Origin of the sequence: Streptomyces sp. SDT5-1 (assembly GCF_052245995.1) — a bacterium.
GTDB lineage: Bacteria > Actinomycetota > Actinomycetes > Streptomycetales > Streptomycetaceae > Streptomyces.
On sequence record NZ_CM125963.1, the window covers coordinates 1,055,895 to 1,110,956 of the forward strand.

General features: G+C 71.8%; 48 protein-coding genes, 1 tRNA gene, 2 pseudogenes and 1 riboswitch (1 of these 52 cut by a window edge). Of the genes and pseudogenes, 22 read left to right on the forward strand and 29 right to left on the reverse strand.

All coding sequences use genetic code 11. The features are described 5' to 3' along the window. Positions 1-15 precede the first annotated feature (15 nt). Complete coding sequence (locus ACTWJ8_RS05010; protein ID WP_356380815.1) at positions 16-192, forward strand: hypothetical protein; 177 nt, start codon at positions 16-18, stop codon at positions 190-192. A gap of 20 nt (positions 193-212) precedes the next feature. Here ACTWJ8_RS05010 and ACTWJ8_RS05015 read toward each other — a convergent pair whose 3' ends face one another. Then, positions 213-569 carry a hypothetical protein gene (locus ACTWJ8_RS05015; RefSeq protein WP_443263073.1) on the reverse strand — a complete coding sequence of 119 codons (357 nt, stop codon included), beginning with the start codon at positions 567-569 and terminating at the stop codon, positions 213-215. A gap of 50 nt (positions 570-619) precedes the next feature. Next, positions 620-1,522, reverse strand: coding sequence for a YceI family protein (locus ACTWJ8_RS05020; RefSeq protein WP_356380821.1), 903 nt, complete (start codon positions 1,520-1,522; stop codon positions 620-622). A 313-nt stretch (positions 1,523-1,835) separates the two neighbouring features. Between ACTWJ8_RS05020 and ACTWJ8_RS05025 the strand changes: the two genes are divergently transcribed. The 3 genes from ACTWJ8_RS05025 to ACTWJ8_RS05035 all read left to right on the forward strand — a co-directional run bounded on the left by ACTWJ8_RS05025 (position 1,836) and on the right by ACTWJ8_RS05035 (position 5,427). Continuing rightward, a complete protein-coding gene (locus tag ACTWJ8_RS05025) occupies positions 1,836-3,011 on the forward strand; it encodes a hypothetical protein (protein ID WP_443263074.1) in 1,176 nt (391 codons plus the stop codon). Next, the gene (locus tag ACTWJ8_RS05030; protein ID WP_443263075.1) at positions 3,008-4,141 is read left to right on the forward strand and encodes a hypothetical protein; all 1,134 of its coding nucleotides are present in this window, start codon (positions 3,008-3,010) and stop codon (positions 4,139-4,141) included. Before ACTWJ8_RS05025 ends, ACTWJ8_RS05030 begins: the two co-directional genes overlap by 4 nt. A gap of 200 nt (positions 4,142-4,341) precedes the next feature. Next, entirely contained in the window at positions 4,342-5,427 is a 1,086-nt protein-coding gene (locus tag ACTWJ8_RS05035; RefSeq protein ID WP_443263076.1) for a mechanosensitive ion channel family protein, read from the forward strand. 34 nt (positions 5,428-5,461) lie between these two features. Here the strand turns inward: ACTWJ8_RS05035 and ACTWJ8_RS05040 are convergent, their stop codons facing one another. Next, on the reverse strand, positions 5,462-6,067 hold the full coding sequence (locus tag ACTWJ8_RS05040; RefSeq protein WP_443263077.1) for a TetR/AcrR family transcriptional regulator: 606 nt from the start codon (positions 6,065-6,067) through the stop codon (positions 5,462-5,464). Between the two features lie 69 nt (positions 6,068-6,136). On the opposite strand from ACTWJ8_RS05040, the gene ACTWJ8_RS05045 reads away from it, so the two are divergent. Continuing rightward, positions 6,137-7,030 carry an NADP-dependent oxidoreductase gene (locus ACTWJ8_RS05045; RefSeq protein WP_356380836.1) on the forward strand — a complete coding sequence of 298 codons (894 nt, stop codon included), beginning with the start codon at positions 6,137-6,139 and terminating at the stop codon, positions 7,028-7,030. A 69-nt stretch (positions 7,031-7,099) separates the two neighbouring features. Here the strand turns inward: ACTWJ8_RS05045 and ACTWJ8_RS05050 are convergent, their stop codons facing one another. After that, positions 7,100-7,996 (reverse strand): aminoglycoside phosphotransferase family protein, encoded by an 897-nt coding sequence (locus ACTWJ8_RS05050; protein ID WP_443263078.1) that lies wholly within the window; start codon positions 7,994-7,996, stop codon positions 7,100-7,102. Positions 7,997-8,086: 90 nt separating this feature from the next. Next, on the reverse strand, positions 8,087-10,180 hold the full coding sequence (locus tag ACTWJ8_RS05055; RefSeq protein WP_443263079.1) for a phosphocholine-specific phospholipase C: 2,094 nt from the start codon (positions 10,178-10,180) through the stop codon (positions 8,087-8,089). 166 nt (positions 10,181-10,346) lie between these two features. Between ACTWJ8_RS05055 and ACTWJ8_RS05060 the strand changes: the two genes are divergently transcribed. After that, positions 10,347-11,096, forward strand: a complete 750-nt coding sequence (locus ACTWJ8_RS05060) for a DeoR/GlpR family DNA-binding transcription regulator (protein WP_443263080.1) — start codon at positions 10,347-10,349, stop codon at positions 11,094-11,096. Beyond that, positions 11,093-12,436 (forward strand): 6-phospho-beta-glucosidase, encoded by a 1,344-nt coding sequence (locus ACTWJ8_RS05065; RefSeq protein ID WP_443263081.1) that lies wholly within the window; start codon positions 11,093-11,095, stop codon positions 12,434-12,436. The genes ACTWJ8_RS05060 and ACTWJ8_RS05065 overlap by 4 nt, the downstream gene beginning before the upstream one ends. On the opposite strand, the gene ACTWJ8_RS05070 is transcribed toward ACTWJ8_RS05065, so the two are convergent. From ACTWJ8_RS05070 to ACTWJ8_RS05100, 7 genes are all read right to left on the reverse strand, one after another. Continuing rightward, on the reverse strand, positions 12,424-13,878 hold the full coding sequence (locus ACTWJ8_RS05070) for an amino acid permease (RefSeq protein WP_443263082.1): 1,455 nt from the start codon (positions 13,876-13,878) through the stop codon (positions 12,424-12,426). The genes ACTWJ8_RS05065 and ACTWJ8_RS05070 overlap by 13 nt on opposite strands. Before the next feature lie 38 nt (positions 13,879-13,916). Further along, positions 13,917-14,918, reverse strand: a complete 1,002-nt coding sequence (locus ACTWJ8_RS05075; RefSeq protein WP_443263083.1) for a proline racemase family protein — start codon at positions 14,916-14,918, stop codon at positions 13,917-13,919. After that, positions 14,918-15,883, reverse strand: coding sequence for a dihydrodipicolinate synthase family protein (locus ACTWJ8_RS05080; RefSeq protein ID WP_443263084.1), 966 nt, complete (start codon positions 15,881-15,883; stop codon positions 14,918-14,920). Before ACTWJ8_RS05080 ends, ACTWJ8_RS05075 begins: the two co-directional genes overlap by 1 nt. After that, positions 15,880-17,364, reverse strand: coding sequence for an FAD-dependent oxidoreductase (locus tag ACTWJ8_RS05085; protein ID WP_443263085.1), 1,485 nt, complete (start codon positions 17,362-17,364; stop codon positions 15,880-15,882). Before ACTWJ8_RS05085 ends, ACTWJ8_RS05080 begins: the two co-directional genes overlap by 4 nt. A 178-nt stretch (positions 17,365-17,542) precedes the next feature. Next, positions 17,543-17,851, reverse strand: coding sequence for a (2Fe-2S)-binding protein (locus ACTWJ8_RS05090; RefSeq protein WP_356380860.1), 309 nt, complete (start codon positions 17,849-17,851; stop codon positions 17,543-17,545). Continuing rightward, on the reverse strand, positions 17,848-19,038 hold the full coding sequence (locus ACTWJ8_RS05095; protein ID WP_443263086.1) for an NAD(P)/FAD-dependent oxidoreductase: 1,191 nt from the start codon (positions 19,036-19,038) through the stop codon (positions 17,848-17,850). Before ACTWJ8_RS05095 ends, ACTWJ8_RS05090 begins: the two co-directional genes overlap by 4 nt. A gap of 83 nt (positions 19,039-19,121) precedes the next feature. Next, on the reverse strand, positions 19,122-19,724 hold the full coding sequence (locus ACTWJ8_RS05100) for a helix-turn-helix domain-containing protein (RefSeq protein ID WP_356380866.1): 603 nt from the start codon (positions 19,722-19,724) through the stop codon (positions 19,122-19,124). A gap of 135 nt (positions 19,725-19,859) precedes the next feature. On the opposite strand from ACTWJ8_RS05100, the gene ACTWJ8_RS05105 reads away from it, so the two are divergent. Continuing rightward, positions 19,860-21,302: an aminopeptidase P family protein gene (locus ACTWJ8_RS05105; RefSeq protein WP_356380869.1), complete on the forward strand. Its 1,443-nt coding sequence runs from the start codon at positions 19,860-19,862 to the stop codon at positions 21,300-21,302. Positions 21,303-21,465: 163 nt separating this feature from the next. Continuing rightward, positions 21,466-22,881, forward strand: a complete 1,416-nt coding sequence (locus ACTWJ8_RS05110; protein WP_356380872.1) for an MFS transporter — start codon at positions 21,466-21,468, stop codon at positions 22,879-22,881. Between the two features lie 79 nt (positions 22,882-22,960). On the opposite strand, the gene ACTWJ8_RS05115 is transcribed toward ACTWJ8_RS05110, so the two are convergent. After that, positions 22,961-23,167, reverse strand: a complete 207-nt coding sequence (locus ACTWJ8_RS05115) for a tautomerase family protein (protein ID WP_443263087.1) — start codon at positions 23,165-23,167, stop codon at positions 22,961-22,963. 144 nt (positions 23,168-23,311) lie between these two features. Between ACTWJ8_RS05115 and ACTWJ8_RS05120 the strand changes: the two genes are divergently transcribed. After that, positions 23,312-24,169, forward strand: a complete 858-nt coding sequence (locus ACTWJ8_RS05120) for a helix-turn-helix transcriptional regulator (protein WP_443263088.1) — start codon at positions 23,312-23,314, stop codon at positions 24,167-24,169. Between the two features lie 9 nt (positions 24,170-24,178). Here the strand turns inward: ACTWJ8_RS05120 and ACTWJ8_RS05125 are convergent, their stop codons facing one another. Then, entirely contained in the window at positions 24,179-24,793 is a 615-nt protein-coding gene (locus tag ACTWJ8_RS05125) for a PAS domain-containing protein (protein ID WP_356381645.1), read from the reverse strand. Positions 24,794-25,046: 253 nt separating this feature from the next. Here ACTWJ8_RS05125 and ACTWJ8_RS05130 point away from each other — a divergent pair, with 253 nt between their 5' ends. Further along, positions 25,047-28,214, forward strand: coding sequence for a cytochrome P450 (locus ACTWJ8_RS05130; RefSeq protein ID WP_443263089.1), 3,168 nt, complete (start codon positions 25,047-25,049; stop codon positions 28,212-28,214). A 37-nt stretch (positions 28,215-28,251) separates the two neighbouring features. Here ACTWJ8_RS05130 and ACTWJ8_RS05135 read toward each other — a convergent pair. Continuing rightward, positions 28,252-28,527: pseudogene (locus ACTWJ8_RS05135) on the reverse strand (ABC transporter substrate-binding protein); the annotation flags it as partial. A 45-nt stretch (positions 28,528-28,572) separates the two neighbouring features. Here ACTWJ8_RS05135 and ACTWJ8_RS05140 point away from each other — a divergent pair. Then, positions 28,573-28,719, forward strand: a pseudogene (locus ACTWJ8_RS05140) (helix-turn-helix domain-containing protein); the annotation flags it as partial. A gap of 10 nt (positions 28,720-28,729) precedes the next feature. On the opposite strand, the gene ACTWJ8_RS05145 reads toward ACTWJ8_RS05140, so the two are convergent. Beyond that, positions 28,730-29,344, reverse strand: coding sequence for a TetR family transcriptional regulator C-terminal domain-containing protein (locus tag ACTWJ8_RS05145; protein WP_443263090.1), 615 nt, complete (start codon positions 29,342-29,344; stop codon positions 28,730-28,732). A gap of 283 nt (positions 29,345-29,627) precedes the next feature. Here ACTWJ8_RS05145 and ACTWJ8_RS05150 point away from each other — a divergent pair, with 283 nt between their 5' ends. Together ACTWJ8_RS05150 and ACTWJ8_RS05155 are read left to right on the forward strand one after the other, a co-directional pair. After that, the gene (locus ACTWJ8_RS05150) at positions 29,628-30,899 is read left to right on the forward strand and encodes a purine-cytosine permease family protein (RefSeq protein ID WP_443264810.1); all 1,272 of its coding nucleotides are present in this window, start codon (positions 29,628-29,630) and stop codon (positions 30,897-30,899) included. Positions 30,900-30,951: 52 nt separating this feature from the next. Next, on the forward strand, positions 30,952-32,619 hold the full coding sequence (locus ACTWJ8_RS05155; RefSeq protein ID WP_443263091.1) for an amidohydrolase: 1,668 nt from the start codon (positions 30,952-30,954) through the stop codon (positions 32,617-32,619). Positions 32,620-32,626: 7 nt separating this feature from the next. Here the strand turns inward: ACTWJ8_RS05155 and thiD are convergent, their stop codons facing one another. From thiD to ACTWJ8_RS05175, 4 genes are all read right to left on the reverse strand, one after another. After that, complete coding sequence (gene thiD / locus ACTWJ8_RS05160) at positions 32,627-33,451, reverse strand: bifunctional hydroxymethylpyrimidine kinase/phosphomethylpyrimidine kinase (protein ID WP_443263093.1); 825 nt, start codon at positions 33,449-33,451, stop codon at positions 32,627-32,629. Continuing rightward, positions 33,448-34,161, reverse strand: coding sequence for a thiamine phosphate synthase (gene thiE / locus ACTWJ8_RS05165; RefSeq protein WP_443263094.1), 714 nt, complete (start codon positions 34,159-34,161; stop codon positions 33,448-33,450). The genes thiD and thiE overlap by 4 nt, the downstream gene beginning before the upstream one ends. After that, positions 34,158-34,979: a hydroxyethylthiazole kinase gene (gene thiM / locus ACTWJ8_RS05170; RefSeq protein ID WP_443263095.1), complete on the reverse strand. Its 822-nt coding sequence runs from the start codon at positions 34,977-34,979 to the stop codon at positions 34,158-34,160. The genes thiE and thiM overlap by 4 nt, the downstream gene beginning before the upstream one ends. A gap of 46 nt (positions 34,980-35,025) precedes the next feature. Next, complete coding sequence (locus ACTWJ8_RS05175) at positions 35,026-36,426, reverse strand: purine-cytosine permease family protein (RefSeq protein ID WP_443263096.1); 1,401 nt, start codon at positions 36,424-36,426, stop codon at positions 35,026-35,028. After that, positions 36,416-36,510, reverse strand: a riboswitch (TPP riboswitch). (Overlaps the previous gene by 11 nt.) A gap of 404 nt (positions 36,511-36,914) precedes the next feature. On the opposite strand from ACTWJ8_RS05175, the gene ACTWJ8_RS05180 reads away from it, so the two are divergent. Genes ACTWJ8_RS05180 through ACTWJ8_RS05190 form a run of 3 tightly spaced genes read left to right on the forward strand, consistent with a single transcriptional unit; the run spans position 36,915 to position 40,601 of the window. After that, positions 36,915-38,330: a family 2B encapsulin nanocompartment shell protein gene (locus tag ACTWJ8_RS05180; RefSeq protein ID WP_443263097.1), complete on the forward strand. Its 1,416-nt coding sequence runs from the start codon at positions 36,915-36,917 to the stop codon at positions 38,328-38,330. Positions 38,331-38,383: 53 nt separating this feature from the next. Continuing rightward, on the forward strand, positions 38,384-39,694 hold the full coding sequence (locus ACTWJ8_RS05185; protein ID WP_443263098.1) for a family 2 encapsulin nanocompartment cargo protein terpene cyclase: 1,311 nt from the start codon (positions 38,384-38,386) through the stop codon (positions 39,692-39,694). A gap of 16 nt (positions 39,695-39,710) precedes the next feature. Then, positions 39,711-40,601, forward strand: coding sequence for a geranyl diphosphate 2-C-methyltransferase (locus ACTWJ8_RS05190; RefSeq protein ID WP_356380928.1), 891 nt, complete (start codon positions 39,711-39,713; stop codon positions 40,599-40,601). A gap of 62 nt (positions 40,602-40,663) precedes the next feature. On the opposite strand, the gene ACTWJ8_RS05195 is transcribed toward ACTWJ8_RS05190, so the two are convergent. Genes ACTWJ8_RS05195 through ACTWJ8_RS05205 form a run of 3 tightly spaced genes read right to left on the reverse strand, consistent with a single transcriptional unit; the run spans position 40,664 to position 43,795 of the window. Beyond that, the gene (locus ACTWJ8_RS05195) at positions 40,664-41,557 is read right to left on the reverse strand and encodes a carbohydrate ABC transporter permease (RefSeq protein ID WP_356380930.1); all 894 of its coding nucleotides are present in this window, start codon (positions 41,555-41,557) and stop codon (positions 40,664-40,666) included. A 1-nt stretch (position 41,558) separates the two neighbouring features. Beyond that, the gene (locus ACTWJ8_RS05200; RefSeq protein WP_356380933.1) at positions 41,559-42,461 is read right to left on the reverse strand and encodes a carbohydrate ABC transporter permease; all 903 of its coding nucleotides are present in this window, start codon (positions 42,459-42,461) and stop codon (positions 41,559-41,561) included. Next, positions 42,458-43,795, reverse strand: a complete 1,338-nt coding sequence (locus tag ACTWJ8_RS05205) for an extracellular solute-binding protein (RefSeq protein ID WP_356380935.1) — start codon at positions 43,793-43,795, stop codon at positions 42,458-42,460. The genes ACTWJ8_RS05200 and ACTWJ8_RS05205 overlap by 4 nt, the downstream gene beginning before the upstream one ends. A 247-nt stretch (positions 43,796-44,042) precedes the next feature. Here ACTWJ8_RS05205 and ACTWJ8_RS05210 point away from each other — a divergent pair, with 247 nt between their 5' ends. Both ACTWJ8_RS05210 and ACTWJ8_RS05215 read left to right on the forward strand, forming a co-directional pair. Continuing rightward, positions 44,043-46,511 (forward strand): glycoside hydrolase family 3 N-terminal domain-containing protein, encoded by a 2,469-nt coding sequence (locus ACTWJ8_RS05210; RefSeq protein WP_443263099.1) that lies wholly within the window; start codon positions 44,043-44,045, stop codon positions 46,509-46,511. Further along, positions 46,495-47,526 (forward strand): LacI family DNA-binding transcriptional regulator, encoded by a 1,032-nt coding sequence (locus tag ACTWJ8_RS05215; RefSeq protein WP_356380941.1) that lies wholly within the window; start codon positions 46,495-46,497, stop codon positions 47,524-47,526. The genes ACTWJ8_RS05210 and ACTWJ8_RS05215 overlap by 17 nt, the downstream gene beginning before the upstream one ends. Positions 47,527-47,587: 61 nt before the next feature. Here ACTWJ8_RS05215 and ACTWJ8_RS05220 read toward each other — a convergent pair whose 3' ends face one another. From ACTWJ8_RS05220 to ACTWJ8_RS05235, 4 genes are all read right to left on the reverse strand, one after another. After that, positions 47,588-47,947, reverse strand: a complete 360-nt coding sequence (locus ACTWJ8_RS05220; protein WP_356380944.1) for a hypothetical protein — start codon at positions 47,945-47,947, stop codon at positions 47,588-47,590. A gap of 93 nt (positions 47,948-48,040) precedes the next feature. Further along, positions 48,041-48,535: a hypothetical protein gene (locus ACTWJ8_RS05225; protein WP_443263100.1), complete on the reverse strand. Its 495-nt coding sequence runs from the start codon at positions 48,533-48,535 to the stop codon at positions 48,041-48,043. Between the two features lie 305 nt (positions 48,536-48,840). After that, positions 48,841-49,545: a TetR/AcrR family transcriptional regulator gene (locus ACTWJ8_RS05230; RefSeq protein WP_443263101.1), complete on the reverse strand. Its 705-nt coding sequence runs from the start codon at positions 49,543-49,545 to the stop codon at positions 48,841-48,843. 117 nt (positions 49,546-49,662) lie between these two features. Then, positions 49,663-50,622 (reverse strand): NAD-dependent epimerase/dehydratase family protein, encoded by a 960-nt coding sequence (locus ACTWJ8_RS05235; RefSeq protein WP_443263102.1) that lies wholly within the window; start codon positions 50,620-50,622, stop codon positions 49,663-49,665. 189 nt (positions 50,623-50,811) lie between these two features. Here ACTWJ8_RS05235 and ACTWJ8_RS05240 point away from each other — a divergent pair, with 189 nt between their 5' ends. Further along, positions 50,812-51,825, forward strand: coding sequence for an NADPH:quinone reductase (locus ACTWJ8_RS05240; protein ID WP_443263103.1), 1,014 nt, complete (start codon positions 50,812-50,814; stop codon positions 51,823-51,825). Between the two features lie 129 nt (positions 51,826-51,954). On the opposite strand, the gene ACTWJ8_RS05245 is transcribed toward ACTWJ8_RS05240, so the two are convergent. Continuing rightward, a tRNA-Pro gene (locus ACTWJ8_RS05245) sits at positions 51,955-52,028 on the reverse strand. A 126-nt stretch (positions 52,029-52,154) separates the two neighbouring features. Here ACTWJ8_RS05245 and ACTWJ8_RS05250 point away from each other — a divergent pair. Together ACTWJ8_RS05250 and ACTWJ8_RS05255 are read left to right on the forward strand one after the other, a co-directional pair. Continuing rightward, on the forward strand, positions 52,155-52,643 hold the full coding sequence (locus ACTWJ8_RS05250) for a DUF309 domain-containing protein (protein ID WP_443263104.1): 489 nt from the start codon (positions 52,155-52,157) through the stop codon (positions 52,641-52,643). Between the two features lie 72 nt (positions 52,644-52,715). Beyond that, the gene (locus ACTWJ8_RS05255; protein ID WP_356380962.1) at positions 52,716-54,806 is read left to right on the forward strand and encodes an MDR family MFS transporter; all 2,091 of its coding nucleotides are present in this window, start codon (positions 52,716-52,718) and stop codon (positions 54,804-54,806) included. Positions 54,807-54,827: 21 nt separating this feature from the next. Here the strand turns inward: ACTWJ8_RS05255 and ACTWJ8_RS05260 are convergent, their stop codons facing one another. After that, a protein-coding gene (locus ACTWJ8_RS05260; protein WP_443263105.1) for a sulfite exporter TauE/SafE family protein crosses the window boundary here: on the reverse strand, positions 54,828-55,062 show its 3' portion. The gene runs 530 nt beyond the window's last position; 235 of the gene's 765 nt are visible here — the last part of the coding sequence; the start codon falls outside the window, past its right edge; it ends in the stop codon at positions 54,828-54,830.

Here is a 55,062-nt window from a genome sequence, read left to right on the forward strand (position 1 = left end):
CCTAAGCTCCCCCGCATGGCCCCCACCCAGCCTCCCGCTCCCGAGCGGTCAGCCGCGGAACTCAACGAGCGCATCCGCTGCCTGATGCTGCGCTCAGGCGGCCACCTGACCTCGGAACAGCGCGCCGAGTACGAGGTGTTGGTCGTGGAATGGGCGGCGGCGGTCCGCGGCGAGATCGTGAAGGCGGCGTAGCGCCTCCGCCGCGCCAGCGGTCAACCCCCTGAAGCATTTTCCGGAGGCGACGCCTCGGTGTCGTTGCAGCCGTGGTCGGCCCACTCGGTGAGGAGCTCGGCCAAGTCTGCAAGGGGCGTTGTCATCGGCCAGGGCGCACGTTCTTCGCGACCTAGCCATGTCAGGTGAACCACAGCCCAGCGGAACGGCCGGTTCGCGACCCTGAACAGGACGTCGTCGCATCCTTCGCATCGCGCCTCAGCAGTGACCTCTGCTTCGTACAGCAGGTGCCCAGAGGAAAGCTCGCGATGCAGTTCCAGCTCGAGGTCGTGCATGCCACCATCAGGCACCCACCACGGGGCGGTCAGGAGCGACGGGTCTTCCGGCGTGTGCTGCATCCCAGCATCCTCGCAGGACCCGTCACGTCCGGGACTCGCAGGCCAGGCGCCTACTCCGGCGGCGTAGGCGTGTCCTCGCTGCGGTACATGGCCTGGAGGTCGAGTTCGAGCTTGACCGTGGGGCCGACGACCGCGATGCCCTTGGCGAGCATGGTGCGCCAGTTCAACGTGTAGTCCTCGCGGTGGAGCTCCGCCGTGGCGAGGGCCGCGCAGCGGAGTTCCTCGGCGTAGCCGCCGTTGACGACGCCGAGGTACCCGGTGTCGAGGTCGACCGTGCGGCTCACGCCGTGCATGGTGAGGGCGCCCTGCACCGTCCACTTGGAGCCGCCGCGGTAGATGAAGCGGTCCGACGAGAAGTGGATGTAGGGGTAGCGCTCGACGTCGAGGAAGTCGGCGGAGCGCAGGTGGTTGTCGCGCGTGTTGTTGCCCGTGGTGATCGACGCGGCGTCGATGCGCACCTCGACGCGCGAGTCCGCCATGTCGGGCGCGATCTGGATGCCGCCCTCGAAGCGCGTGAAGCGGCCGTGGACGTGGGCCATGCCGACGTGCTTGGCGATGAAGCGGATCGCGGTGTGCGGCGGGTCGAACAGCCAGGTGCCGGGCTGCGGCAGCTCGGGCGAGCGGCCCACGTGCAGTTGGATGCCGGTCAGCGGCAGCGTCTCGCCCTCGGCGACCTCGACCGTCTGCTGGAACGGCTCGAGGCCCTCGGCGGCGATCAGCACGCTGTAACGGCCGGGCTGGAGCGTGACGAAGACCAGGCCGAACGGGTCGGTCGTGGCCTTGGCGGAGACGGCGCCGGTCTGCGAGTGTGTGATGGTCACTTCGGCACCGGGCATCGGCTGCCCGAACGGGTCCGTCACTTCGCAGTGCACGCCGCCGGCACCCCGCGGCATCGAATGAACGGGCCCCGACCCGGAACCGGCGCGCTTACGGCGGAACAAAGCGAGGGGCATGAGGGGCCTTTCTTGGAACATCCGAACGAGCGCGCCCACCTTGCCATGCGCCCCGCCTGCCCAAATCGGACGGAGCGCGGTATTCCGCCAAGCGTCAACCCGCTGTTTCACAGGATCCACACCTTCTCGCCCCCGTTCGCCCCCTCGACGTCATCCGCATCCCCGCTCTCGGCGTTTCCGTTCACGTGTTCTCCTCAATCCGTTGACGGGCGCGGGGCGCTCTGGCATGGTCACGAGCCCGGCGCCACCCCCATGTGGGACCGAGGAGATCCCCCGCCCGATGAAGTCAAGGCCCACCCCCGTTCGTAGGACCGTGCCCCACGGCCCCGCCCTGCGGCGCTTCGCCGAGACGCACTGGGCCAGGGAACCGGTGGTCGTCACCGACGCTCCCCCGCTCGGCCTCAACCCCGCCGACGCCCACGCGCTGCTGCTCGCGGCGGCCGACCGCCCCGCCCCGGTACCGCTGCGCCTGTCGACGTCCGACGGCGAGATCGTCGAGCCGGGGCCTCTGCTCCCCCGTCGCACCGACCGGAGTCTGAGCGCCTACGTCGACCGGCTCGCCTCCGCACCGCTCCTCGACGGCGACGGCTGGCTGTTGACCGCGACCGACCCGCTGAGCCGGGACTTCGCGGCCTGGTCTCGCGTACGGGACGCCCTGTCCACGCTCTGGACCTACGTGGGGTGGCCCGCGGTCCCCGTCACCGCGGAGCTGACCGTCGGCGACCGGCACCACGCCCTCGCCGAGGCGGGCGACCCCGGCGCCGCGTGTCTCGCCTGGGTCGTCGACGGCGAGCTGACCGTCCGCGTGCGCCCCGAGCACACCGGAACCGAGTACGAACTCCGCGCCCGCGCGGGCGACCTGCTCCACTGGCCCGCCGGCAGCCGCCACCTCGACCACCGCGCCGGGCCCTGCGTGCTGCTCCGGCTGAGCGTGCCAGGACGCGCGGGCGCCGCCGTCTCCCTGGTCACGAGCGCCGCCGCGAGCCTGGTCCGTTCCCGAACGCCCGACACCTCGCTCCCGCACCCCCTGCCCGCCAGAACCGACGGACGGCTCAGACCTCCGTCCCAACTCGCCGTCCCCACCCGTCTGTTCACCGAGGCCCTCCGCGACCCGGCCCTCGAACGCGCCCTCCTGGAACGCTGGGCCGCCCTCCGCTCCACCGCGGGCCTCACCCCGGCCCCCGCCCCGCGCCCCGCCGTCCCCCTCACCGCCCGGCACCGATTACTACGGGCCTCCGAGATCATCCGCGTCGCCGCGGGACCCCACGGCGACGAACTCTGGGCGGCGAACGGACACGTATGGCCGGTTCGAGGACGCGCGGCCGACCGCCTGCTCGGCCTCCTCCGCACCGCCCACGAACCCCGCACCGTGGCCGACCTGGCCCGCGCGGCGAAGCTCCCGGCCCGCTCCCCTCTCCTGCGCTCGCTGCTGCGCGAGTTGTGCCGCTCGCGGGCCGTCGCGGTGCTGCCCCCGGAGCCGCGCCCGTGACGGCCGGAGCCGTCACACCGGTCGTCGTCCTCGGCCCCGTCGACCGGACCGTGGACTGGCAGCGGCTGGCCGCCCACCACTGGGACCGCCGACCCGCCCTGCTCCGCGGCGCCGCACCCTTCGACCCGCACGAGGTGTTCGAGGGAGCCGTCGCCGCCGCCCAGCACACCGCGACCGAACGGGTCCGCCTCACCGTCGGCCGCCGCCTCCTCACCGACCCCGGCGACCTGCTCCCCCGCCCCGAGGACGGCTCCTTCACCGCCTACGACCGCCGCGTCCAGGCCCAGTTGAGAGCCACACCCTTCACCCTCACCACCGATTCGCTCCACACGGACCACCACCCCCTCTGGGCCAGGGAACGCACCTTCCTGGCCCAGTTGTGGACCCACGTGGGCCAGCCCCTGCCCGCCATCGGCACGACCCTCCACCACGGCACGGCCGCCCCGTGCCACTTCGCGCCCGCGGCCCCCGCAGCAACGTTCCTCTACGCCCTCCACGGCCGCCACCACCTCCACCTCACGGCCCCGGACGGCACCCACCACTGCGCCACGGTCACCCCCGGCGACCTCCTCTACTGGCCCGCCGACCACACCCCCACGGTCCACCCGCCCCACTCCCCCGCCACGACGGTACGCATCACGATCCCGCGCACCCCGCCCCCACCCCTCGACTCCGCCCCGCCACCGCCGAGTCAGCCCACCCTCCTCGTCCCCGACGGCTCCCCGCCGGACGACCTCCCCGCGACGCTCCCTCCGGCCCTCTCCTCCGCCCTCGGCCACCTCCGCCGCGAGACCCGCCCGGCGCCCCTCCGCCGCCGCCTCGCCCGCGAAGCACTCCGTCACGCCACGGACGCCGGCCTGCGCCCGGTCCCACCACCCGCGCGCCCCGGCTACTTCACCGACGACGACGCGGTGCGCGCGGTCGAGCGCGTCGTCTGGATGCCGGCCGGCGGCCACCGCTACGTGGCGGCCTGCGGCCACGTCACCCGCACCGACCTCCCGCCCCGCGAACTCACCCCCCTCCTCACCCTCCTGAACACCGGCGCCCCCGTCCCCATCGCCGACCTCCCCCCACCCGCCCGCCGCCTCCTCTCCCTCCTCTCGGGGTTCCGGGCAGTGGAACGGCTGTAGCCCGCCCGGCATCGGACACCCCGTCACCCTCACGTGAGAGCGCGGTGACCACCCCGGGGACAGGTCGCGTGCAGGTTGTGCAGAATGGGTGAGGCTTCGGCCTCTCGTTCCTGTCCCCTACCGAGCAGGTACCACGTGACGAAACATCACATATCCGCCCCCGTGGCAGCTTTCCGCGTGTCGGTGGGAGGTGCGCGGCGATGAGTCGTGGCGTCGAGGTGCACGATCTGGTGTTCGCCGGGGTCGCCCTGGTGGGCGGGCTGCTGGTGGCGGTGTTGCTGCGGGCCCTGTTGCGGTGGCTCGGGGTGCGGGCCGGGCGGACGCGGTGGGGTGGGGACGATGTGATCGTCGACGCGCTGCGGACGCTGGTGCCGTGGGCGGCCGTCGCCGCGGGGGCCGCCGTGGCCGCCGAGGCGCTGCCGCTCACCGCGCGCACGGGGCGGAATGTGAACATGGCGCTGACCGCGCTGCTCATCGTCGTGGCGACGTTGACGGCGGCGCGGGTCATCACCGGGCTCGTGCGCACCGTCGCGCAGTCCCGGGCGGCCGTGGCGGGTTCGGCGACCATCTTCGTGAACATCACGCGGGTCGTCGTGCTCGCGATGGGGTTCCTGGTCGTGCTGCAGACGTTGGGGATTTCGATTGCGCCCTTGCTGACCGCCCTTGGCGTCGGTGGGCTCGCCGTCGCGCTCGCGCTGCAGGACACGCTCGCCAATCTCTTCGCGGGCGTGCACATTCTGGCGTCCAAGACCATTCAGCCCGGCGACTACATTCGCCTCAGCAGCGGCGAGGAGGGCTACGTCGTCGACATCAACTGGCGCAACACCGTGGTGCGTTCGCTCTCCAACAACCTCGTCATCATTCCGAACACCCAGCTGTCCGGCACGAACATGACCAACTTCAGCCGGCCGCAGCAGGAGATGACGCTCACCGTGCTCGCCGGGGTCGGCTACGACGTGGACCTGGAGGAAGTGGAGCGCGTGACGGTGGAGGTCGTGACCGAGGTGATGAAGGACGTGGACGGTGCCGTGCCCGAGCACGAGCCGCTCGTGCGTTTTCACACGTTCGGCGACTCCCGCATCAGCTTCAACGTGATTCTGGGGGTCGGCGAGTTCAGCGACCAGTACCGGATCAAGCACGAGTTCATCAAGCGGCTGCACGCCCGCTTCCGCGACGAGGGCATCCGCATCCCGTCGCCCGCGCGGACCGTGGCGCTGACGGCGAACAGCCCGTCGGTCGTCATTCCGCAGCAGCGGGACGCGGCTCCGGTCACGCCGTCCCGCTGAGCGCCGGACGGCCCGGGGCAGGGGCGGGTCCCGGCTACGCCCCGGCCGCCCCGGTGGAGTGCGCGGAGGGGCAGGCGACGGCCCAGGCCGCCTCGATCATCTGAAAGATCTCTCCCACCGCGGCCTGCGGATCGGCCGCCTCGCGGGCCAGCGAATAGGCGTCGATCACGAACCGCGCGATCGCCCGGCAGGCCGTCGGGGCCGCCGACAGTTCGGGGTCGGCGGCAATGGCCGCGGCCAGCGACTCCGCATGGCGCAGCCGCATCGACTCCTCGTACTCCCGCAGGGCGGGCGACGACTCGATCATGCGCCAGATCGGGGCGGCACCGTCCGCCGTGCAATGCCGCACCAGGGCCTCGACCTCGCGGCGCAGCACCGGGACGAGCGGCTCGTGGGTCGCCCGGTCGGACACCGCCCGCGCGAGGCGCTGCTCGAAGTCTGCGTCCTGCTCGAAGACCAGGGCCTCTTTCGAGGCGAAGTGGGAGAAGAGCGTGGTGACGGCCACGTCGGCCTCCGCGGCCACGTCACGGATGCCCACCGCGTCGTACCCGTGCTCCAGGAAGAGCCGCAGGGCGGCGTCGGCGATCTTCTGGCGGGTCGCGGCCTTCTTGCGCTCACGGCGTCCGGTCGGCACTGTCATGCGCTCACGCTATCAGGTGTGATTCAACAACTGATTCAAAACGCTAACCGTTAGTGTTACGTTCGGCGCATGAAGAAAGTGAGCTTCGCCGAGTTCGGCGGTCCGGACGTTCTGCACCTCATCGATGCCGAGGATCCCCACGCGGGCCCCGGCCGGATACGAATCGCCGTACGGGCGGCAGGCGTGAACCCCGTCGACTGGAGGCTCCGTGAGGGCCAGGTCCTGGGGGCCCATCCGGTCGAGCTGCCCGCGGGAGTCGGCCAGGACGCCGCCGGGGTGGTGGACGAGGTCGGTGAAGGCGTCGAAGGCGTCGAGGTCGGTGACCGCGTGTTCGGCGAAGGCGCGAGCACCTATGCCGAGTTCGCCGTGCTGTCGGCCTGGGCCCGTATGCCCGAGGGCCTGACGTTCGAAGAGGCGGCCGGATACCCCTCCGTGGTGGAGACGGCGCTGCGCATCATCCGCGAGGTCGATGTGCGGCCCGGGCAGACGCTCCTCGTCAGCGGCGCGTCCGGGGGCGTCGGATCGGCGGTGCTGCAGATCGCCCGCGACCGCGGCATCACGACGATCGGGACCGCGGGCGCGGCGAACCAGGACTACCTGCGCGGCCTGGGCGCCCTCGCCACGACCTACGGCGAGGGCTGGGTCGAGCGGGTGCGGCGGCTCGGCCATGTCGACGCGGCCCTCGACCTGGCCGGCTCGGGCGTCATCCGCGAGCTCGTCGAACTGACCGGCGACCCGCGGAAGGTGGTCTCCATCGCCGACCTCGGTGCGCCGGAGCTGGGTGTCCGATTCTCCGGCGTGGCCGGGAGCATGCCGGAAGCGCTCGCCGAAGCCGTCGACCTCATCGCGCGGGGAAGGCTCCACATCCCCGTCGAGAAGTCGTACACCCTCGCCGAGGCCGCGGCCGCGCACGCCGACAGCCAGGCCGGTCACACACGCGGACGGCGGGTCATGGTCGTCTGAGAACCGTCCGCGCGTCGCCCTCGAACGAGAACCGTCCGCGCGTCGTCCTCGAACAGCTTCCGGCGCCCGTCAGGTGCGCGCGGCGTCCGCGAGGATCTCGTCGACCACCCGGGACGCGGTGCGCACCATGAACGGGTTCGTGTCCCGGTAGTACGCCAGTTCGTTGACGGCGAGGGTCAGTGCCCAGCCCCGGCCGCGCGCCCACAGGGCGTCGTCGGCCGCCGCGGCCTCCCGGAAGACGCGCCGCTCCGGCGCACCGAGCACGTACCAGGCCGCGATCAGGTCGACGGCCGGGTCGCCGGTGCCCATGCAGCCGAAGTCGATGACCGCGCCGAGGCGACCGGTCTCCGTGACCAGGAGGTTGCCGGGCTGGAGGTCCCCGTGCAGCCACACGGTGCGGGAGGCGCCGGGGGCTGAGACGGACTCCTCCCAGGCCGCGAGTGCCGAAACCGTGTCGATGACCCCGGCCAGCCGGCCGATCACCTCGCGCGTGTCGGCGGCCCGTTCGGCGAGCGGTCGGCCGCGGTACGCCTCCGGGGCCCCGGTCGTGTCGATCGCGCGCATCGCCGTGACGAACCCCGCGAGGTCCGCGGCCAGCGCGCCGGGGCGCTCGAGCCGTCCGGCGGCCGGATTCCGTCCGGTCAGCCAGCGGTGCACCGCCCACGGCCACGGGAAGCCGTGCCCCGGCTCCCCCACCGCCACCTGCTCCGGAATCGGCACCGGCAGCCTCGTCGCCAGGTGCGGCAGCCAGCGCCGCGCGTCCGCGAACTCGGGTACGACGCCGGACAGGCGCGGCAATCGGACGACCCACTCCTCGCCGAGCCGGTACAGCACGTTCTGCGTGCCGTGCGAGTCGACGTGCTTCAGGGGCAGGCCCGCCCACCGCGGGAACTGTTCGTCGACGAGCGCCCTGACCAGGTCCTCGTCGATGTCCGGCTCGTCGTCGTGCAGCTTGCGAACGCCCATGGTCGCCTTTCGGGGTGCGGTCGTGCCGGCCGGGCCGAGCGTAGCCACGCGCGGCCCGGCCGGGCGATCGTTTTTCCCCGGGCGCCCCGGTCAGCCGGAGACCGACGGCCGCCCGTTCTCGATGTGACCCATCAGCCGCCGGGCGAAGTCCGGCTCGTCGGGGCAGGCCACCACCAGGTCGTACCAGCCGTGCGCCTTGGCGGCGGGGTGTGTCACGGTCGTGCTGTCGCCCGGCGCCACCCGGACCTGCCGGGTCAGGGCGGCGACGTCGGCCCCGCGCACGTAGGCCTGCGGGCGGACGGTGAACACCTTCGCCTCCGTACCGTGGTTGGCCAGGGTGATGCGCAGCTCGCGGGTCTTGGCGCGGACGGACGACGTGACCTCGGCCGTGGACGTGGCGAGGCCCGCGAACTCGCGGCGGAAGCCGTTGGGGCCCGCGACGGTGAACCGGTAGCGGTCCTTCGCCGGGGTCACCGTCAGCTCACTCTTGCCGGATACGTCGCGGTGCTGCGGGACGTCGAACTCGCCCGCGTACGGGTACAGCGCGAAGTGGGCGCTGGACGCACCGGGGTTGTGGAGCGTGACGCGGACCTTGCCGTCGGCGACCCGCGCGTACGCGTCCGGCTGGTACGGCAGCGGGCGCGCGGGCCGGGTGCCGGGCTCCTGGACGGGCATCTTCTGCTCGGCCGGGGGCACGGGCCGCCAGCGGGCGCTCGCGGGCGGCACCGGGCCCGGGTACTCCACGGCGGGCTGCTTCTCGGCGGTGTCGAAGTCGAACGCGGAGGTCAGGTCGCCGCAGATCCGGCGGCGCCACGGCGTGATGTTCGGGTCCTCGATGCCGGTCCACCGCTCAAGGAACCGGTTGACGGAGGTGTGGTCGAACAGCTCGGAGCAGACGTAACCGCCCACCGACCACGGCGAGATGACCAGCATCGGCACGCGGACGCCGAACCCTGTGGGCTGCCCCTGCCACCACTCGTCGGGGTCGCCCGGCTCGGGCACGGGCGGCGGCACGTGGTCGAAGAAGCCGTCGTTCTCGTCGTAGTTGATGAACACGACGGTCTTGCGCCACACCTCGGGGTGCGAGGCCAGCGCGTCGAGCACCTTGTACGGGACGCTGGCGCTCGCGGCGGGCACGGAGACGCTCGGGTGCTCGGAGTCGACGGCGGACGGCACGAGGTAGGAGACGGCGGGCAGCTTCCCGGCGGCGACGTCGGCGGCGAACCGCTCGGCCAGGGTGCCGGTGGGCACGCGGCGAAGCCCGCGCTCGAAGAGGCTGCGCTCGGCCTTGGTGAGCGCAGCCACCCCCTCGTCGAGGAGGCCCAGCAGCCGCTTGCGCTCGGTCTCGTCCTTGGTGTCACGCACGACGGAGTAGAAGGACTCCATGTAGGTGTGTCCGCCGGTCTTGGCGAGCGCCTTGCGGGCGACGGCCTTGAAGGTGGCGTAGAACTCGATCTGGTTGTCGGTGAAGTTCTCCCACTCGGTGTACGTCTGCCAGCTGCGGCCCTCGCGTTCGAGGAGTTCGGCGTAGGTGGGCCAGTCGTAGCCGGGGTGGGTGCCCTCGGCGTACGCGTCGTTGCCGATGGCCCGTCTGCCGTCGGCCTCGGAGCCGGAGTTGCCGCTCCACAGGTAGTTGCGGTTGGGGCTGGTGGAGCTGTGCATGGACGAGTGGTAGGCGTCGCAGATGGTGAACGTGTCGGCGAGCTCGTACTGGAGCGGGATGTCGGAGCGGTCGTAGTGGGCCATGGTGGCGGCCGTCTTGGCCGACACCCACTGGTTCATCCAGCCGTTGTTCCAGGCCTTGTGGCCGCCGTTCCAGTCGTGGTTGAGGGCGTCGATGTACTGGAGGTCGTGGTGCTGCGCCGCGGCGGCCTCGCGCACGGAGAACGGCAGGACTCTCTTCGCGCCGTCGGGTTGCTCGAACACCGGTGAGCCGTCGGGCAGTCGCACGGCGTTGCGGTCGCCGTAGCCGCGCACGCCGCGCAGCATGCCGAAGTAGTGGTCGAAGGACCGGTTCTCCTGCATGAGGATCACCACGTGCTCGATGGCGTCGAGACCGCCGGGCGGGGGTTCGGCGGCCAGGGCCTGCTGGAGGGACGGCGGCAGCAGCGAGCCCGCCGCGACGGCGCCGCCGAGGGCGAGGGCGCGGCGCCGGGACACGGGGTGCGTGAGCGGATTGGTCATGTCGTCGGCTCCTGGAAAAGGGTGGGGAGGACGGTACGCCGGGACGCTACGAGCACGGTCGGTACGGATGGTGAGCACTGGATGAACTCACGCCGCCGCCGCACAATCAAGGTCTGAACAAAAATGAGCATGGAATCGATCGAAATTGACGAGTAGTGTGCGCCGCATGCTGGCCGAGCGACGACACCACCTGATCCTGCGTGCGCTGCGCTCCGGTGGGTCGGCCTCCGTCGCCGAGCTCGCCGAACAGCTCACCGCGAGCCCCGCCACCATCCGCCGCGACCTGCTGCGTCTCGAGGAGGAGGGGCTCCTCACGCGCGTGCACGGCGGCGCCGTCGTCGAGCAGGGCGACCAGCCGTTCTCCGAGGTGGCCCAGGTGCGGGTGGCCGAGAAGGACGCCATCGCCGAGCGCGCGGCCGACCTGATATCGGACGGCGAGACGGTCCTCCTCGACATCGGCACGACGGCGTACCGCCTCGCCCGGCAGCTGCACGGCCGCCGCCTCACGGTCGTCACCAGCAACCTCGTGGTGTACGAGGAGCTGGCCGACGACACCGGCATCGACCTGGTGCTGCTCGGCGGCATGGTGCGCCGCGAGTACCGCTCCCTTGTCGGCTTCCTCACCGAGGACAACCTGCGCCAACTCCACGCCGACTGGCTGTTCCTCGGCACCAGCGGCGTCCGCCCCGACGGGCAGGTGATGGACACCACCGTGGTGCAGGTCCCGGTGAAACGCGCCATGATCGCGGCGGCCGACCGGGCGGTGCTCATCGCCGACGCCGCCAAGTTCCCCGGCACCGGCATGGCCAAGGTGTGCGGCCCCGAATCCCTCGACACCGTAGTGACCAACCCCTCCGCGCCCGCGCCGACCTGCGCGGCGCTCACGGAGGCCGGCGTGAAAGTGATCCACGTATGAAACTGACCATTCTCGGCGGCGGCGGATTCCGGGTGCCGCTGGTGTACGGCGCGCTGCTCGCGGACCACGCGGAGGGCCGGGTCACCGAGGTCGCCCTGTACGACCTCGACGCGGGACGGCTCGACGCGATCGCGCGGGTCCTCGCCGAGCAGGCCGAAGGGGTGCCGGACGCGCCGGAGGTCACCGTCACCACCGACCTCGACGAGGCGGTGCGCGGCACCGACTTCGTGTTCTCGGCGATCCGGGTGGGCGGCCTCGAGGGGCGCGCGGCGGACGAGCGGATCGCGCTCGCCGAGGACGTGCTCGGGCAGGAGACGGTGGGCGCGGGCGGTCTCGCGTACGGGCTGCGGACGCTGCCGGTCGTCGAGGAGATTGCCCGCCGCGTCGCCGAACTCGCCCCGGAGGCCTGGTTCATCAACTTCACGAACCCGGCGGGCCTGGTCACGGAGGCGCTCGCGGAGCACCTGGGCGACCGGGTCATCGGCATCTGCGACTCCCCCGTCGGCCTCGGCAAGCGGGTGGCGCGGGCGCTCGGCGCGGACCCGAAGGACGCCTGGGTCGACTACGTCGGGCTCAACCACCTGGGCTGGCTGCGCGGCCTGAGGGTGAACGGCCGCGACGAACTCCCCCGCCTCCTCGCCGACGAGGCCCTCCTCGACTCCTTCGAGGAGGGCAAGCTGTTCGGCACGGAGTGGCTGCGTGAGCTGGGCTCGATCCCGAACGAGTATCTGCACTACTACTACTTCAACCGCGAGGCCGTCCGCGCCTACCAGGAGGCGGAGGCCACGCGCGGCGCGTTCCTGCACGTCCAGCAGTCCCGCTTCTACGACCGGATGCGCGATCCGGCGGCGCCGCCGCTGAAGACGTGGGACGCGACGCGGGCGGAGCGCGAGGCCACGTACATGGCGGAGAACCGGGAGGCGGCGGGCGCGGGCGAGCGCGACGAGCAGTCGCTGACCGAGTCCGGCGGCTACGAGAAGGTGGCCCTCGACCTGATGCGGGCCATCGCCCGGGACGAGCGGGCCACGCTGATCCTCAACGTCCGCAACCGTACGACCCTTTCGGCGCTCGACGCGGACGCCGTGATCGAGGTGCCGTGCCTCGTCGACGCCAACGGCGCGCACCCCGTGGCCGTGGACCCGCTGCCAGGACATGCCACCGGCCTGGTGACGTCGGTGAAGGCGGTCGAGCGCGAGGTGCTCGCCGCCGCCCGCTCGGGATCGCGGGCGACGGCGGTGAAGGCGTTCGCGCTGCATCCGCTGGTGGACTCGGTGAACGTGGCGCGCCGCCTGGTGGACGCGTACCGCGAGGCGCACCCGGGGTTGGCCTATCTGCGCTGACGGTGCTCGGCCGAGTTCCGGTACCCGTACGCCGCGTAGACACCGACACCGATGAGCATCCACGCCGCGAACCGGACCCATGTCACCCAGTCCAGGTTGCTGATCAGCCACACGGAGAAGGCGACCCCGATCGCCGGGACGAACGGCACCAGCGGCGTCCGGAACGTGCGCGGCAGATCGGGCCGCGTCTTCCGCAGCACCACCACGGCGATCGCGACCACGATGAACGCCATCAGGATGCCGATGTTGGTGAGGTCGGCGGCCTCCCGGATCGGCAGGAACCCGGCGATCAGCGCGGAGCCGATGCCGACGGGCCAGATCACCCGCGTGGGCACGTGCCTGCGCGGGTGGTTGCGGGCGAAGTAGCGCGGCAGCAGCCCGTCGCGACTCATCGAGTACCAGACACGGGACACCGCCAGCATGTTCGCGAACGCCGACGTGGTGATGCCGATGACCGCGCCCACCGCCACGACCAGCCCCAGCCCACCGAGCCCCACGGCGGTCAGGGCGCTGGAGAACGGGCTGGCCACATCGATGTCCTTGTAGTTCTGCATGCCGAGCAGCACCACACACACCGCGAGATAGACGAACGCGGCGATGCCCAGTGACACCACGATCGCCTTCGGCAGCACCTTCTTCGCCTCCGCGCTCTCCTCTGCGGCGGCGCTCATGGCGTCGTATCCGTACACGGCGAAGAACGCGGTGGCCGCGCCCGTGAACGCGCCACCCACGCCGTACGGCAGGAACGGTGTGTAGTTCCCCGACTTGATGTGAAAGGCACCGGCGACCACCACGAGGGCGACGATCCCCAGCTTCACCACGACGAGGATCGTCTCGAACCGCGCCGACTCCTTCGTCCCGCGCGACAGCACGAAGGCGAGCAGCAGGCACAGCAGCAGCGCGAACAGATCGACACGATGCCCGGCCCCGGTGCCGGGCGCGCCCAGCATCCAGGTCGGCACATCAATGCCGACGTGCTCCAGGATGTACGAGAAGTACCCGGACACCGCGATGGCGACCACGGCGACGATCGCGGTGTATTCGAGCAGCAGGTCCCAGCCGATGGCCCAGCCGACGAACTCGCCGAGCGCGGCGTACGAGTACGTGTAGGCGGATCCTGCCTTCGGGATGCTGCCGGCGAACTCGGCGTAGCAGAGCGCGGCGGCGGCGCTGGCCACGATGGCGATGAGGAACGAGAGCATCACGCCGGGCCCGGCGTCCTGGTTGGCCACGACGCCGGCGAGCGAGAAGACACCGGCGCCGACCAGGCCGCCGAGGCTGAGCGCGACCAGCTGCCACAGGCCCATGGTGCGTCTGAGTCCGCCGCTGGTCACCTCCTCCGAGTCGTCGACCGGCTTGAGGCGGAAGATTCCGGCACGGGAGAGGAGTCCCCCTTCGGGCCCTGCCGGATCACGAAGGGGGTGGGTCGTCGTACGGGACACGGTGGCTCCTGAGGGGGATTCAGGTGCTCTACGGGGCGTCAGAGCACGAAGCCGTGCGGGAACGGGTCGCGCGGGTCGAGGAGATAGTGGGCCGTGGCGGTGATCCAGGCGCGGCCCGAGAACTCCGGGACGACGGCGTCGAGTTGACCGACCTTGGCGGTGTCGACGAGCTGCCCGGTGAAGCGGGTACCGATGAAGGACTCGTTCACGAACTCGGTGTGCAGCGGGAGTTCGCCGCGCGCGTGCAGCTGCGCCATCCGGGCGGAGGTGCCGGTGCCGCACGGGGAGCGGTCGAACCAGCCGGGCTGGATCGCCATGGCGTTGCGGGAGTGCCGGGCGGTGGAGTCCGGCGCGAGGAACTGCACGTGCTTGCAGCCGCCGATGACCGGGTCGACGGGGTGCCGGGGCCTGTTGTGCTCGTTGATGGCGTCGGAGATGGCGAGCCCGGCCTTGAGGATGTCGTCCTTGCGGGCCCGGTCGAAGGGCAGGCCGAGCTGGGCGAGGTCGGTGATGGCGTAGAAGTTCCCGCCGTACGCCATGTCGTAGCGGACCTCGCCGTAGCCGGGCACCTTCACGGTGGCGTCCAGTTCGAGGGCGAAGGCGTCCACGTTCCGCAGGGTCACCTGCTCGGCGACACCGTCCCGCACGGCGACCCGCGCCTCGACGAGCCCGGCGGGTGTGTCGAGGCGCACGACCGTCTCCGGCTCGCGCACCTCCACCATCCCGGTCTCCACGAGCACGGTGGCGACGCCGATGGTGCCGTGCCCGCACATCGGCAGGAATCCGCTGACCTCGACGTACAGGACACCCCAGTCGGCGTCGGGCCGGGTCGGCGGTTGCAGGATCGCGCCGCTCATCGCGGAGTGACCGCGCGGCTCGTCGACGAGGAACCGGCGCAGCTCGTCGAGGTGTTCCAAGGCGTACGTGCGCCGCTCGGCCATGGTGTCACCGGGGATGGGTGCCACGCCGCCGGTGACGACGCGGGTGGGCATGCCCTCGGTGTGCGAGTCGACGGCGCTCAGGGTGCGCACGGACCGCATCAGATGTTCCCCTTCTCCAGGGCGGCGACGGCACGCGCCATGTCCGCCTCGACCTGCTTGCGCATCTCGGGCAGCAGCGCCCCGCGCGGCGGCCTGCAGGGCCCGCCGAACCGGCCGACCTGCTCCATCCCCAACTTGATGGCCTGCACGAACTCGGTGCGCGAGTCCCAGCGGAAGGCGGCGACCAGCGGCTCGTACAGCGCCCGCGCCTCCTCCAGCTTCCCCGCGAGGGCGAGCTCGTAGAGCCGTGCCGACTCGGCGGGGAACACGTTCGGGAACCCGGCGAACCACCCGGTGGCCCCCATCAACAAACTCTCCAGCACGACATCATCGGCGCCACTGATGACCTCGAGCCCCGGTGCCTTCTCCTTGATCTCCAGCACCCGCCGCACATCACCGGAGAATTCCTTCACGGCGACGATGTTCTCGATCTGCGCGATCTCGCCGAGCAGATCAGGGGTTAGATCCACCTTGGTGTCGAACGGGTTGTTGTAGACCATCACCGGAAGCCCGACGGACGCGACGGCCTCGAAGTGGTCGATGACATCACGGGAGTTGGCGCGGTACAGGGTGGGCGGCAGACACAGCACACCATCGGCGCCGTCCTCGGCGGCGACCTCCGCCCAGTGCTTCGCCTGATGCGATCCGACACCGTGCACGCCCACCACGACGATGCCGTCGTCGCCGACCGCGTCGATGGCGGTCCTCGCCACCTTGCGGCGCTCCTCGTCGGTGAGGGACGAGTACTCGCCGAGCGACCCGTTCGGGCCGACGCCGCGGCAGCCGTTCTCGACGACCCAGCGGCAGTGCTCGGCGTACCGGTCGTAGTCGACGGCGAGCCCGGCGGGCGCGGCGGCGTCCTCGTAGTAGGGCAGGGCGGTGGCGACGACGACGCCACCGAGCCCGAGTGAGTCCTTCTCCTGCTGGGTCTTCTGCTGGGTCTTCTGCTGCGGGGTGTCGCTCATGAATTGCTCTCCTCTGTACGGGAGTTGCCGGTACGGGGATCAGTGGTTTCGGGAGCGGCGCCGGCCAGGTCGCCGAGCCGGATGGGCCGGGCGACGGGCCGTCGGTGTGCGCTGGCCGGGGGCAGGCCCTCGACGTGCGGCTCGGCGCCGTCCGGGCCGCGCAGGCGGGCGCCGATCTCGGCGACGGTCGGCCCGCACATCCGGGCCTGGCAGGGGCCGAGCCCGGCCCGGGTGGTGAGCTTGGCGGCGCGCGGGGCGGCGGTGGAGGTGTCGGTGGCGGCGCGGCACACGGTCGCGTAGTCCGTCTCCTCGCAGCGGCACACCACGGTGTCGGGGCGCATCCAGTCCGTCCACGCAGCTCCGACGGGGTGGGCGCGGGCGAGGCGGGCGGCGAAGGCGCGGCCCTGGTCGCGGCGGGTCCGCAGCCGGGCCACGGCGGTGCTGTTCCGGTCGCCGCCCGCCGCGAGCCACCCGGCGAGCGCGCCCTCGACACGGGCGGCGGGCGCGCCCGCGATGCCGGTGATCTCCCCGGCCGCGTACACGTCGGGACAGGTGGTGCGCTGGTCGCCGTCGACCTCGACGAAGTCGCCGCGCAGCGCGCACCCGGCGGCCAGCGGCAGTTCGAGCTGCGGGCTGAACCCGTGCGACACGCACACGGCGTCCACGGCGACGGTCCGCTCGCTGCCGGGCACCACGGTCCAGTCGCCCCGCAACCGCGCGGTGACGACCTCCTCCACGCGCCCGTCGCCGCGCGCCTCGACGACGGTGTGCCCGGTGCGGTACGGAACCCGATGCCTGCCCAACACCCCGGCGTACTCGGCGAGTTCGAGCGCCTTCCCACCCTCCGCGACCAACTCCCACGGCCTGCGTCCCCAGCCCCGCGCGAGGGTGGCACGCGTGTTGGCCTCCAGCACCGCACGCACCCGCGCCCCGGCCTCGATCAGCGACGCGGCGACCGGCAGCAGGAACGGCCCGCTCCCGGCCACGACGACCTGGTCCCCGACCACGACCCGCTCCCCCTTCGCGAACGCCTGCGCCGCGCCCGCGGTGAACACACCGGGCAACTCCCAGCCGGGGAACGGCAGTACGCGGTCGTGCGCGCCGACCGCGAGCACCAGCGCGTCGGGGTCGAGCGTCTGCCGGGTGCGCCCCGCCCCGTCGGCGGGTCCCCGCAGGACGTGCACGCGCGGCGGCCCCGGTTCGGCGGGCCGTTCCAGGGCCCATACGGCGGTCTCGGACCACCAGGTGCAGCGCGGGTGGGCGAGGACGCGTCGGCGCCGCGCGTCGAAGGCCCGCCACCCGTGGTGCAGCCGCTCGGGATGCTCGGCGGCGTACGCCTCGGGCAGCATGCGGTGGAACTGCCCACCGGGCTGCTCGGCCTCGTCGACGAGGGTGACGCGTGCGCCTGCGGCGAGCGCGGCATCGGCGGCGGCGAGCCCGGCGGGGCCCGCGCCGACGATCACTACGTGTCGCGGGGTCATGGGGCCTCCGTGGGGGCGAGGGGACTGGGGTGACACCAAGGTGCGTTCCGGCAGGCAGGACGTGTGTGACCGCGTCGGCCGCCGGAGGCCACGGGACTGTGACGCGAGAGGCCCGCAGGGCGGTGATCCGGCGTCACAGTCCCCCGCCGCCGGCTCTGCCACTGCGTACGCTCGTCCCTCACCCCGACTCACCCCGCGCCTGCGTCCGCACCTCGTCCCCCTCCCGGGCCCGTCTGCGGCACGCGCGGACATCACGCTCGGGCCCGACCGTCACCAGGCAGTCGAAGCAGGCGCCGATGCCGCAGAACACGCCGCGGGGTGCGCCGGAGCGGCCGGTGCGCCAGGCGCGGCGGTCGGCGGCGAGGAGGAGGCCGGCGATGGTCTGGCCCTCGATGCCCGTGACGGCTTCGCCGTCGACGGTGATGGTGAGCGGGGTGTCGCGGCGGCCGACGGCGTCCGTGGCCGCCGGTACGCGTCGTGGGCTCATGCGGCCCAACCTCCTTCGGTGGTTCCCAGGACGGCGGGCCGGTCCACGCGGAACGGCTTCGCGTCGATGTCGGTCGGGCGGTCGAGCAGCAGGTCGCGCACGAGGCGTGCCGTTCCCACGGACAGACCGATGCCCGCGCCTTCGTGGCCGCCGGCGTGCCAGAGGCCGGTGAGGCGCGGGTCGGGCCCGATGACGGGCAGGTGGTCGGGGACGTAGGGCCGGAAGCCGCCGTAGGCGCGCATGACCGGCACGTTCGCGAGGGACGGGAAGAGGCGCAGCGCCTTCTCGGCGATGGCGGAGAGGGCGTCGACGCGGAGCCGGTCGTCGAAGCCGACGCGACGCCGGGAAGAGCCGATGAGGACGCTGCCGCCGCGCGTGGACTCGACGACGGCGGAGGTCTGGAGGTCCTCGGCGCTGCTGCCGACGGCGCCCACGTAGTCGGCGTCGTACACCTTGTGGAAGACGGTGGGCGGCAGGGGCGTGGTGACGAGGACGTCGCCGCGGCGCGGGCGTACGTCGACGGGGGCGCCGAGCCGGGCGGACAGCTCGCCCGCCCAGGGGCCCGCGGCGTTGACGAACACGTCCGCCTCGATGAGGCCGTCTGTGGTGCGGACGGCGGTGAGGCGTCCGGAGCGGGTGACCGCGCCGTGCACCTCGCAGCCGGTGCGCAGGGTGGCTCCCGCGCGCTGCGCGTCGGCGAGGAGCGCGGCGGCGGCGCCGGAGGGCTGCACCTGGGCGTCCTCCGGGTAGTGGTACGCCGCGGTGTGCTCGCGGGTGAGGTACGGCTCGGCGGCGGCGAGCGCGTCGGCGTCCAGGACGTCGGCGCGTACGCCCACCGCGCGTTGGGACGCGGCGAACGCGGCGAGTTCGCGGGCGCCGTCGTCGGTGGTGGCGACGACGATGCCGCCCTTGGGATCCCATTCGGTCACGTGCCGTGCGTGCGCGTCCTGTTCGGCCAGCGTGTCGACGATCTCGGGCCAGAGGCGCCGGGACAGTTGCGCCAACTCCAGCTCGGGACCTGGGCCCTTGTCGGAGACGAGGATGTTGCCCTCGCCGTGCGCGGTGGTCGCGGCGGCGGGGCGGTCACGGTCGACGACCGTGGTGGCGCAGCCCGCGCGGGCCAGCTCCCGCGCACAGGCGGCTCCGACGATTCCGGCCCCGAGAATGACCGCGCGTGTTCCGTGCATCGAACCGCCTCCGTTCGTTTCATCGAACGACTCGGAGGCTAGGACGGCATTTCAGCGGGTGTCAACGGATGAGCGGAGGGTGATCAGGATTCGGGCTTGGGATGCGGGATCCCCAAGTGCGCGTGCTCGTGCGGCCGGTACTGGAGGAGCAGCACCGAGTGCACGTCGCCGTCGAGCGCCGTGTAGGCGTGCGGGAGGGTGGCGTCGAAGCCGACGTAGTCGCCGGGGCCGAGCTCCACCTCGTCGCCGTCGACGCGGACGTGGAGCCGGCCGGTCTGCACGATGGTGTGCTCGGTGCCGACGTGGCCGAGCGAGTCCTGCCGGCTGTCGGCGCGGACCACCTGGTCGTACACCTCGAGGACCAGGTCACCGAAGTCCATCCGGCGCAGCGGGCGCAGGTCGACGCCCTCCCCGCTGAGCACCTCGACCTCCTTGGCACGCACGACGGTGAGGCCGCGCGGCGCGCGCGTCTCCAGGAGGTCGGAGACGGGCACCTCCAGGGCGCGGGAGAGGCTGAACACGGTCTCGATGGTGGGGTTTCCGGTCCCGGACTCCAGCTGCGAGAGCGTCGCCTTGCCGATCTTCGAGCGCCGCGAGAGTTCCGAGATGGACAGGCCGCGCTCGGTCCTGGCCCGGCGGAGATTGGCCGCCACCATGTCACGGACCGACTCCTGGGGAACGTCCATAGCCTCTCCCTGACTCCCTTGACAGCGTTCGCTTTGACGAACACTATGCCGCACGATGCGTTTGATGTTCCGAACAGTTTCCCGTTCGTTGCCACGACCTGGCACCCAACGGCCCTATCAAGAGGCGGAATCGGCATGACCGACACGACCCTCGGCAGCTCCGTACCCCGACCCAGCACCCCGGACCCCCGGATGCCGCGGCTGGCCGAGTTGCCGGACTTCACCGCGTTCATGGGGCAGGGCTGGGACGAGGCGGACCGGACGCCGCCGACCGTGGCGGGGGTCGCGGAGGCGGCGGCCGCGCATCGGGCGCGGCTGGGCGCGGAGTTCGCGGGGCGGGCCGTCGTGGTCGCCGCGGGGCGGGCGCCGGTGCGCAGCAATGACACCGCGTACGACTTCCGGCCGGACAGCGACTTCTACTGGCTGACGGGGTGTGCGGTCGAGGATGCCGTGCTCGTGCTGCGGCCGACGGGCGGGGGCCACGACGCCGTTCTGTATCTGCCGCCGCCCGCCCGGCCCGGCGAGCCGGGGTTCTTCGCCGACGCCGCGCACGGTGAGCTGTGGGTGGGGCCTGCGCCCGGCCTCGACGACTGGCGCGCCGCGCTGGGCCTGGAGACGGCGCCGTTGAGCGCACTGGACGGGGCGCTCGCGGCGGTCGCCGGACAGGACGCGCTGCTCGTGGGACCGCTCGACCGGGAGACCGCGCGGCGGCACGGTCTCGCTCCGTCGGCCGACCTCGCCCGCACGCTCTCCGAGCTGCGCATGGTCAAGGACGACTGGGAGATCGGGCAGCTGCGCGAGGCCGTGGACCGTACGGTCGAGGGGTTCAGGGCCGTGGTGCGGGAGTTCCCCGCGGCCGTGCGCGGCGGCGGGGAGCGCTGGCTGCAGGGGACGTTCGACCGGTACGCCCGTACGTACGGCAACGGGCCCGGTTACGCCACCATCGTGGGCAGCGGCCGGAACGCCGCGACGCTGCACTGGGTGCGCTGCGACGGCCCCGTCGAGGAGGACGCGGCGGTGCTCCTGGACATGGGGGTGGAGACGCGGAGTTACTACACCGCCGATGTCACCCGCACCTTCCCGGCCTCCGGGCGCTTCACCGACGCCCAGCGTTCCGTGCACGACCTCGTGGAGCGGGCGCACCGGGCGGGGCTCGACGCGGTGCGGCCGGGGCGGGACTTCGCGGACTTCCACACGGCGGCGATGGAGGTCGTCGCGCGCGGCCTGGACGACTGGGGGCTGCTGCCGGTCTCGGTCGACGAGGCGCTGTCGCCGAAGGGGCAGCACCACCGCCGGTATCTGGTGTGCGGCATCGGCCACCACCTCGGCCTCGACGTGCACGACTGCGCCCGCGCCGACTACGCCGCGTACCAGGGCGCCCGTCTCGCCCCTGGCATGGTGCTCACGGTCGAGCCGGGCCTGTACTTCCACGCCCACGACCGGACCGTGCCGCCGGAGCTGCGCGGCATCGGGGCGCGCATCGAGGACGACATCCTGGTCACGGAGGCCGGTTCGGAGGTGCTGTCGGCGGAACTGCCGTTGGACGCGGCCGGGTTGGAGCGGTGGATGGCGGCGTAGCGCCCCTCCCCCGGGCGCCCGCGTCTCATATATCGAACGCCGATTACCGGTAAGTGAGACACGTGAAAGGGTTGTGATCCTCGTACCGTCCGACCGGTACGAGGGTCCCCGGTGCCCCGCGCCGGTGGACGTACACCGCAACGCCCCTGGGATTGACCCGAACATGTCCGCTTCTGCCACCGGCCCGGCGCCCGCCGATTCCGCCGCGCCGTCGCCCGCATCCGACCCGTCGCCGGCCGCGCCGGTCAACCCGCGCTCGCGGGTCCTGATCGCCAGCCTCATCGGGACGACCATCGAGTTCTACGACTTCTACGTCTACGCGACCGCCGCCGTACTCGTCTTCCCCGCGCTCTTCTTCCCGAGCAGCGACCCGACGACGGCGCTGCTCTCCTCGTTCGCCGTGTTCGGCGCGGCGATGGTGGCGCGGCCCGTGGGCGCGGCCTTCTTCGGGCACCTCGGTGACCGCCTCGGCCGCAAGAAGACGCTCGTCGTCTCGCTGCTCACGATGGGCATCGCCACCTTCCTCATCGGCGTGCTGCCCACGTACGGGTCGATCGGCTGGGTCGCCACCGCGCTCCTCGTCCTGATGCGGCTCGCGCAGGGCTTCGCGCTCGGCGGCGAGTGGAGCGGCGCCGCGCTGGTCGCCACGGAGAACGCGCCGCCCGGCAAGCGGGCGCTGTGGGGCACGTTCCCGCAGCTCGGCGCGCCGCTCGGGTTCATCGTCGGCAACGGCCTGTTCCTGATCATCGCCGCTCTGCTGCCGTCCGCGGCGGGCGCCGACCCCTCGCAGCCGTCCGAGGCGTTCCTGTCGTGGGGCTGGCGGATCCCGTTCCTGTTCTCCGCGGTGATGGTCGCGATCGGCCTGTGGGTGCGGATGCGCCTGGTCGAGGCGGAGGTCTTCACCAAGACGCAGGAGACGAAGCAGGTCCGCAAGCTGCCGCTGGCGACCGTGTTCCGGCACCACTGGAAGCAGCTGCTCCTCGGCACGTTCGCGATGCTCGCGACGTACGTGCTCTTCTACCTGATGACGACGTTCTCGCTGAGCTACGGGCGCGCCGCGACGGACGCCGCCGTGCCGGGCCTCGGCTACAGCTACACCACGTTCGTCCTGATGCTGATCTTCGGTGTGCTGTTCTTCGCCGCGTTCACGCTGGTCTCCGGGCCGCTCGCGGACCGGTTCGGCCGCCGCAGGACACTCGCCTGGATCACGGCCGGCATCTTCGTCTTCGGCCTGGTGTGGGTGCCGCTCATCGGCCTCGGCACGCTCGGTGTGGTGCTGTGGCTGGTGCTCGGCTTCACGCTGATGGGGCTGACGTTCGGCCCGATGGGCGCGCTGCTCCCGGAGATGTTCCCGACGTCGGTGCGCTACACCGGCTCCGGCATCTCGTACAACGTCAGCTCCGTGCTCGGCGCCGCGGTCGCCCCGTTCATCGCGGTGGCGCTGTGGGAGGCCGGCGACGGTTCACCGTGGCTGGTCGGCGTCTACCTGTCGGCGATGGCCGTCCTCACGTTCATCGCGGTGCTGTGCGGCAAGGAGACGAAGGACGTGGAGCTGGAGTCGGGCGAGAGCCCGGTGTAGCCGCTGTTCCGCGCCACGGCCCGGGTCGCCCCTCGCGGGCGGCCCGGGCCGTCGCGCGTCACGGGTGGCGGGGCGCCGCTCAACTGCGGCCGAGGATCTCGGCGTTCAGGACGGTGCCGCCGAGGCTCCAGCCGCCGTCCGGGATCTCCTCCAGGACGACGAGGGTGTTCGGGCGGGCGCGCTCCCCGTAGACGTCGACGAAGGCCTCGGTGACGGCGTCCCGCAGCTTCTGCTTCGACTCCGGTGTGAGCGTGTCGGCGGGCACCTTGAGGTTGGCGAAGGGCATGGGTGGGTGTCCTTTCGGGGCGGGGCGGCGTCGGTGGGATGCCGCTCGCTTCCCACGCTGCGGTGTCCGCGGCGGCCGAACCAGGGGATGGCGTCCCCAGGGTCCGCCGCCCGCGGAGCGGCCCGCGTCGCGCAGACTGGGGGCGTGGGCTCATTCAAGTACGCCGAACTCGGCACGTTCCTGCGCTCGCGCCGTGCGCGCATCCGGCCGGCGGACGTCGGCCTGGTCGCGGGGCCGCGCCGCCGGGTGCCGGGGCTTCGCCGCGAGGAGGTGGCACAGCTCGCGGGCGCCTCCGTCGACTACTACAACGAGCTGGAGCGGGGCGCGGGCTCCCAGCCGTCCGAGCAGATGCTCGCCGCCCTGGCCCGCGCGCTGCGCCTCACGTCGGACGAGCGCGACTACCTGTACCGGCTGGCCGACCGTCCGCTGCCCGCCGCCGGGAGCCCCGGGGCGCACGTCCACCCGGGGATGCTGGACCTGCTGACGCGGCTGACGTCGACGCCGGCCCAGGTCATCACCGACCTGCACGTCACGCTCGTGCAGAACCCGCTCGCGGTGGCGCTGCTGGGCGACCACTCCCGGTTCCGCGGCGACAACGTGAGCTTCGTGCACCGCTGGTTCACCGATCCCGACGCGCGCCGCTTGTACCCGGAGGCGGACCACGACGCGCAGTCCCGGGTGTTCGTCGCCGATCTGCGGGCCGCCGCCGCCCGCCGCGACGCGAAGGACCCCGAGGCCCGCACCCTCATCGCCGAGCTGAACCGGCGCTCGGCCGAGTTCGCCGAACTGTGGGCCCGCCACGAGGTCCGCGTCCGCAGGGACGACCGCAAGCGCATCGACCATCCGTCGCTCGGCCTGCTCGAGGTCAACTGCCTGAACCTGTTCAGCGAGGACGGCCGGCAGCGACTGCTGTGGTTCACACCCGCGCTCGGCACCGACAGCGCGGACAAGCTGGAGCTGCTCGCGGTCCTCGGCACCCAGCTCGCCGACACGCCCCGCTGAGGCGTCCCCTCAGGCGCAGGGCCGCCCCGGCTCCGACGCCACCCGCGGCGGCCACACCCCCGCCACCAGGACGCCTTCCGCGTACGCGCGGGCGACGAGTTCCGTGCGGTTGGCCGCGCCCCAGCGGCGGGACAACTGTCGCAGGTGGTACGTGACTCCGTCCGTCGTCAGGCCCGTCTCGCGGGCCGCGCGAGCGGTGGTCGCGCCGCCCGCGAGCAGCGCCAGGATGCGCGCCTCCTGCGGGTTCGGGGGCGTGGCGGCCGAGGGCGGCGGCTCCGACTCGGCAGGGGTGTCGCGCACCCGCACCGTGACCAGCAGGTCCGGCACGCGGCTCGCGGTGTCGCTCACCGTGTCGACGATCAACTCGCCCGTACGGTCCCGGCCGTGGCCGCCCCGCCAGGCCACCGCCACCGTGTACCGGGAGCGGCGCCGCGCCTTCTGAGCCTGCGCGATGCGGTCGACCTGCGCCGCGTCGACGGGCGCGAACAGGTCGAGGATGTCGCGCCCCTTGAGGCGGCCCGGCGTGGTGCCCCACTCCAGGGCGAACGCGGCGTTCACCAGGCGTACGGTGCCGTGCGGATCGCAGACCGCGACCGGCATCGGAATCCGGTCGAAGAGCACCATCGCGCGATTGCGCCACACCACGCCGTCCCCGGTGTCCACCGTTGCCTCCCCGCGGCCGTACGCGCCGCCCCGGCGGCGGCCCTGTCACGGACGGCGGCCCGGCACAAGTCCGATACACCGTCAGCCACTACACAATCATGTAGTGGCTCGGACGTGACCGGCGGGGGCGGCGCAGCAAGCTGGAACCCGCAGTAACCACGGCGCGGCCCCCCACCCCGCGCCGGCACGATCCTCTCCGTGAAAGGCCCCCACCATGCCGGACTCCCCCACCCCCGACGACAGCGCCTACGCCGCCGCCGGCATCCCGGTCGTCGACGTCTCCGCCATCGGCCTCGGGCCAGGACCGCTCCAGCAGGTCATGGGCCTGATGCGGGAGCACGGCCCGGTCCTGGTGCGGCGGGTGCACGGCCGGGACGCCCTGTTCGTCTCGGACCTCGACCTGGTCACGGAGCTGGCCGACGAGACCCGGTTCGCGAAGAGCATCGGGCCCGCGCTGCGCAACGTACGGGAGTTCGCCGCCGACGGACTGTTCACCGCCTACAACGACGAGCCGAACTGGGCGCGCGCCCACGACATCCTGATGCCGGCCTTCGCCCTCGGCTCCATGCGGACGTACCACCCGGTGATGTACAAGGTGGCGCGCCGCCTCGTCGACTCCTGGGACCGGGCGGCCGAGGACGGCAGCCCCGTCGACGTGCCCGGTGACATGACGCGCATGACGCTCGACACCATCGGTCTCGCCGGGTTCGGCTACGACTTCGCGTCCTTCGAGAGCAGCGAGCCACACCCGTTCGTGGAGGCGATGGTGCGATGCCTGGAGTGGAGCATGAAGCGCCTGGCGCGGGTGCCCGGCGGTGACTACGAGGCCGCCGACGCGGCGTTCCGCGCGGACGCCGACTATCTCGCGCAGGTCGTCGACGACGTGATCAGCGCCCGGGTGGAGAGCGGCGAGCGGCACACCGACGATCTGCTCGGCCTGATGCTGACGGCCGAACACCCGCGGGACGGCTCGACGTTGGACACGGCGAACATCCGCAACCAGGTCATCACGTTCCTGATCGCCGGGCACGAGACGACGTCGGGCGCCATGTCCTTCGCCCTGTACTACCTGGCGAAGAATCCGGCGGTCCTCGATCTCGTACGGCGCGAGGTGGACGCCCTGTGGGGTGACACCGCGGACCCGGAGCCGGACTTCGACGAGGTGGGCTGCCTCACGTACACGCGGCAGGTGCTCAACGAGGCGCTGCGGCTGTGGCCCACGGCCGCCGCGTTCAGCCGGGAGGCCCGCGAGGACACGCTGCTCGGCGGGCGGGTCCACGTGAAGGCGGGGCAGGCTGTGACGGTGCTGGCGCCGATGCTGCACCGGGAGCCGGTGTGGGGCGACAACCCGGAGCGCTTCGATCCGAACCGGTTCACGCCGGAGGCGGAGGCCCAGCGTTCCCCGCACGCGTTCAAGCCGTTCGGCACGGGTGAACGGGCCTGCATCGGGCGGCAGTTCGCGCTGCACGAGGCGACGATGCTGCTCGCGATGCTCGTGCACCGCTACCGGCTGGTCGACCACGCCGACTACGAGCTGTCGGTGAAGGAGACCCTCACGCTGAAGCCCGACGGCTTCACCCTCACGCTCGCCCCGCGCACTCCCGCCGACCGCACGCACACCCCGCTGCCCAGTGCCACCACCACGGCCGAGCAGTCCTCGGCCGCCGACACCCTGCCCCAGCGGGTACGGCAGGGGACCCGCGCCCTGTTCCTGCACGGCAGCAACTACGGCACCTGCGAGGGCCTCGCCGCGCAACTCGCCGACGACGCGGCGGCGCTCGGCTGCGACACCGAGGTCGCCGCCCTCGACGCGTACGCGCAGGGGCTGCCGCGGGACCGGCCCGTGGTGATCGTCGCTGCTTCGTACAACGGCCGCCCCACCGACGACGCCATCACGTTCCACGACCGGCTCGACGACGACACGCCCACCGACGGTGTCACCTACGCCGTCCTCGGTGTCGGCGACCGCAACTGGGCGGCGACGTACCAGCACGTGCCCACCCGCATCGACGACCGGCTGGCCGCGCGCGGCGCCGAGCGGCTGTGCGCGCGGGCCGCGGCCGACGCCTCCGGCGACATGGGCGGCACCGTCCGCGCCTTCACCGCCGACCTGCGCACGGCGCTGCTCGAGCGGTACGGGGACCCGGAGGCCACCGGCGCTCCGGCCGAGCCCACCGCCTCGTACGAGGTCCGGGAGATCACCGGTGGGCCGCTGGACGCGGTGGCCGGGCGGCACGGGCTCGTGCCGATGACCGTGACCGAGACGCACGATCTGACGGCGCCGGGGTACCCGCGCGTGAAGCGGTTCGTACGGCTCGCGCTGCCGGACGGTGTCACGTACCGGACGGGCGACCATCTCGCGGTGCTGCCCGCGCACGAGGACGGGCTCGTCGACCGCGCCGTGAAGGCCCTCGGCCTCGACCCGGACGCGCTGCTCGACATCCGCGACGCCCGCCCGCGCCGCGACTCCCTCGCCGTCGACCGCCCGCTGACGGTCCGTGAACTCCTGACGTACCACGTCGAGTTGCAGCACAGGCCGGGCCCGGAGGCGGTGGCCGCGCTCGCCGCCGCCAACCCCTGCCCGCCGGAGGCCGCCGCGCTGCGCGAGCTGCCGGCCGACGACCCGCGCACCTTCGTCGAGCTGGTCGAGGACCACCCGGCGCTGCACGGTGTCCTCGGCTGGGACCGGCTGCTCGGGCTGCTGCCGCCGCTGCGTCCGCGCCACTACTCCGTGTCGTCCAGCCCGGCCGAACTCCCCGGCCACGTGGACCTCATGGTGTCCGTGCTCGACGCGCCCGCCGCCTCCGGGAACGGCCGCTACCGGGGCACCGGCTCGCACCACTTGGCCGGGCTGCGCACCGGTGACACCGTCCTGGCCCGCGTCCAGCCCTGCCGCGACGCCTTCCGCATCGCGCCCGACGCGGCCGAGCCCGTCGTCATGATCGCGGCGGGCACGGGTCTCGCCCCGTTCCGCGGCGTGGTGGCCGATCGTGCCGCGCACGACGGTCGACTGGCGCCCGCGCTCCTGTACTTCGGCTGCGACCACCCCGACGGCGACTTTATGCACGCCGACGAGCTGCGGGCCGCCGACGCCGCCGGAGCGGTCTCGCTCCGCCCGGTCTTCTCCGAGGCCCCGGTCGACGGACATGCCTTCGTGCAGCACCGCATCGCCGCCGAGAGCGCCGAACTCGGCGCGCTCCTCGACGCGGGCGCGCGGGTCTACGTGTGCGGGGACGGCGCGCGGATGGCACCCGGCGTACGGGCCGCCTTCCGGGCACTGCACCAGGCACGCACCCCGGGCGCCGACGAGGCGGCGGCCGAGGCGTGGCTGTCCGGGCTCATGGCCGAGGGGCGCTACGTGGAGGACGTGTACGGCGGCTGACCGTGCACGCCCTCCACGGGCGGCGACGGACGCGACCTCAGTTCGCCTTGTCGGTGAACTCGGTCGTGTACGTCTTCTTCAGGTCGATGGTGGCGTCCTTCAGGTTCGGGTTGAAGGACTTCAGGACCCGCTGCACGGTGGCGGGTCCGTCGGCCGGCATCCGCCCGTCCTCGGTGAACATCGGCAGGGTGCTCTCGATGGCCCGCGCGTACAGTCCCTCGCCGCCCTGCGCGTAGTCACTGGGCATCTTGGCGGCGATCTCCTCGGCGCTGTGCGCGTGCATCCACGTGAGGGTGCGCACGAACACCTTGGCCGAGCTGGTCCGGGAGGTGGTGGCGGGCGCGCGGGCGCCGCGTGGGCGCACGAGGTGGCGGAGCGGGCGGGCATCAGCCGCTCGACGGCGCAGCGCTATCTGCGCCACCTCCAGGAGCAGGGGGTGCTCGCCCTGTCGTTGCGGTACGGGGACGCGGGGCGGCCCGAGCACCGGTACACGCGCCGCCGCTAGCCCCCTGCGTTCAGCCGGCGGGTCGAACGAGGGCCGCCGCGGCCGAGCGCGCCGACTCCAGGGCCCGCAGCCGCTCGGCTCCCGGTTGGCCCAGCACGACGCGGGTGCTCAATCCGTCGAGCAGTGCGAGGAGTTGGGAGGCGCGGCCGGGGACGTCGTCGACGGCGAAGACGCCCTTGTCGACACCCTTGGCGATGATCGCCTCCAGGTCCGCCTGCCACCCCTGGTCCAACTCCTGCTGCGCCGCGCGCAGTTCCTCGTCGGATCCCGAGCGGGCCCACAGCTCGACCCAGAGCATCCAGCGCGGGTCGCGGGGCCCGGTCGGCAGATACAGGTCGAGGTAGAGATCGAGGCGGCGGGCCGGGGTCACCCGGCGGGCGAGCAGCGCCGCCCGTTCCTCGGTGAGGGCGGCCTCGCTGTACCGCAGGGCCTCGACGAGCAGCAGGTTCTTGGAGCGGAAGTAGTAGAGCAGGTGGCCCCCACTGGTGCCGAGCCGCTTGGCGAGCGAGGCCATGGTCAGGGACGCCAGGCCCTGCTCGGCGACGACGGCCGTCGCCTCCTGGAGGGTGCGGGTGCGCAGGTCGCCGCCCGACCGTCCCGGCCGCTCCGCCGTCGACCCCGCCATGCGCGCCGCTCCTCACTGCTGTTCGTACGGATCGCAGCCTACCTCTTGACGTGGGCCGACACCGCGCCGCATCTTGAATGCCGTTCAAGTTTCTTGAACGGCATTCAAGATCTTTCCCTGCGGCGAGAGGCGATGGCATGACGGCACGAGGGACCACGCAGGACCCACCGGCCCAGGACCCACCCGCGCAGGCCGCCAAGGACGAGGTGTTCCAGGTCGAGGAACACGGCTCGACCCCATCCCGGAGTCCGAGCGGCATGGCGGGGCGCGGGACCTGTTCTGGCTGTGGTTCGGCTCGAACCTGACGTTCACCTACGTCATCAACGGCGCGCTGGCCGTCTCCTTCGGCCTGTCGTTCTGGCAGGCGGTGCTCGCGGTCGTCGTCGGAGGACTGACGTTCTTCGTCATCAGCGCGGCGGGCATGAGCGGCGTACGGACGGGCACGGCGACGCTGGTGATCTCCCGCGCCGCGTTCGGCGTGCGCGGCAACTGGCCGGCGGGCCTGCTGAACTGGGTCGTCAGCATCGGCTACACCATCGTGAACACCGTCGTCGGCGTCCTCGCGCTCCAGGCGATCTGCGCCGAACTGGGCTGGCACGGCACGGCCGCCCGCGCCGTGAGCCTCGCCGCCACCCTGGCCCTCACCTTCGCCGTCGCCCTGTGGGGCCACGCGACCGTGCAGTGGGCCGAGCGCTGGATGGCATACGCGCTGACCGCCGGTTTCGCGGCGATGCTGCTGTTCCTGCTGCCCGGCACGGACACCGGCGCGGCGCCCTCGCCGGGCGGCGCGGCCGGCTGGTCCCTCGCGTTCGTCGTGGTGCTCGCCGGGCCGATCAGCTACGTGCCGATGCCCGCGGACTACACCCGCTATCTGCCGACCACCACCTCGATGCGCTCGCTGACCTGGAACGGCGCGCTCGGCGGCCTCGTGTCGTCGGTGGCCCTCGGGGTCGCGGGGGCGGCCGCCGCGACGCAGGCCGATCTCACGGACGCGGTGGCGGGGACGCAGGGGCTGCTGCCGGGCTGGTTCCAGCCGCTGTTCCTCGCCCTTGTGCTCGGCGGCTCCGTCACCAACTCGATCATCACCCTGTACTCGTCGAGCCTGAACCTCCAGGTCCTGGGCATCCCGTGGAGCCGCGCGAAGGCGATCCTGATCAGCGCGGCGGTGACGGCCGCCGGATCGCTCGCCGCGCTGTTCCTGGTCGACTTCACGGAGTCGCTGCTGTCGTTCCTTTCCCTGCTCGTCATCGTGTTCGCGCCGTGGGGCGGGGTGTTCCTGACCGACATGGTGCTGCGCCGCTGCCGCTACGACGCCGACGCCCTGCACACCGGGCGTGCGGGCCGCTACTGGTACCGCGCCGGGTACAGCCCCGCCGGACTCACGGCGCTCCTCGTCGGGATGGTGTTCGCGGCGCTCACCTGCGACAGCGCGCTGTGGCGCGGCCCGCTCGTGGCCCCGCTCGGCGGCATGGACCTCAGCGCGCTCGGCGCCGTGGTCGGGGGCGTCGTGTACGCGGTGCTGGCCCGCACCACTGCCCGCCCGCACACCACGTAACGCCCCCTTCTCCCCTCCGAACCACCCTCGTACGAGAAAGAGCCCCACCCTCATGGCACCCGCACCGCATCACTCCCCCGCCGACCTCGTCCTCCGCCGCGCCCGCATCCACACCGTCGACCCCGAACTGCCCGAGGCCGAGGCGCTCGCCGTGCGCGACGGGCGGATCGTGTGGCTCGGCGACGACGCGGACGCCGAGCGCTGGACCGGCCCCGACACCCGAGTCGTCGACGCGGCAGGCCGCCTCGTCCTGCCCGGGTTCATCGACGCCCACAACCACGTCCGGCTCGGCTCGGACGACGCCTGCGTCCAACTCGCGGGCGCCACAAGCCTGGAGGAGATCCACGACCGGATCTGCGACTGGCGCGGGCGCCACCCCGACGCCGCCTGGATCGAGGCCGAGGCGTTCGACTACTCGGCGCTCCCCGACGGCCGGATGCCGACCGCCGCCGACCTCGACCCGGTCACCGGCGGCACCCCGGCCATGGTCCTCAGCTACGACGTGCACACGGCCTGGCTCAACACGGCGGCCCTCGACCGGCTCGGTGTGCGCGCGGACCGCACGGAACTCCCCTTCGGCATCGCGCAGACCGACCCCGTGACGGGCGAACCCACAGGCTTCGTACGGGACTTCGCGGTGCGCGGACTGTCCCGCGAGGGCCACAGGGCGCTGCGCCAGCTCGGTGTGCCGTGGGCGTCCCCCGAGCGGCAGTACGGGCGCCTCGTGAAGTCCCTCGACGACGCGATCCGGTTCGGCATCACCACGGTGGTCGAGCCGCAGAACTCCCTGGACGACCTGGAGCTGTTCGAGCGGGCCAGGGCCGAGGGGCGGCTGCGCTCACGGCTCGTCGCCGCCCTGTTCCACCCGCGCGGCACCACGGACGCCGACCTCGACGACTTCGAGGCCGCCACGCGCGCGTACCGCGACGACCGGATGCGGCTCGGCCCGCTCAAGCTCTACATCGACGACGTCGTGGAGCCCCGCACGGCCGCGCTCCTCGAGCCGTACGCGACCGGGTGCGCGGGGCATCGGGGCGAGACGTTCTATCCGGCGGAGGAGTTCGCCGACCTGCTGACCAAGCTGGACGCGCGCGGCTTCCAGTGCTTCGTGCACGCGACGGGCGACCGGGGCATCCGCACGGTCCTGGACGCCGTCGAGCAGGCCCGTGCCGTCAACGGGCCGCGTGATGCCCGCCATCAGGTGGTGCACGTCGAGTGTCTCGACCCGGCGGACGCGCCGCGCTTCGCCGCACTGGGCGTCGTGGCGTGCATGCAGCCGCGGCACTGCGCCCCGGAGATCGCGGGGCCCGGCCAGGACTGGGCGGCCAACGTCGGCGAGGGCCGCTGGCACAAGGCCTGGCCGATGCGCACGCTCGACGCGGCCGGGGCGACGCTGGCGTTCTCCAGCGACTGGAACGTCGCGGAGATGGACCCGATGATCGGCATCTACACCGCCGCCACGCGCAGGCCGCTGGCCGGCGGTCCGGCCTGGATGCCGGAGGAGACGGTCGACGTGGCCACGGCCGTGCACGCGTACACGATGGGTTCCGCGTACGCCAACTTCCTGGAGCACGAGCGGGGTTCGCTGACCGTCGGCAAGGCGGCGGACTTCTGCGTGCTCTCGCGTGACATCCTGCGGGCCGACCCCGACGACATCCCGGACACCGTCGCCGAACTCGTCGTCGTGGCGGGCGACGTGGTGCACGAGGCCGGGGCCTGAGAGGCCGTCAGCCGGTCGCCCGGAACCGCCACCCGTGATCGACAGGCCCGATCCCGTCCCCGAGCGCGAACCCCGCCGCGATCGCCCCGGTCACGTACTCCTTCGCCCGCCGCACCGCCTCCGGCACGTCGCGGCCCTGGGCGAGGCCGACCGCGACGGCGGAGGCGAGGGTGCAGCCGGTGCCGTGGGTGTGGGCGTTGTCGTGGCGGGGCGAGCGCAGCCAGTGCTCGGCCGTGCCGTCGGTGAGCAGGTCGACCGCCTCGCCGGGCAGGTGACCGCCCTTGACCAGGACCCAGCGCGGGCCGTAGGTGAGGAGCCGTTCGGCGGCGCGGCGCATGTCGGACTCGGCGGTGTCGGCCTTCAGGGCGATGCCGGTGAGTTCGGCGACCTCGTCGAGGTTCGGCGTCACCACGGTGGCCACCGGCAGCAGACGGTCCCGTACAGCGTCGATGGCCTCGTCGGCGAGCAGCCGGTCGCCGTGCTTGGAGACACTGACCGGGTCGACGACGACGGGGGCGGGCGCGTCGGACAGCAGCGCGGCGACCGTCTCGACCATGGCGGGGTCGGCGAGCATGCCGGTCTTGAGCGCCTGCACGCCGATGTCGTCGACGACGCTGCGGTACTGGGCGCGCACGGCCTCCAGCGGCAGGCTCCACGCGCCTTGCACACCGAGGGAGTTCTGGGCCGTGACGGCGGTGAGCACGCTCATGCCGTGCGCGCCGAGCGCCAGCATGGTCTTGAGGTCGGCCTGGATCCCGGCGCCGCCTCCGGAGTCGGATCCTGCGACGGTGAGCACGCGGGGCGGCGCGACCGCGGGTGGTGTCCCGGTCATGCGGAGGCATCCTTTCGAGGACAGGCGAGGGAGGCATCGGCGCCGGTCCACGCGTCGGCGTACCGGCGGGCGGCGGCCTCGGGGGCGGGGGCGGCGCAGATGCCGGAGACGACGGCGCCTCCGGCGGCGCCCGCGGCTCTCAGGTGCGGCAGGTCGTCGGCGGTGACACCGCCGATGGCGACGGCGGGCAGCCGGGTGTGCCGGACGAGCGCGGCGAAGCCTTCGTGGCCGAGCGGCGTCGGGGCGTCCGCCTTGGTGCGGGTGGCGTGCAGGGCGCCGATGCCGACATGGTCGACCCGGGCCGGGCTCGCCTCGGCGGCCCGCAGTTCGTCGACGGTGGCCGCGCTGAGGCCCAACACCGCTTCCTCGCCGATGAGTTGGCGTACGGACTCGGCGGGGAGGTCGGACTGGCCGACGTGGACGCCGGTGACCCGGGCCCCGGCGGCGCGTGCGGCGAGGAAGACGTCGACGCGGTCGTTGACGATGAGCACGACGTGCTCGGGCAGCACGGCGGCGACGTCCAGGACCGTGCGCAGGAACGCCCGGCCGCCCGCGCGCTTCTCGCGGACCTGTACGGCGGTGACACCTCCGGCCACGGCCCGCTCGACGGTCTCGGCCACGGTCCGCCCGAGGGCGGCGCACTGGTCCGGGTCGGTGACCAGGTACACGGACAGGTCGACGCCTGCGCCCGTCGTCGTACGCGCCGTCATGACAGCCTCGCCCGTGCGGCCACGTCGTCCGGGGTGAGCGCGGCGAGCGCGTCCAGGAAGCCGACGGCGAAGCTGCCGGGCCCCGACGCCGACCGGGCGGCGGACTCCGCGGCGACGGTGTACGCGGTGGCGGCGGCGACCGTCGTGGCGAACCGGTCCTCGTCCACGGAGGCGAACGCCGCCATGACCGCGCCGAGCGCGCAGCCACCGCCGGTCACCCGGGTCAGCAGGGCGTCACCGTTGGCGATGCGGGCGGCGCGGCTGCCGTCGGTGACGTAGTCGACCGGGCCGGACACGGCGACCACGCTGCCAGCCGTGCGCGCGAGCGAGGTGGCCGCCTCCTCGGCGTCGTCGACCCCGTCGGACGCGTCCACGCCGCGGCCTCCGGCGCCCGCTCCGGCGAGGGCGATGATCTCGGAGGCGTTGCCGCGGATCACGGTGGGCCGCAGCGCCAGCAGCTCGTGGGCCAGCTTGGTCCGGACGGGCAGCGCGCCGACGGCGACCGGGTCGAGGACCCAGGGTGTGCCCGCCTCGGTGGCGGCGCGAGCGGCCTCGGGCATCGCGGCGCGCTGTTCGGCGCGCGGGGTGCCGAGGTTGACGAGGACGCCCGAGGCGACGCCGGCGAAGGCTCCCGCCTCGTCCGGGATGTCGACCATGGCGGGCGCGGCGCCGACGGCGAGCAGCACGTTGGCGGTGAACCCGGTGACGACCGCGTTGGTCAGGCACTGCACGAGCGGGGCGTCGCTCTGTACGCGCCCGAGCGCCCGCGCCGCGAAGGCGACCAGGTCGTCGGGGCGGTCGGGGGACGTCTGGGGCATGGGTGACTCCAAGGGAGCGGGAGGTGCGGGTCCGTACGGAGGCCGGTCAGGCGCGGCGGCGCAGGCGCAGCGGCGCGTACACGGCGGCGGCCACGAGGAACGCCACGTAGTACGACAGGTCCGCTCCGTGCAGGGCGTCCGCGACCGGGCCCACGTACAGGCTGGTGTCCATGAACGGGACGGCGCAGGCGAAGGCGGCGGCGAAGGCGAGCAGGGCGGGCCAGGCCGGGCGGCGCCGCGCGCGCTCGGCGGCGAGGTCGAGCGGCGCGCCGGCGCGTTCCTTCGCCCGTGCCCGCCAGTCGACGAGGACGACGGCGACGAATCCGGGAATCCAGTAGCCGACGAACAGCAGCACGTTCTGGAAGCGTGCGGTGGTGTCGGCGGCGTGCATCCACAGCACGAGCGGGAAGCCGAGCACGGCGGCGAGGGCGGCGGCCACCGGGCGCGGGATGCGCACGCCGACGGTCTGGAGGGCGAGGGAGCCGCTGTAGTCGTTCATGGCGTTGCTGCACAGGGCGGCGAGGGCCACGGCGAGCAGCCCGAACCCGCCGACGACTCCCCCGCCGAGCAGCTTGTCGACGCCCGCGGCCGTCTGGTCGGTGAGCACGGACGCGCCCCACAGGCCGAGGGTCTGCACGGCCACGAAGGACACCAGCAGGCCGAGCAGCGTGCACCAGAACATGCGGGTGCGGGAGGTGGTGGCTGGCAGGTAGCGGCTGAAGTCGCTGGCGTAGGGCGCCCAGGACAGGCTGAGGCTGAGCGCGATGGTGCTGGTCAGGACGAACGCGCCGAGGCGGTCGGCGCCGTGCACCGTGCTGTGGGCCGCCGGGTGCACGCCGTCGAGCAGCCGCCACGCGATGAGCGCGAAGGCGGCGCCGAGGACGAACGTCATGACGATCTGGAGCCGGTGGATGGCCTCGTAGCCGAGGACGCCGAGCAGGCCCTGGGCGAGCAGCATGACGAGGACACCGGCCCAGAACGGCCAGCCGAGGAGGCGGGCGAGGGCGTCGCCGCCGAACAGGCCGATGAGGGCGTCCCACGCGATGGAGGACAGCCACTGGAGCACGCCGGGCAGGACGACGCCGCGGCCGAAGGCGAGCCCGGCGAGCGGCAGCTGCCCGGCGCCGGTCCTGCTGCCCCAGGTGCCGAGGTACGCGGTGGGGACGGCGCCGATCAGGGTGCCGATGACGACGGCGGCGAGCGCCGTGGTGAAGTCGAGCCCGAGGGCGATGCCGACGGTGCCGGTGAAGACGCCGGTCATGGTCAGGTTCGGGGCGAACCACACCGTGAACAAACGTCCGGCGCCGCCGTAACGATTGTTCTCGGGCACGGGCTCGATACCGTGCCCCTCGATGCCGAGATCGCCGGGCGCCGCGGGCATCCGCCCGTCGAAGGCGTCGACGCCGTGATCGGCAGGCAGGCCGCTGGAAACATGCGCCAAAGGCATGAGACATCCCTCCGCCAGTACGAACTGGTTCAGGTTCGACGGGTGTGTTCTCAGCCCTCTGGTGGGGCACCCCGTGTCCGGTACGGCGGCCAGGGTAACGCGCCGGCCGCGGCGGACGCACAGGCGGGCTGCGGGCCGCCCCTACCCCGGCGGGTGCCCGGCGGGCAATGCGGACCTCTGGGACACGTGGCCGAGTTCCGTCGGGTGCGCGGCGGCCGTGCCGCCCGCCCACCGGGCTCGTAGCGGCTCCGCGGCCCGATCGGGCGTCGGAGAATCCGGCCGAGTTCTGTCGGTGGCGGCCAAACACCCTCCGACCATGATCATCGCATCGAGCGAATGTCGGCGGCTTTCCTTGGTCCGCCGGCCGAGGCGCCGCTTACCGTGAATCTGGTTCTGGACGCATTCACTCCCAATTCTTCCGCTTTCACCTCATCTGCCCATCTCTGACGGGCCTGTTCGCGCACGCCCGACCAAGGAGAGCTCGCTCGATGACAGTTGACTCGACCACCCCGGAAGCCGCGTCCGCCCCGCCCCGGCAGACCAGCCTGGGCACGGCGGCAGCGCGCAACCTCGCCACGACCACCAAGTCCGCCCCGCAGATGCAGGAGATCACCTCCCGGTGGCTGCTGCGCATGCTCCCCTGGGTGGAGACCAAGGGCGGCGTCTACCGGGTGAACCGCCGCCTGACCTACACCGTCGGCGACGGGACCATCGAGTTCATCCAGGACGGCTCCGACGTCCGGGTGATCCCCCGCGAACTCGGCGAACTGGCGCTGCTGCGCGGCTTCGACGACGTCGACGTGCTCACCGCGCTCGCCGACCGGTGCGTCCAGCGCGAGTTCCGGGCCGGTGACACCCTCGTCGAGCGCGGCAGGCCCGCGGACAAGCTGCACCTCATCGCGCACGGCCGCGTCAGCCAGTTCACCGAGGGCGAGTACGGCGACGAGGTCGCGCTCGACGTGCTCGCCGACGGCGACCGCTTCGGCGACAACGCGCTGCTCGACGAGGACGCCCAGTGGGAGCAGACGGCGGTCGCCGAGACCTCCGGCACCCTGCTCACGCTCTCCCGCGCCGACTTCGCGTCCGTCCTCGACTCGGCGCCGCCGCTGCGCGAGCACGTCGAGGCGTTCAAGGAGCTCGCGAGCCGCGGCCAGAACCACCGCGGCGAGGCGGAGATCCCGATGTCGGCGGGCCACGTCGGCGAGCACGAACTCCCCGGCTCCTTCGTCGACTACGAGGCGAACCCGCGCGAGTACGAGCTGTCGGTCGCCCAGACGATCCTGCGCGTGCACACCAGGGTCGCCGACCTCTACAACGAGCCGATGAACCAGACGAAGGAGCAACTCCGGCTCACCATCGAGGCGTTGCGCGAGCGCCAGGAGCACGAGCTCGTCAACAACCGGGAGTTCGGCCTGCTCCACAACGCCGACTTCAAGCAGCGCATCCAGCCGCACTCGGGTCCGCCCACCCCGGACGACCTCGACGAACTCCTGTGCCGTCGCCGCGGCTCGAAGTTCTTCCTCGCGCACCCGCGCACCATCGCCGCGATGGGCCGGGAGTTCAACGCCCGCGGCCTGTACCCCGACCACGTGGATCTCGGCGGCCAGCAGGTGCCGGCCTGGCGCGGGGTGCCGATCCTGCCCTGCAACAAGATCCCGATCACCAAGGAGCGGACCAGCTCGATCCTCGTCATGCGTACCGGCGAGGACAACCAGGGCGTCATCGGCCTGCACCAGACCGGGCTTCCGGACGAGTACGAGCCGGGTCTGTCGGTGCGGTTCATGGGCGTCGACGACCAGGCGATCACGAAGTACCTCGTCAGCACCTACTACTCCGCCGCGATCCTCGTGCCGGACGCGGTCGGTGTCCTGGAGAACGTGCAGATCGGCCGCTGGCCCCGCTAGCGGACCGCGCAGGACCCGCCCACCCCGACCGAGGAGCCCTCAAGGAGTCATGGATGCCCCCGCCTGAGCCGACACCCGCGCAGTCGAGCCTGCCGGAAGCGGTCTCCCGCTTCGGGGCGCAGGTCCTCGCGGACGCCGCGGCCCGCGCCCGCGACATCACCGCCGTCACGGGCGGCCCGCCCTCCGTCCCCTCGGCGACCACCGACGCCCCCGAGGTCGACGTACCGGCGGCAGCGGTGCCCGCGCCCGCCGTCCCGCCCGCGAGCGGCGACGTGGAGCGGCTCCTGCGCGGCCCGCAGGGCATCGGGACGGCAGGCCTGCGGCTGACCCCGCCGGCCGCGCCGCCAGGACCCGCCGACGGTGCGGGAGCGGGCGGCGCCGCCAAGGGCCGCCCCGTTCCGGGCCTGTACCACCACCCGGTGCCCGACCCCGATCCCGTGCGCGTGGCCGAGGTCAGCCGCAGGATCAAGGAGTGGGCGCTCCACGAGGTGGACCTGTACCCCGACGACTGGGAGGAGGAGTTCGACGGCTTTTCCGTGGGCAGCTACATGGTCGGCTGCCACCCGGACGCGCCCACCGTGGACCACGTCATGATCGCCACCCGGCTGATGATGGCGGAGAACGCGCTGGACGACTGCTACTGCGAGGACCACGGCGGCTCGCCCGTCGGCCTCGGTTCGCGCCTGCTGCTGGCGCACACCGCCCTCGATCCGCTCTACACCACGGCGGAGTACCAGCCCCCGTGGGCGGAGTCGCTCCACGCGGACGCGCCCCGGCGCGCGTACCGCTCCGCCATGGAGTACTTCGTCCGGGCGAGCAGTGCCTCGCAGGCCGACCGGTACCGGCACGACATGGCCCGCCTGCACATGGGCTACCTGGCCGAGGCCGCCTGGTCCGAGCAGGAGCACGTACCGGAGGTGTGGGAGTACCTGGCGATGCGCCAGTTCAACAACTTCCGCCCCTGCCCCACCATCACCGACACCGTCGGCGGCTACGAGCTGCCGGCAGATCTGCACGCCCGTCCGGCCATGCAGAAGGTCATCGCGCTCGCCGGGAACGCGACGACGATCGTCAACGACCTCTACTCGTACATGAAGGAACTCGACGCCCCCGGTGTGCACTTGAACCTCCCGGTCGTCATCGCGAAACGCGAGGGGCTCTCCGACCGGGACGCGTACCTGAAGGCCGTCGAGGTCCACAACGAACTCATGCACGCCTTTGAGGCCGAGGCCGCGGCCCTGGCCGCCGAGTGCCCCGTCCCGAGCGTCCAGCGCTTCCTGCGGGGCGTCGCCGCCTGGGTCGACGGCAACCACCAGTGGCATCAGAACAACACCTACCGCTACCGCCTGCCGGACTTCTGGTAAGAGATTGGACTCCTTAGTGACCAGCACCGAACTCACCGCCACCGCTCACAGCACCACCTCCCCGTACATCCCCTCACCGGCCACTCCGTACCAGGGCGACATCGCGCGCTACTGGGACGGCGAGGCCCGGCCGGTCAACCTGCGGCTCGGCGATGTCGACGGTCTGTACCACCACCACTACGGCATCGGCGCGGTCGACCACGCGGCGCTCGGCAACCCGGCCGACGACGCGAGCGAGCAGAAGCTGATCGCCGAGCTGCACCGGCTGGAGTCGGCGCAGGCCGAGTACCTGCTCGGGCACCTCGGTGACATCACGCGGGACGACACCGTCGTCGACGCGGGCTGCGGGCGCGGCGGCTCGATGGTGATGGCGCACCAGCGCTTCGGGTGCAGCGTTGAGGGGGTCACGCTCTCGGCCAAGCAGGCCGACTTCGCCAACGGGCGGGCCGAGGAGCTCGGCATCCAGGACCACGTCAGGGCCCGCGTGTGCAACATGCTGGACACGCCCTTCGAGACGGGTCAGGCCGCGGCGTCCTGGAACAACGAGTCGACGATGTACGTCGACCTGCACGACCTGTTCGCCGAGCACTCCCGCATCCTGGAGGTCGGCGGCCGGTACGTGACGATCACGGGCTGCTGGAACCCGCGCTACGGGCAGCCCTCGAAGTGGGTGTCGCAGATCAACGCGCACTTCGAGTGCAACATCCACTCGCGCCGCGAGTACCTGCGCGCCATGGCCGACAACCGCCTCGTCCCGCAGGCCGTCATCGACCTCACGCCCGACACGCTCCCGTACTGGGAGCTGCGCGCGACGTCGTCGCTGGTGACGGGCATCGAGGACGCGTTCATCAACTCGTACAGGGACGGTTCGTTCCAGTACGTGCTGATCGCGGCCGACCGCGTCTGAGGGAACGTTCCTCGTACGCGTGACCGCTGGTAAGAGGGGCCGTCCTCGGACGGCCCCTCTTGTCACTTGCCGATACCGGCCGTCAGTCCGCTGAGCAGCTGGCGGCGGCCGAACGCGTACAGGATCAGGATCGGCAGCGTGGTGAGGACGACGGCGGCGAGGATGGCCGGGACGTTGACCTGGAACTGGCCCTGCAGGGTCCACACCGCGAGCGGCAGGGTCCGCTTGGACGGGCTCTGGGTGAGGATCAGCGGGAGCAGGAATCCGTTCCAGATGGTCAGCGCGTTGAAGATCGTCACGGTCAGGATGGCGGGGCGGGTGAGCGGGGCCGCGAGGCGCCACAGCGTGGTCCACTCGGTGGCGCCGTCGACCCGCATCGAGTCGAACAGCTCCTTGGGCACGTCCCGGATGAAGTTGCCGAGCACCAGCACGGACAGCGGGATGGCGAAGGCGATCGACGGGAGGATCAGCGCCAGCAGGGTGTCGTACAGATGCAGCCGGATGATGATCAGGTACACCGGGATCACGGTCGCCTGCAGCGGGATGGCCAGGCCCATGAGGAACACACCGTTGACCACGCGCAGGTAGCGCGTGCCGCCGCCGCGCACGATGGCGTAGGCGGCCATGAAGGAGAACGCGACCGCCGGGACCACCGCGCCGACGGTGACCAGGACGCTGTTGAGGAAGTAGCCGACGAAGTCGGATTCGATGACGAGCCGGTAGTTGTCGAGCGTGAGGTCGCCGGACGGGGCGAGCGAGTTGCTGGAGTAGTAGCTGCTCTGCGCCTTGAAGCTGGTGATGAGCGTCCAGTAAAGGGGCACCGCCACGACGACGAGCCAGATCCAACCGCCCAGCCCGCCGAGCCAGTTGCGGCGCTGGGAGGCGGCGCGCGGGCGGCGCCGCTCGTTGCCGGTGATCTTCTGCGGGCGTTCCGCCTCGGTCAGTGTGGTCGTCATGTCATGCCCCCTCGAGCTGGCTCGCGCCGGCGTCCTTGCCGCCGAGCCGGCGCAGCAGCAGGGCGAAGGCGAGGCCCACCAGAACGAGGATGACCGCGATGGCGCTGGCCGGGCCCATCAGGTTGGCCTGGAACCCCCGCTTGTACATGTCGAGCGCGAGGACGCGGGTGGCGTCCCCCGGTCCTCCCTCGGTGAGGACGTAGATGAGGTCGAAGAAGGTCAGGGAGCCGACCACCATCAGCGTCGACGAGGTGATGATGGTGTATTTCAGCTGGGGCAGCGTGATGCTGAAGAACTGCCGCACCCGTCCGGCGCCGTCCAACTGTGCCGCTTCGTAAAGGGACTTGGGTATCTGCTGCACACCGCCCTGGTAGATCAGCGAGTGGAACGGGACGAACTGCCAGGACACGATGAAGATGACGACGCCGAAGGCCAGGGCGGGCCGCCCCAGCCAGTCCTTGCTGAGCGCGTCGATGCCGAGTCCCGCGCCGAGCCCGAAGGTCGGATTGAGCAGCGCCTTGTACGCGACGGCGATCGCGGCGGAGCTGAGCAGCAGCGGGACGAAGTACACAATGGCGAGAAGCGCCCGGTAGCGCTGGCGTCCCGCCATGAAGGTGCCGAGCAGGATGCTCACCGGGGTCTGGAACGCCCAGGACGCGATCATCACGCCGAACGTCACCAACAGGGCGTGCGGAAGGCCGGGGTTGGTGAGCACCGAACGCCAACTGGTGAGGCCCGACGGGTGGATGGCGCCGATGCCGTCCCAGGTGGTGAAGGACAGCACGAAGACACCGATGAGCGGGACGACGGCGAACCCGACGAAGACCACGAGTGCCGGGACGGTCAGCCACGGCAGGATGCCGCGCCGACCGCTCCGGGACGCGTGGGCGGTGAGCGAGGTCATTTCCCGATGACCTCGTTGAGGTTCGCGGCGAACTGCCGTGGCGAGATGGACAGTTGGAACAGCTTGACGATGTTGTCGAGGAGCGTCTCCGCCGCCGTCGGGCTGAGCGCCTGGTCCCAGGACTGGCTGAACGACTTGGCCTTGGTGGCGATGTCGTAGGTGAACTGCAGGAAGTCGGCGTCCTTGGACGCGGCGAGCAGCTTCTCCGTGCCCAGCTTGACCGGGACGCCGCCGCCGTCGATCCACGCCTTCACCTCGGCGTCCTGCAGCATGCCCTTGGCGAAGAACTCCTCGGCGATCTTCTTCTCCTTGGCGCTGGCCTTCGAGGATATGGACAGGTACTCGCCGGGGTTGCCGACGGTGTTGCTCGGGTCGCCCTTGCCGCCCTTGACCGGCGGGAAGTTCATGTATCCCAGGCCGCCGCTGGAGACGAAGTCACCGCCGTCGTTCTTCTGGATGCCGTACGACCAGGAGCCGTGCAGCATCATCGCGGCCTTGCCGGTGTACAGGAGGGCCTGGTCGGCGTTGGAGTCCGCGGTGATCGACGAGAAGCCCTTGATGAAGCCCTTTGCCTTGACCAGGTCCTGCACCATGCCGAGCGCCTCGATGGCCGCGGGGTTGGACCAGGCGTTCTTCTCGCCGTCGAAGACGGCCTGGAACACCTCGGGGCCGCCGATGCGGTCGAAGAGGAACTCGAGCCACATCATGTTCGTCCACCGGGACTGCCCGCCGAGAGAGAACGGCGCGATGCCCTTGGCGTTGAACTTGGGCACGAGCGCCATGATGTCGTCCCACGACTGCGGCGGCTTCACACCGACGTCGTCGAAGACCTTCTTGTTGTAGTAGAGGATGATGGGCTGCACCCGCTCCACGGGCATCGCATAGATCTTGCCCTTCACGGTCGCCGCGGGGAACGCGGTGGGGAAGATCTTCTCCTTGACCTCGGGGTGCTTGTCGAACCACGGCGTCAGATCCTCGACCTGGCCCGCCTCCACGTAGCTGCGCAGCGTGCCGCCGCCCCAGCTCTTGATGATGGTGGGCGCCTTCCCGGCACCGATCGCGGTCTTGATCTTCGTCTTGAACGCGTCGTTCTGGAAGGAGGTGCCGTCGATCTGGCTCTTGGGGTGGGCCTTGTTGAAGGCCTTCACCGCGTCGGCCCTGACGCCCTCGTCGGGCTGGCCGCTCAGGTACCAGTACGTGGCTCCCTTGCCCGCACCGTTCTTGCTCGGCCCCGACGAGCCGCAGGCCGCGAGCGCCGCGGACAGCGGGACGCCCGCCGCGATGCCGAGGACGGTCCGTCTTGAGACGGGACGCCGAGAGAGGGGGATTTCCATGTCTGTTCTCCGCACTCGAGAGCCACCGACGACCCCTGAGCCGCCGTGAAAACTTTTCGAAATCCAGCCAGCGTTCAGCCCTGTGGTGGCAAATTAGGGAGCGGCCACGGGGCTGTCAAGGCATGCGCAAGAACGTTGTGGGGCAAGGAACTTCTGCGTACGGTCAAGCGCGCACGGCATTCACGGAGCGACGGCAGATCTCGAAACCTTTTCGAAGCGCTGCGGTCGAAGATCGAGGAGGATGCGGATGTCCGCGGCTGATCCACGTCTGGAGACGCGGCAGAGCGTGCCGCGCTGGCGGAACCCGGAGCTGCCCGCGTCCGAGCGGGTCGACGCGCTGCTCGCCGAGATGACGGTGGCGGAGAAGGTCGCGCAGCTCGGCAGCCGCTGGCTCGGCAACTTCATGGGGCACGACTCGGACGACGGGGAGGGTCTCGACGGCCCGTCCGACGGCGGAGAAGCAGCCGATGGGCGGGCGGAGCGTCCCCAAGTGGCGCCCCTGGAGGCCCTGTTCGAGGAAGCGGGTCGTGTGCCGCTCGAGGAGGCGGCGCGGGACGGGCTCGGACACTTGACGCGGGTCTACGGCAGCCGGCCGGTGGGTGCGGAGGAGGGGGCGGCCCTGCTGGTCGCCCAGCAGCACACGGTCCTCAAGGGCAACCGGCTCGGCATCCCGGCCCTGGCCCACGAGGAGTGCCTGACCGGGTTGAACACGTACGGCGCCACCGTCTACCCGGCGCCGCTCGCGTGGGCCGCGGCCTTCGACCCGGATCTCGTGCGCCGCGTCGGCGCGGCGATCGGCCGTGACATGCGGGCGCTCGGTGTGCACCAGGGCCTCGCTCCGGTCCTCGACGTGGTGCGGGACTACCGGTGGGGCCGGGTCGAGGAGACCATGGGCGAGGACCCGTACCTGGTGTCGATGCTCGGCGCCGCGTACGTCGGCGGTCTGGAGGGCGAGGGCGTCATCGCCACCCTGAAGCACTTCGCTGGGTACTCGGCAGCGCGCGGCGCCCGCAACCACGGCCCCGTACCAATGGGCCGCCGCGAGCTCATGGACGTCATCCTGCCCCCGTTCGAGACGGCGATCACGCTGGGCGGGGCGCGTTCCGTGATGAACTCCTACTCCGACATCGACGGCGTCCCGGCCGGCGCCGACCCGTGGCTGCTGACCCAACTGCTGCGCGAGGACTGGGGGTTCACCGGCACGGTCGTCTCCGACTACGGATCGCTCGCCTTCCTCGCTGGGATGCACGGGGTCGCCGCCGACTTCGACGAGGCGGGCGTCATGGCGCTCGGCGCGGGCATCGACGTGGAGCTGCCGGACACTCTCACCTTCGGCCGACACCTGGCGGACCGGGTGCGCCGGGGCGACCTGCCGGAGTCACTTCTGGACCGGGCGGTGCGCCGACTACTCACCCAGAAGGTCGAGTTGGGACTCCTCGACCCGGAGTGGACACCCGAGGGTTCGGTCACCTCGGCGGCGACGAGGGACCTGGACTCGCCGGAGAACCGCGACCTGGCACGGGAGGTGGCCGAGCGGTCCGTCGTCCTGCTCGACGCGGGCAGCGCGCTACCGCTCGTCGACGCGGACGCCGGGCGCGCGGCGCCGACCCGCATCGCCGTGGTGGGGCCGTGCGCGGCGGACTCGCGCACCCTGATGGGCTGTTACGCCTTCCCCAACCACGTCCTGCCCCGCCACCCCGGGCTGCCGCTCGGCATCGCGGCGCCGACGGTCGTGGACGCGCTGCGCGACGAACTCCCGGGCACCGACGTTGTCTTCGAGCCTGGCTGTGACGTGCGCGAACGGGACCGATCCGGCTTCGCCGCAGCAGTGGACGCGGCCCGCGGCGCCGAGGTGTGTATCGCGGTGGTGGGTGACCGTGCGGGCCTGTTCGGCAACGGCACGTCCGGCGAGGGTTGCGACGTGGAAGACCTTCAACTACCGGGCGTGCAGGCCGAATTGCTGGCGGAGCTGTTCGCCACCGGGACGCCGGTGATCGTGGTCGTGCTGTCCGGACGCCCGTACGCGCTGGGCGAGGTGCATCCCCGGGCCGCCGGACTCGTCCAGGCGTTCATGCCCGGGCAGGAGGGTGCGGCGGCGATCGCGGGGGTCCTCTCCGGGCGCGTCCAGCCGTCGGGCAGGCTGCCGGTGCAGATTCCGCGCCGCCCCGGCGGCCAGCCCGGCACGTATCTGCAACCGCCCCTGGGCGCGCACACGCAGGGCATCAGCAGCGTGGACCCGACGCCCCTGTTCCCCTTCGGACACGGCAGGTCGTACACCACCTTCGAGATCGGGGACCTGCGTGTGAGCGCGAGCGAGATCCCCACCGACGGCGAGTTCACGGTGTCGGTGCGGGTGCGCAACACCGGCGCCAGGCAGGGCCGGGAGGTGATCCAGCTGTACCTGCGCGACCCCGTCGCCCAAGTGACACGTCCAGTGCGCCAGTTGGCCGGATTCCAGCAGGTCGAGCTCGCGCCAGGGGCGAGCGCCCGGCTGAGCTTCCGGGTGCACGCCGACCGGACCGCGTTCACCGGACGCGATCTCACCCGGATCGTCGAACCCGGCGAGGTGGAGGTGCAGGCCGGGACCTCGTCGCAGGAGCTGCCCTGCCGGGCTGCCGTACGATTGACGGGCCCTGTCCGGCAGGTCGGACACGACCGGCGGCTCACCACTCCGGTGGACGTAACCCTGGAAGAAACCGATGCCACCGCATGCTAGACGCACCACCCTGGCCACCATCGCCCGCGAGGCGGGGGTCTCCGTCGCGACCGTGTCCAAGGTGGTCAACGACCGCAGCGACGTGGCGCCGCGGACCCGCGCCCGGGTCCAGGAACTGCTGCGCGCGCACGACTACCTGGCGCCCGTGTTCCGGCACACCGAGGCCGAGCAGAACACCACGATCGAGGTGCAGTTCAACGGCGACCTCAAGACGTACTCCGCCGAGGCCCTCGAGGGCATCATCGACACCGCCGCCGAACTGGGCGCGTCGGTCGTGATCAGCAAGTCGGCGCCCGCACCGCACTGGGCGCGGGACCTGGTGTCGGCGGGGCGCCGCGCACTCATCGCGGTCACCAGCATGTACACGGCCGCGCATGTGAAGGAGTTGGCGAGGGCCGGGCTCCCCCTGGTCGTCCTCGATCCGCTGCACCTGCCGCACAGCCAGGTCCACAGCGTCGGGGCTACCAACTTCGCCGGCGGCCTGGCCGCGACCGAGCACCTGCTCCGGCTCGGCCATCGTCGCATCGGCTACCTCGGCGGTCCCGCCATGGCCGTCTGCAACCAGGCCCGCATGCACGGCTACCGCGCCGCCCTGGAAGCGGCCGGCGCCCCGACCCCCGCCACGTACATCCGGCACGGCGCCTTCACCCACCAGTCCGGCCTGGTCAACGCCACCGCGCTCCTTGACCTGGACGAACCCCCGACGGCGATCTTCGCGGGCAACGACGAGATCGCCCTCGGCACCATCGAGGCCGCCCGCACCCGGGGCCTGCGCATCCCCGAAGAGCTGAGCGTGGTCGGCTTCGACGACACCCACCTGGCCAAGATGGTGTCCCCGCCCCTGACCACCGTGCGCCAGCCGCTGCGCGAGATGGGCGGCATCGCCCTGCGCACCGCGCTGCGCCTGGCGAATGGCGAACGGGTCGAGTCCCATCACATCGAACTCGCCACGGAACTCGTCGTGCGTACGTCGACGGCGGCGCCGCGGGAGGGCGCCGTGCGCGGAGACCAGTAGAAGGGATGGATCCGGGTTCGCGCCCGCCGCCTCGGGACGGCGGGCGCGAACCCGGTGACGCTCAGGAGTCGGAGTAGCTGAAGTCGCCCACGGTCCAGGCGCTGACGTCGGCGATGGCCACGCGGTACATGCCGCCCGTCTCGGGGATGCCGATGGCGCCCTGCAGGATCCGGGCCACGTGGAAGTGCAGGTGGGTAGGCGGTTCGCCGTTCTTCGCGGGGTCACCGAAGGCACCGGAGAACTCCCCCAGCCGGGCGGAGTCCGTGAGCACCTCCGACACCCTCTGCCTCCACACGGCTTCGGGGGCCAGGCGACCGGTGATGACGGCACCACCGGCGACGACGGTCAGGGACATCTGATTGCTCTGCCCGGACTCGACCAGGGCAGCGACGGAAACGAGCAGCTCGTCAGGCTTGGACATGAGCCACATCATATGGACCGAGCCGAATCCGCGGACGCCCGACTGCCACTCCGTTTGCAGGTCGTAGGTCGTAGGTTGGGCCTGCCGCGGCCCTCAGGCTCGGACGGCGGCGAACTCCCTGCCGGAGACGGCGCCTGGAGCGCTGATCATCATGCGGGCCTCGCGAGCGGCGAGCGTGACGCCGTTCGACGATTCGAACCCGGCCTGCCGGTGGGCACGCTGATGGCGACTGATCGATGTCCGCATCATGACCCCCGTGCTGAGCACAATGAGAACGACGACAGCGAGCGACCCCAGCGTCAAGAACCCGGCATCGATACCGACCCAGGTCGACACGATCCCCGCCACGAGCCCTGCGAGGGCGGCGTAGGCCACGTAGAGGAGGACCCTGGACCTTCGCTCGCCGGACGAGCTGGCACGCTGCAGTTGCTCCTCCATGGCGTCGAGGTGCTCGATCTTCGGCGTCCACGTCGTCGCAAACTTCTGGAACAGCTGTTGGTGCTCGGCGCTGCCCCGGGACCGCTGCTTGATCACCGTTCCGTCCGCGGCAATATGCCACTGGATCGTCCAGGGCTTCTTCTGTTCCACGCTTCTCACACCGCCTTGTCAGCAAGCGAAGGCCGGTCACCCCGCCATGTCGGCGACGATGCTACGTGTTCCTGACATGCCCCGATCCGCTCCCCGGTCAGAACCTCTGGCTGTCCACGCCCACGCCCACGCCCACAAGCGGCGCGCCCCCACCATCGTCTTACCCGCGGGTAAGTACGTGTCAGAATAGGTAAAGAGCTCCGCCGTGCATCCCCCGTCGCGGCGGGGCTCCTTCTGCGTCAGACGTCGGAACCCACCGCTCGCCCGGAAGGGCTCGAGCAGGTGTCCTGCGTACGGTTCCCGGCTCAGGGAAGCTGGAAGGTGTCGGCCAGGAGCCCGGTCTGGACGGTGAGCAGAGTGGAGGGGTCGTGGCCCATGCCGGAGAACTGGCCTGTGACCTCCAGGCTGACGACGCCGTGCATCTGAGGCCAGGTCATCACGGCCCCGGTCAGCGCGATGGCGGCGGCGGAGCCGTCGGCCTGCCCCGTCCACTGTTCGACCCAGGACGCGACCTCCGGCTCGTCGCGCAGCCACACCCGCAGCTGTGAGAGGAGGGGGTCGACGGAGATCAACGGCCGCCCCTGGGCGAAGACCGAAAGGAAGGGGCCCAGGACGGAGCGCGCTTTCAACACGGTCTCCGCCGGGGCCGTGAACCCTGCCACCGGGGTGCCCTGGATGAGCAGGTACAGATGCGGCTGAGCCACGGCCCAGTCCCGGTAGGAGCTGGTCAAGGCCTGGAGTGCGGATCGCCCGCCATCTTCGATGTCGACCGCGTGGACGGCGGCGGCCGCGCTCTCGTAGGCGTCGAGCACCAGTTCCGACAGCAGGTCGTCACGGCTGGCGAAGTAGCGGTAGAGCGCTGGACCGGACATCCCGATCTCCTTGGCGATCCGCAGAAGCGCCACGCTCTCGATGCCGCCCGCGGCGAGCTGTCGTACTGCGACTTCCTTGATCTCCGAGCGGGTCTGCGCCCGGTAGCGCGCACGCGGACTGTCCGCACGGTCCGTCATGTCCCGCCTCCTGTCGCCGGTCGTTAAGGGTCGTGAAAGATCCTTCGGTTCGGTTCGGATCGTATCGGTTGCGTCACCGTGTCGCTGTCGCGAGAGGGTGAAGCCCCCTGCGGCAGGTCAGGCCTTCGCGCGAGCGGCGAGGAAGTCCTGGTACCACTCCAGGGTCTGCCTCAGGGTGGTCCCGATGGGGGTGGGTGCGAGGCCGAACTCCCTCTGGAAGGCGGTGGAGTCCATGATCTGCGGCTCGGTGTGCTGGTAGAACAGCTCGGCATAGGAGTTCATGAACGTCTCGTCGAACGGCCCGAAGGGGCGCGGCTCGTTCATCGTGGCGGTCCGGAGCGGCCGGCCCACCAGGTCGCCCAGCGCGGTGAAGATCTCGCGCGTCGTGCGGGCCGGGGCGGTGGGCAGGTGCCAGACCCGGCCGTCTCCTGAGGGGTTCTCGCCGAGCGTGGCCAGGCCCCGGGCCACGTCGAGGATGTTGGTGTAGCTGTGCCTGAGGTCGATGTCGCCCAGTGCCAGCACCTCGCCGCCCGTGAGCGCGGCCGGGAAGACGGCGCCGCCCAGCGTCGAGTTCAGCACCCTGGGCCCGACGAAGTCGGCCGAGCGGCCCAGTACGACCCTCGCGCGCCCCTCGTTGTGTGCGGCGAGGTAGTTCTCGTCCAGTGCCGCGCGCATCTTCCCCTTGGCCGTGGTGGCCCGCCACGGGGTCTCCTCCGTCATGACCTCGCCGTGTGTCTCGCCGTAGGGGTACAGCGTGTCCAGGACGACCAGGCGTGCGCCGGTACGCGCCACCGCGCCCAGGATCGCCTCCTGGATGCCGGGCATGACGTCGACCTGGAGGTGGTAGGCGACGTTGACGCAGTGGTAGACGACCTCCGCGCCCTCGATGGCGGCGAGTGCGCCGTCCGTCGCGCCGACGTCGCCGGCGAATCGCTCGATGCCGCCCAGGGGCTCCCCGGAACCGGCACGGTCGACCAGCCGGACCGCGTGCCCGCGGCGCGCGAGTTCCAGGGCGAGCGAGGTGCCCGCGGGGCCGGCTCCCAGAACGGCGTGGAGTCCACTCGGCGCTGCAGCCATGGCGTGATCCCTTCGGGGCAGGCGGCGAAACCCTTGATGGTTATCGCCGTACACTTTCGTTACATCCTATAACCAAAGCGTTTGGGTGTCACTGATGGCTGAGAATGGGAGGCCTTGGATCTTGGAATAGCGGTTGCGTGCCTGGCGTTCGGGACGTTGCCCCAGGGACGACTGAAGGATGGGTGAGAGATGAAGTCCGTCATCCGGGCGGCTGCCGGCGGCCCCGAGGTCCTGCGGCTCGTCGAGCGTCCGGTTCCCGAGCCGGGCCCGGGCGAGGTGCGGGTGCGGATGTACGTGTCGGGCGTCAACCCGACGGACTGGCGCAGTCGCCGACGGGCGCTGCCACCGGGGATGAGCGAGCAGGTCCCCCATCAGGACGGTGCCGGTGTGATCGACGCCGTCGGCCCGGGGGTCGATCCGGCGCGGGCCGGGCAGCGTGTCTGGGTCTGGGAGGCGGCCTGGGGGCGGCCCTGGGGGACGGCGCAGCAGTACACGCTGATTCCCGATCAGCAGGCTGTCGCCCTGCCCGACGACGCCCCGTTCGAACTCGGCGCCGCCCTGGGCATCCCGGCCCTCACCGCCCACCGTGCGCTGACGGTTCACGACGGCGGGCCGAACCGTATCGCGCCCGGCACCCTGCGGGAGGCCACCGTCCTGGTGGCCGGCGGTGCGGGCGCGGTGGGCAACTCGGCGGTCCAACTGGCCCGTTGGGCGGGAGCCCATGTGATCACCACGGTGAGCGGCCCGGCCAAGGCGGCGCTGGCGCAGGCGGCCGGTGCGCACCGCGTGGTCGACTACCGAGCGCAGGACGCGGCAGCGGAGATCCGGGCCTTCGCCCCCGAGGGCGTGGACATCATCGTGGAAGTCGCACCGGGGGCCAACGCCGCGCTCGACACCGAAGTGGCCGCACCGGGTGCCGTGGTGGCCTACTACTCGGGCGGCGAGGACGAGCAGCTCGCCGTGCCAGTGCTCACCACCCTGTCGGCGAACCTGCGCTGGCAGAGCGTCTTCGTCTACACCGTGCGGCCCGAGGCGAAGCGGCAGGCCGTCGCCGATGTGGCGGCGGCCGTGCACGCTGGTGCGCTGCGGGTGGGCGAGGAGGCCGGGTTGCCGTTGCACCGCTTCCCGCTGGAGCGCGCAGCCGATGCCCACGCGGCGCTCGAACGGGGTGTCGTCGGGAAGGTGCTGCTCGACATCCCATGACCTCATCGCCACGCGAGGCCTCCGCGCTCTTTCACGCGGACGCGGCAACCGGCGGGGGACCATGGGAGCAACAGAAAAAGGGCCGTTCGAAAACGGCCCTTCATCTGCGACGCTCGATCGCTCGAACTGTCGGGACGACAGGATTTGAACCTGCGACCCCTTGACCCCCAGTCAAGTGCGCTACCAAGCTGCGCCACGTCCCGATGTCCACTGCCTCTGCCCCGGTTTCCCCGGCGCTCTCGGCGGCGACAAGAAGAACAATACCCCAAGCTCAGGGGTGGTTTGAAACCGGATCCGCGGGTTCCGGGGCGGTGGGTGAGAATCGGGGCATGAGTACTTCGCGCAAGGACCGTCGGGACCGGGACGAGGAGGGGCGGGCGCGCAACGCCCGGCCCCGGGACGGGCTCGGTCGGCCGTTGCCCTACGGCGCACCCGGCGTGGACCGGCAGCCGGAGGGCGTGGTGCGGACGGCCGCCGAGACGGTCGCGGAGGCGCAGGCGCTGCTCGATGCCGGGCGGCCCTTCCACGCGCACGAGGTGTTCGAGGACGCGTGGAAGTCCGGGCCGGAGGGCGAGCGGGAGCTGTGGCGGTCGCTCGCGCAGACCGCTGTCGGCCTGACGCACGCGGCGCGGGGCAACGCAACCGGAGGCGCCCGGCTGCTGCGGCGCGGCGCCGACGGGATCGCGGCGTGGGACGGCTCCGCCCCAGCCGGTCTGGACGTCGCGGCACTGGTGCGGTGGGCGCGGGAACTGGCCGATGACGTGGAGCGGACCGCCGCTCCCGTGGACGCCGCCGCTGTCGCGCCGCGCCTGACCTGAGCCCGGCCTGTACGTCACCGGTCCGGCCCCCACCCGCATGCGGGCCCGGAGTACCGGTGTGACCCTGCGAGAGTGACGACCACCGAAGAAGCCGCCCCGCCGCCGGCCGCCGCCGAGTCCGCGCCACCCGTCCTCGACCGACGCCGCCGCAATGTCGTCTTCGGGACGATCATGCTCGGCATGCTGCTGGCCGCGCTCGACCAGACGATCGTCGGCACGGCGCTCCCGACGATCGTGTCGGACCTGGGCGGCGCGGCGCACATGTCGTGGGTCGTCACGGCGTATCTGCTGGCCGAGACGGTCGCCACGGTGCTCGTCGGCAAGTTCGGCGACATGTTCGGCCGCAAGATCGTCTTCCAGCTCTCGGCGATCATCTTCATCACCGGCTCGTTCCTGTGCGGCCTGTCCACGAACATGTCGCTGCTCATCGCCTGGCGGGCTGTGCAGGGCATCGGCGCGGGCGGTCTGATGGTGACGTCGATGGCGCTCATCGCGGACGTCATCCCGCTGCGCGAGCGCGGCAAGTACCAGGGCGCCATCGGCGCCGTGTTCGGCGTGTCGACGGTGATCGGGCCGCTGCTGGGCGGTGTGTTCACGGACCACCTGACGTGGCGGTGGGCGTTCTACGTCAACGTACCGATCGCGATCGTCGTAGTGATCGCGGCGGCCCGGACCATTCCGGTGGTGAAGTCGGCGGCGAAGCCGATCATCGACTATCTCGGCATCGCGCTCGTCGCAGTCGGCGCGAGCGCCCTGATCCTGGCGACGAGTTGGGGCGGCAACGAGTACGCGTGGGGCTCGGGCGTCATCATCGGCCTGTTCGTCGGCGGTCTCGTCGCGCTCGGTCTGTTCTGCTGGGCAGAGACGCGGGCGAAGGAACCGATGCTGCCGATGCATCTGTTCCGCAATCCCGTCTTCACGGTCTGCTCGATCCTCAGCTTCATCGTGGGCTTCGCGATGCTCGGCGCCATGACGTTCCTGCCGACGTATCTGCAATATGTTGACGGGGACTCGGCGACGATCTCCGGCGTCCGCACATTGCCGATGGTGATCGGTCTGTTGATCGCGTCCATCTTCTCCGGCAATGTCGTCAGCAAGACCGGCAAGTACCGGCTGTTCCCGATCGTGGGCGCCCTGGTGATGGCGCTGGGGCTGTACTTGCTGTCGTTGATGGGCAGCGAGACCAGTACATGGCTTGAGTCGGTCTACATGTTCGTCCTTGGTCTCGGCATTGGTCTGTGCATGCAGGTGCTGACCATCGCCGTGCAGAACACCGTGGACTACGCCGAGTTGGGCACGGCCACGTCCGGTGTCACGTTCTTCCGTACGCTCGGCAGCTCGTTCGGCACCGCCGTGTTCGGCACGATCTACGCCAACAGCCTGGAGCCGAACCTGAAGCAGGGCGTGGCCGAGGCGGCGCGGGCGGGCACAGGCATCTCCCCCGATCTGTTGGTGAAGGCGGCACAGAGCCCGCAGGGCGTGCACAATCTGCCGGCGGCGGCGCGCGAGCCGATCGTCAACGGGTACGCGGACTCGCTGCACACGGTGTTCCTGTGCACGGTGCCGGTGGCGCTCATCGGGTTCGTGGTGGCGCTGTTCCTCAAGCAGGTGCAGTTGCGCGACACCGCGCGCGCGGGTTCGGCGGACATGGGCGAGGGCTTCGCCCAGCCGTCCAGCGGCGATTCCTCGCACGTGCTCGAGCGGGCGGTGGCGAACCTCGTACGGGAGGCGAACCTCAACACCGCGCGGGCGATCCTGGACCGGTCCGACACCCGGCTCGACGTGGCGGGCGCGTGGGCCGTGATGCAGGTGGACTTCTTCACGCGGATGGTCGGGCACGCGAGCCTCGGCATGATCGCGGCGCGCCGCAGGCTGCCGCCCGAGGTGCTGGTGCCGGTGTTCCAGCGGATGGTCGACGAGGGCTATCTGACGCGTACGGGCACGTACTTCTCGCACACCGAGGCGGGCCACCGGGAGTCCGAGGTCATCAACCGGGCCTGGGCCGACTGGCTGAGCCAGAAGGTCGAGGCCGACGTCGGCAGACCCGCGGACGCGGAGCTGCGCCGGGCCGTCGACACGATCGCGAAGCGGCTGCTCGCGGAGGACATGGCGCAGGGTCTGACGAGCCAGTCGGGCCAGGAGCGTGCGCTCGTCCCCATGTAGTCCCGCCTCCGAGCGCGGGCGTCAGCGCAGGAGCAGTTGGAGGCCGCCGAGGACCGTCGCGGCGATGACGAGCTGTTCGAAGAGGCGCTGGTTGATGCGGTTGACGCACGCCTTGCCGATGAGGGCGCCCGGCACGACGAACACCACGAGCGCGGCGTCGAGCAGCAGCGAGCGGCCGTCGATGAGGCCGAGGCCGACGCTGAACGGCACCTTCGCGGAGTTCACGATGAGGAAGAACCACGCGGAGGTGCCCAGG

What these genes read in the sequence shown, in the direction of transcription:
- ACTWJ8_RS05010 (WP_356380815.1), top strand. Translation starts at nt 16, where the DNA reads ATGGCCCCCACCCAGCCTCCCGCTCCCGAGCGGTCAGCCGCGGAACTC.
- ACTWJ8_RS05015 (WP_443263073.1), bottom strand. Translation starts at nt 569, where the DNA reads ATGCAGCACACGCCGGAAGACCCGTCGCTCCTGACCGCCCCGTGGTGG.
- ACTWJ8_RS05020 (WP_356380821.1), bottom strand. Translation starts at nt 1,522, where the DNA reads ATGCCCCTCGCTTTGTTCCGCCGTAAGCGCGCCGGTTCCGGGTCGGGG.
- ACTWJ8_RS05035 (WP_443263076.1), top strand. Translation starts at nt 4,342, where the DNA reads ATGAGTCGTGGCGTCGAGGTGCACGATCTGGTGTTCGCCGGGGTCGCC.
- ACTWJ8_RS05040 (WP_443263077.1), bottom strand. Translation starts at nt 6,067, where the DNA reads ATGACAGTGCCGACCGGACGCCGTGAGCGCAAGAAGGCCGCGACCCGC.
- ACTWJ8_RS05045 (WP_356380836.1), top strand. Translation starts at nt 6,137, where the DNA reads ATGAAGAAAGTGAGCTTCGCCGAGTTCGGCGGTCCGGACGTTCTGCAC.
- ACTWJ8_RS05050 (WP_443263078.1), bottom strand. Translation starts at nt 7,996, where the DNA reads ATGGGCGTTCGCAAGCTGCACGACGACGAGCCGGACATCGACGAGGAC.
- ACTWJ8_RS05055 (WP_443263079.1), bottom strand. Translation starts at nt 10,180, where the DNA reads ATGACCAATCCGCTCACGCACCCCGTGTCCCGGCGCCGCGCCCTCGCC.
- ACTWJ8_RS05060 (WP_443263080.1), top strand. Translation starts at nt 10,347, where the DNA reads ATGCTGGCCGAGCGACGACACCACCTGATCCTGCGTGCGCTGCGCTCC.
- ACTWJ8_RS05065 (WP_443263081.1), top strand. Translation starts at nt 11,093, where the DNA reads ATGAAACTGACCATTCTCGGCGGCGGCGGATTCCGGGTGCCGCTGGTG.
- ACTWJ8_RS05075 (WP_443263083.1), bottom strand. Translation starts at nt 14,918, where the DNA reads ATGCGGTCCGTGCGCACCCTGAGCGCCGTCGACTCGCACACCGAGGGC.
- ACTWJ8_RS05080 (WP_443263084.1), bottom strand. Translation starts at nt 15,883, where the DNA reads ATGAGCGACACCCCGCAGCAGAAGACCCAGCAGAAGACCCAGCAGGAG.
- ACTWJ8_RS05085 (WP_443263085.1), bottom strand. Translation starts at nt 17,364, where the DNA reads ATGACCCCGCGACACGTAGTGATCGTCGGCGCGGGCCCCGCCGGGCTC.
- ACTWJ8_RS05090 (WP_356380860.1), bottom strand. Translation starts at nt 17,851, where the DNA reads ATGAGCCCACGACGCGTACCGGCGGCCACGGACGCCGTCGGCCGCCGC.
- ACTWJ8_RS05095 (WP_443263086.1), bottom strand. Translation starts at nt 19,038, where the DNA reads ATGCACGGAACACGCGCGGTCATTCTCGGGGCCGGAATCGTCGGAGCC.
- ACTWJ8_RS05100 (WP_356380866.1), bottom strand. Translation starts at nt 19,724, where the DNA reads ATGGACGTTCCCCAGGAGTCGGTCCGTGACATGGTGGCGGCCAATCTC.
- ACTWJ8_RS05105 (WP_356380869.1), top strand. Translation starts at nt 19,860, where the DNA reads ATGACCGACACGACCCTCGGCAGCTCCGTACCCCGACCCAGCACCCCG.
- ACTWJ8_RS05110 (WP_356380872.1), top strand. Translation starts at nt 21,466, where the DNA reads ATGTCCGCTTCTGCCACCGGCCCGGCGCCCGCCGATTCCGCCGCGCCG.
- ACTWJ8_RS05115 (WP_443263087.1), bottom strand. Translation starts at nt 23,167, where the DNA reads ATGCCCTTCGCCAACCTCAAGGTGCCCGCCGACACGCTCACACCGGAG.
- ACTWJ8_RS05125 (WP_356381645.1), bottom strand. Translation starts at nt 24,793, where the DNA reads ATGGTGCTCTTCGACCGGATTCCGATGCCGGTCGCGGTCTGCGATCCG.
- ACTWJ8_RS05130 (WP_443263089.1), top strand. Translation starts at nt 25,047, where the DNA reads ATGCCGGACTCCCCCACCCCCGACGACAGCGCCTACGCCGCCGCCGGC.
- ACTWJ8_RS05145 (WP_443263090.1), bottom strand. Translation starts at nt 29,344, where the DNA reads ATGGCGGGGTCGACGGCGGAGCGGCCGGGACGGTCGGGCGGCGACCTG.
- ACTWJ8_RS05155 (WP_443263091.1), top strand. Translation starts at nt 30,952, where the DNA reads ATGGCACCCGCACCGCATCACTCCCCCGCCGACCTCGTCCTCCGCCGC.
- thiD (WP_443263093.1), bottom strand. Translation starts at nt 33,451, where the DNA reads ATGACCGGGACACCACCCGCGGTCGCGCCGCCCCGCGTGCTCACCGTC.
- thiE (WP_443263094.1), bottom strand. Translation starts at nt 34,161, where the DNA reads ATGACGGCGCGTACGACGACGGGCGCAGGCGTCGACCTGTCCGTGTAC.
- thiM (WP_443263095.1), bottom strand. Translation starts at nt 34,979, where the DNA reads ATGCCCCAGACGTCCCCCGACCGCCCCGACGACCTGGTCGCCTTCGCG.
- ACTWJ8_RS05175 (WP_443263096.1), bottom strand. Translation starts at nt 36,426, where the DNA reads ATGCCTTTGGCGCATGTTTCCAGCGGCCTGCCTGCCGATCACGGCGTC.
- ACTWJ8_RS05180 (WP_443263097.1), top strand. Translation starts at nt 36,915, where the DNA reads ATGACAGTTGACTCGACCACCCCGGAAGCCGCGTCCGCCCCGCCCCGG.
- ACTWJ8_RS05185 (WP_443263098.1), top strand. Translation starts at nt 38,384, where the DNA reads ATGCCCCCGCCTGAGCCGACACCCGCGCAGTCGAGCCTGCCGGAAGCG.
- ACTWJ8_RS05195 (WP_356380930.1), bottom strand. Translation starts at nt 41,557, where the DNA reads ATGACGACCACACTGACCGAGGCGGAACGCCCGCAGAAGATCACCGGC.
- ACTWJ8_RS05200 (WP_356380933.1), bottom strand. Translation starts at nt 42,461, where the DNA reads ATGACCTCGCTCACCGCCCACGCGTCCCGGAGCGGTCGGCGCGGCATC.
- ACTWJ8_RS05205 (WP_356380935.1), bottom strand. Translation starts at nt 43,795, where the DNA reads ATGGAAATCCCCCTCTCTCGGCGTCCCGTCTCAAGACGGACCGTCCTC.
- ACTWJ8_RS05210 (WP_443263099.1), top strand. Translation starts at nt 44,043, where the DNA reads ATGTCCGCGGCTGATCCACGTCTGGAGACGCGGCAGAGCGTGCCGCGC.
- ACTWJ8_RS05215 (WP_356380941.1), top strand. Translation starts at nt 46,495, where the DNA reads ATGCCACCGCATGCTAGACGCACCACCCTGGCCACCATCGCCCGCGAG.
- ACTWJ8_RS05220 (WP_356380944.1), bottom strand. Translation starts at nt 47,947, where the DNA reads ATGTCCAAGCCTGACGAGCTGCTCGTTTCCGTCGCTGCCCTGGTCGAG.
- ACTWJ8_RS05230 (WP_443263101.1), bottom strand. Translation starts at nt 49,545, where the DNA reads ATGACGGACCGTGCGGACAGTCCGCGTGCGCGCTACCGGGCGCAGACC.
- ACTWJ8_RS05235 (WP_443263102.1), bottom strand. Translation starts at nt 50,622, where the DNA reads ATGGCTGCAGCGCCGAGTGGACTCCACGCCGTTCTGGGAGCCGGCCCC.
- ACTWJ8_RS05240 (WP_443263103.1), top strand. Translation starts at nt 50,812, where the DNA reads ATGAAGTCCGTCATCCGGGCGGCTGCCGGCGGCCCCGAGGTCCTGCGG.
- ACTWJ8_RS05250 (WP_443263104.1), top strand. Translation starts at nt 52,155, where the DNA reads ATGAGTACTTCGCGCAAGGACCGTCGGGACCGGGACGAGGAGGGGCGG.